A 54190-nucleotide genomic window follows, 5' to 3' on the forward strand; every position below is an offset into this window, starting at 1 on the left:
CTGGCATCCCGGGCCCGAGCCAGGCGTTAGTCGTCTCCCACATTTCGAGCTGGGAACACTAGAATAGAGCCGACGTACCTATTCAGAATCCCGAGATGCCCGAACCCGTCGAAACTCAAGCCCTAGAGCACTTGCCGCTGGACGAACTGGTCGCCTGTCACGAATGCGACCTGCTGATGCGCAAGCCGGTGCTTCAGCATGGCGAAAAAGCCCAATGCCCACGCTGTGGCTACGAGCTCTATGCCCACCGGCACAATGTGGTCAACCGCAGCCTGGCCTTGGTGCTGACAGCCTTGCTCCTGTTTGTGCCAGCCAACTTCCTACCCATCATGCAGTTGCACCTGCTTGGCCAGACTTCGGACGATACCGTCTGGAGTGGTGTGCTGGGCCTGTACAACTCGGAAATGCGCGGCGTCGCCGTGGTGGTGTTCCTGTGCAGCATGGCCATCCCCTTGCTCAAGTTGCTGTGCCAGCTGGCTGTGCTGTTGAGCATCCGCCTGAATGTCGGGCGCAGTTACGGGCTGCTGTTCTACCGCATTTATCACCACCTGCGGGACTGGGGCATGCTCGAGGTCTACTTCATGGGCGTGCTGGTGGCGATCGTCAAGCTGGTGGACCTGGCCGAGCTGAGCGTTGGCCTGGGCCTGTTCTGTTTCATCAGCCTGTTGTTGATTCAGGTCTGGCTCGAAGTGGTGATGTCGCCACACCAGATCTGGAGTGCATTGTCGGGGGAGGATCTCCATGCGGGCGATTGATGCAGGCATTCTGGTCTGCAATGAATGTCATGAACTGAACCGCCAGGATGCCGAGAGCGATTCGCAGACCTGTACACGTTGCGGTGCCATCGTGCACGCTCGGCGCCCCAATAGCATCATACGTACCTGGGCGCTGCTGATCACCGCCTCGATTCTATACATCCCGGCCAACCTGCTGCCGATCATGACCGTCAGCACCCTGGGGCAGGGTAGTGGCGACACCATCATGTCTGGCGTCATTACCTTGCTCAAGCACGGCATGGTGCCGATCGCCGCCGTGGTGTTCATTGCCAGCATCCTGGTGCCTACCTTCAAACTGGTTGGTATTGGCCTGCTGCTGTATTCGGTCCAGCGCCGTCAGCCACTGTCGGCAAGGCAACGGATCCTGATGTACCGCTTCATCGAGTTCATAGGGCGCTGGTCCATGCTGGACATCTTCGTCATCGCGATTCTGGTGGCGGTGGTGAATTTCGGCCGTATCGCCAGTGTCGAAGCCAACCTGGGCGCTATCGCCTTCGCAACTGTGGTGATTCTCACGATGCTTGCTGCTTTAACTTTCGATCCCCGGCTGATCTGGGATAACACGGAGTCGGATGACGACCATGAGTGACATGCCAACGGCTAAAACCCGCCCTGCCTCGAATTGGTCGGCCATCTGGATCCTGCCGCTGATCGCGCTGATGATCGGTGGCTGGCTGGCCTGGCAGGCCTACCGCGATGCAGGCGTGGAGATCGAAGTGCGTTTCGAGTCCGGTGAAGGGATCGTCGCCAACAAGACCGAGGTGATTTTCAAAGGTATGCCCGTCGGCAAGGTCAGCAAGCTTGTGCTCGATGCAAAGGGCGAGAAGCAGGGGGTGATCGCCACCATCGAGATGAACAAGGCCGCCGAACCGCACCTGAACAAGGGCACGCGCTTCTGGCTGGTCAAGCCGAGTGTCAGTCTGGCCGGTATCTCAGGCCTGGAGACGTTGGTATCGGGCAACTACATCGCAGTGAGCCCAGGGGAAGGTGAGCCCACCAAGCGCTTTACCGCACTAAAGGTCGCGCCGCCGCTGTCTGACAGCGAGCCAGGTCTGCATCTGACGCTCAAGGCCGAGCGCCTGGGTTCGCTCAATCGGGACAGCCCGGTGTTTTACAAGCAGATCCAGGTCGGCCGAGTTAAAAGCTATCGCCTGTCTGACGACCAGAGCACGGTCGAGGTCAAAGTGTTCATCGAGCCGGCCTACGCTAGCCTGGTGCGCAAACACACACGTTTCTGGAATGCCAGCGGCATCAGCATCGACGCTGATCTGTCGGGCGTTAAAGTGCGCAGCGAGTCGTTGTCGAGCATCGTGGCCGGCGGCATCGCCTTCGCCACGCCGGAATATCGCAAGGACAGCCCGCCAACCGACCCGAGCCTGCCGTTCCGCTTGTATGAAGACTTCGATGCTGCCCAGGCGGGTATTCGTGTCAAAGTGAAGCTCAGCGACTATGAAGGCCTGCAGGCCGGTCGTACGCCAGTCATGTACAAGGGCATTCAGGTTGGCTCGTTGAAAACCCTGAAGATGGAAGACAACCTGGCCAGCGCTACGGCCGAGCTGACGCTGGACCCGTTGACCGAGGATTACCTGGTCGACGGTACGCAGTTCTGGGTGGTCAAACCGTCCATTTCCCTGGCGGGTATCACCGGTCTGGAGGCGCTGGTCAAAGGTAACTACATCGCCATTCGTCCGGGCGAGAAGGGCGCCAAGCCACAACGCGAGTTCGAGGCCCGGGCCAAGGCGCCGCCGCTGGACCTGAAAGCACCAGGCCTGCACCTGGTGCTGTTCGCCGATACGCTGGGCTCGCTGGAGATCGGCAGCCCGGTGATGTATCGCCAAGTCAAGGTCGGTAGCGTGCAGAGCTACCAGTTTGCCCGCAACAGCAACCGTATCCTGATTGGTGTGCACATCGAGAAAGAGTACGAAAACCTGGTCAACGGCTCTTCACGCTTCTGGAACGTCAGCGGTATTACCCTGACCGGTGGCTTGTCGGGTATCAAGATCAAGAGCGAGTCGCTGCAAACCCTCATGGCTGGGGGTATCGCCTTCGACACGCCTAAGCCTAACGTTGCGCTCAAACGGCACATCCCGCGCTTCCGTCTGCTGGAGAGCCAAGAGGCGGTCAACCGTACCGGTACCCTGGTCACCATTCGGGTTGACCGTGCCGACGGCCTCAAGCCGGGTACGCCAATCCGCTTCCGTGGGCTGGATGTGGGCGTCGTCGAGAGCGTGGACCTGACAAAGGACTTGCAGGCGGTATTGCTGCGAGCGCGTATCACCGAGGCGGCTGATCGCATTGCCCGAGCCGGCACGCAGTTCTGGGTGGTCAAGCCCGCACTCGGGATTGTACGTACCGAGAACCTCGATACCCTGATTGGTGGGCAGTACATAGAGGTACAGCCGGCAGTGAAGGATAAAGGCCCGCAGCGTGATTTCATTGCGCTGGGAGAAGCGCCTGAGGTCCTGGGTGAGGAGGTTGGCCTCCCGTTGACCCTGAGCGCGCCGCGCCGCGGCTCGATCAAGCCGGGTGTACCTGTGACCTATCGCGAGGTGGCGGTGGGCAAAGTGACCGGTTTCGAGCTTGGCCAGACCGCAGACCGCGTATTGATCCACATCCTGATCGAGCCTCGCTATGCAGCCTTGGTTCGCGGTGGTAGCCGGTTCTGGAACAGCAGTGGCTTCGGCTTCGACTGGGGGCTGTTCAAGGGCGCCACGGTGCGCACCGAGTCACTGGAGACGCTCATTGACGGCGGTATTGCCTTCGCCACGCCAGAAGGCGAGCAGATGGGCAACCCGGCTCGGCCGCAGCAGACCTTCGCCTTGTTCGACAAGCCGGAGGATGCCTGGCTGCAGTGGGCACCGAAGATCCAGATCGCCAAGTGACAGTGCTGCAGGGCCGCCAAGCGCGGCCCTGTTTTTTTGCAGCCGTTGCAGAAATCACAGGCATAAAAAAACCGACCCAAGGGTCGGTTTTTTCGACAAGCGTCGCTTAGGCAGCTGCAGCTTCTTTCAGCGCCTTGATGTGGCCATTCAGACGGCCTTTGTGGCGAGCAGCTTTGTTCTTGTGGATGATACCTTTGTCGGCCATACGGTCGATTACAGGTACAGCCAGAACGTAAGCGGCTTGCGCTTTTTCGGCGTCTTTTGCGTCGATGGCTTTAACTACATTCTTGATGTAGGTGCGGACCATGGAACGCAGGCTGGCGTTGTGGCTGCGACGCTTCTCAGCCTGTTTTGCACGTTTCTTGGCGGAAGGTGTGTTGGCCACCGTCGAGCTCCTCGAAAGACTTTAGGTAAATAGCAAACAAAATAGGCCGCGAATCATGCCGATGAGTCGACCGGATGTCAAGGCCACCTGCAGGGTTCCGCCGAGTGGTGCAGCAACAGCCGGGAAATATTCCTTTCTGCCGTGCTACCTGTACACTCGGGAATTTTTGGCTCCCCTGCGAAGGCGCGGGAGTATCGCACATTCGGACGCTGTCTGGCAGCGCCCTCTGTCTCTGGCGTGAATCTTTTCGATGAATCTGCTCAAATCCCTGGCTGCAGTCAGCTCCATCACCATGATTTCGCGGGTGCTGGGCTTCGTGCGCGACACCATACTGGCCCGTGTTTTCGGTGCGGGCATCGCCACCGACGCTTTCTTCATCGCCTTCAAGCTGCCCAACCTGCTGCGGCGGATCTTTGCCGAGGGGGCATTTTCCCAGGCGTTCGTGCCGATCCTGGCCGAATACAAGACCCAGCAGGGCGAGGAGGCGACGCGTACCTTCATCGCCTATGTCAGCGGCCTGCTGACCCTCGTGCTGGCCCTGGTCACGGCTGTCGGCATCCTCGCCGCACCTTGGGTGGTCTGGGCGACCGCCCCGGGCTTTGTCGACAGCGCCGAGAAATACGCGCTGACCACTGACCTGCTGCGGGTCACGTTCCCTTATATATTGCTGATCTCGCTGTCGTCCCTGGCCGGCGCGATTCTCAATACCTGGAACCGCTTTTCCGTGCCGGCGTTCACCCCGACGCTGCTCAACGTGGCGATGATCATCTTTGCCGTGCTGCTCACGCCGTACTTCAACCCGCCGATCATGGCCCTGGCCTGGGGCGTGCTGGCCGGTGGCCTCGCCCAGCTGCTGTACCAACTTCCGGCGCTGAAGAAGATCGGCATGCTCGTGCTGCCGCGCCTCAACCTGCGCGACGCTGGCGTATGGCGGGTGCTCAAGCAGATGCTGCCGGCGATCCTCGGGGTCTCGGTGAGCCAGATCTCGCTGATCATCAACACCATCTTCGCCTCGTTCCTGGTGGCAGGTTCGGTGTCGTGGATGTACTACGCCGACCGCCTCATGGAACTACCTTCGGGCGTGCTCGGCGTGGCGCTGGGCACCATCCTGCTGCCGACGCTGGCCAAGACGTACGCCAGCAAGGACCGCGAGGAGTATTCGCGGATCATGGACTGGGGCCTGCGCCTGTGCTTTCTGCTGGTGCTGCCGTGCACCCTGGCCCTGGCGATCCTTGCCGAGCCGCTGACCGTCGCGCTGTTCCAGTACGGCAAGTTCACCGCCACCGACGCGGCCATGACCCAGCGCGCGCTGATCGCCTATTCGGTCGGTCTGCTGGCGATCATTCTGGTCAAGGTACTGGCACCAGGCTTCTATGCGCAGCAGAATATCCGTACGCCGGTGAAGATCGCGATCTTCACCCTGGTCTGCACCCAGCTGTTCAACCTGGCTCTGATCGGCCCGCTGCAACACGCCGGCCTGGCCCTGGCGATCAGCCTGGGTGCCTGCCTTAACGCAGGCCTGCTGTTCTGGAAACTGCGCAGCCAGCAATTGTTCCAGCCGCAACCGGGCTGGACGTTGTACCTGCTCAAGCTGGTGCTGGCAGTTACCCTGATGGCTGCGGTGCTGCTGGTAGGCATGCACTATCTACCAGCCTGGGAACTGGGCAACATGCTGGAGCGGTTCCTGCGCCTGGGCGCGCTGATCGCGGCGGGTGTGGTGACCTATTTCGGTTGCCTCTACCTGTGTGGTTTCCGGCCCCGGCACTTCGCCCGCAAGGCCCTGCATTGAGGTAGAACGCGGGTCAGGCGTCGGTTTTTCGCATTCCACGCCACCCCTTGGCGCTGCCGCCTGTCACCGGCGCCCGGGTGTGGTTATAATCGGCCACTTTATGAGCAAGAAGCGCGTTATGCAGCTGGTTCGAGGTCTTCACAACCTGCGCCCCGAGCACCGGGGCTGTGTCGCCACCATTGGCAACTTCGACGGGGTTCACCGCGGCCACCAGGCTATCCTGGCGCGCCTGCGCGAGCGCGGCCAGGAGCTGGGCCTGCCGACCTGCGTGGTGATCTTCGAGCCACAGCCGCGCGAATACTTCGCCCCAGACACCGCACCTGCCCGGCTGGCACGCCTGCGCGACAAGGTCGAACTGCTGGCCGCCGAAGGCATCGACCGGGTCTTGTGCCTGGCGTTCAACCAGCGCTTGAGCAAGCTCAGCGCCGATGCGTTCGTCAAGGCGATCCTGGTCGACGGCCTGGGTGTGCGCCACCTCGAAGTGGGCGATGACTTCCGCTTCGGCTGCGACCGCGCCGGTGACTTCGCCTTCCTGATCGCTGCCGGCGAGCAGTACGGGTTTACCGTCGAAGCTGCCAACACGGTGATCCAGGACGGCCTGCGGGTCAGCAGCACCGAGGTGCGCAAGGCGCTGTCCGAGGGCAACTTCGAGCTGGCCGAGCACCTGCTGGGCCGCCCATACCGTATTACCGGCCGCGTGCTGCATGGCCAGAAGCTGGCCCGCCAGCTGGGTACGCCGACTGCCAACATCCAGCTCAAGCGCCGCCGCGTGCCGCTGTCCGGGGTCTACCTGGCCAGCATCGAGATCGACGGCAAGGCCTGGCCGGGTGTCGGCAACATTGGCGTGCGCCCGACGGTGGCCGGTGACGGCCGCCCGCACCTCGAGATTCATCTACTGGATTATGCCGGCGATCTGTATGGCCGGCGCCTGACGGTGGAATTCCACCACAAGCTGCGTGAAGAGCAGCGATTCGCCTCCCTGGAGGCGCTGAAGTCGGCGATCGATGCGGATATCGCCGCCGCACGTGCACATTGGCACGCTCAACCGCTAACGAAGAGCCCGAAATGACCGACTACAAAGCCACGCTAAACCTTCCGGACACCGCCTTCCCCATGAAGGCCGGCCTGCCTCAGCGCGAACCGCAGATCCTGCAGCGCTGGGACAGCATTGGCCTGTACCAGAAGCTGCGCGAAATTGGCAAGGATCGTCCGAAGTTCGTCCTGCACGACGGCCCGCCCTATGCCAACGGCAAGATTCACATCGGTCATGCGCTGAACAAGATCCTCAAGGACATGATCGTCCGCTCCAAGACTCTGTCCGGCTTCGACGCGCCGTACGTACCGGGTTGGGACTGCCACGGCCTGCCGATCGAGCACAAGGTCGAGGTCACCCACGGCAAGCACCTGACCGCCGACCGCACCCGCGAGCTGTGCCGCGAGTACGCCGCCGAGCAAATCGAGGGGCAGAAGACCGAGTTCATCCGCCTCGGCGTGCTGGGTGACTGGGACAACCCGTACAAGACCATGAACTTCGCCAACGAGGCCGGCGAAATCCGCGCCTTGGCCGAGATGGTCAAGCAAGGCTTCGTGTTCAAGGGCCTCAAGCCTGTGAACTGGTGCTTCGATTGCGGTTCGGCCCTGGCCGAGGCCGAAGTCGAATACGCCGACAAGAAGTCCCAGACCATCGACGTGGCATTCCCGGCCGCCGACGAGGCCAAGCTGGCCGCCGCCTTCGGCCTGGCCTCGCTGGCCAAGCCAGCCGCCATCGTGATCTGGACCACCACCCCATGGACCATCCCGGCCAACCAGGCGCTGAACATCCACCCGGAGTTCAAGTACGCCCTGGTCGACACCGGTGAGCGCCTGCTGGTACTGGCCGAAGAGCTGGTCGAGTCGTGCCTGAAGCGCTACAACCTGGAAGGCTCGGTGATCGCCACCGCCCAGGGCTCTGCACTGGAACTGATCAACTTCCGTCACCCGTTCTACGACCGCCTGTCGCCGATCTACCTGGCCGACTACGTCGAGCTGGGGGCCGGCACCGGCGTGGTTCACTCCTCGCCAGCCTACGGTGAAGACGACTTCGTCACCTGCAAGCGCTACGGCATGGTCAACGACGACATTCTCACCCCGGTGCAGAGCAACGGCGTGTACGTCGAGTCGCTGCCGTTCTTCGGTGGCCAGTTCATCTGGAAGGCCAACCCGGCCATCGTCGACAAGCTGAGCGAAGTCGGTGCGCTGATGCACACCGAAACCATCAGCCACAGCTACATGCACTGCTGGCGCCACAAGACTCCGCTGATCTACCGTGCCACTGCCCAGTGGTTCGTCGGCATGGACAAGCAGCCGAGCACTGGCGAGCCGCTGCGTGAGCGTGCACTCAAGGCCATCGAAGAGACCAAGTTCGTACCGGCCTGGGGCCAGGCGCGCCTGCACTCGATGATCGCCAACCGCCCAGACTGGTGCATCTCGCGTCAGCGCAACTGGGGCGTGCCGATCCCGTTCTTCCTGCACAAGCAGACCGGCGAGCTGCACCCGCGCACCGTCGAGCTGATGGAAGCAGTAGCCAAGCGCGTCGAGCAAGAGGGCATCGAAGCCTGGTTCAAGCTGGACGCTGCCGAACTGCTGGGTGACGAAGCCGGGCAGTACGACAAGATTGCCGACACCCTGGACGTCTGGTTCGACTCCGGTACCACCCACTGGCACGTGCTGCGTGGCTCCCACGACATCGGCCACGCCACTGGCCCGCGCGCCGACCTGTACCTGGAAGGTTCCGACCAGCACCGCGGCTGGTTCCACTCCTCCTTGCTGACCGGTTGCGCCATCGACGGCCACGCGCCGTACCGCGAACTGCTGACCCACGGCTTCACCGTGGACGAAAGTGGCCGCAAGATGTCCAAATCGCTGGGCAACACCATCGAGCCGGAGAAGGTCAACAACACCTTGGGCGCCGACATCCTGCGCCTGTGGGTTTCCGCGACCGACTACTCGGGCGAGATGGCGGTTTCCGAGCAGATCCTGCAGCGCAGCGCCGATGCCTACCGCCGTATCCGCAACACCGCGCGCTTCCTGCTCTCCAACCTGTCCGGCTTCGACCCGGCCCGCGACCTGCTGGCCCCAGAAGACATGCTGGCCCTGGACCGTTGGGCGGTGGACCGTACCCTGCTGCTGCAACGCGAGCTGGAAGAGCACTACGGCGAATACCGCTTCTGGAACGTCTACTCGAAGATCCACAACTTCTGCGTGCAGGAGCTGGGCGGTTTCTACCTCGACATCATCAAGGACCGCCAGTACACCACCGGCGCCAACAGTGTCGCCCGCCGTTCCTGCCAGACCGCGCTGTACCACATCAGCGAGGCGCTGGTGCGCTGGATCGCACCGATCCTGGCGTTCACCGCCGACGAAATCTGGCAGTACCTGCCGGGCGAGCGCAACGAGTCGGTGATGCTCAACGGTTGGTACCAGGGCCTGACCGAGCTGCCGGAAGGCACCGAGCTGGATCGCGCCTATTGGGATCGCGTAATGGCCGTTAAAGCCGCGGTCAACAAAGAGCTGGAAAACCAGCGTACTGCCAAGGTCATCGGCGGCAACCTCCAAGCCGAGGTCACCCTGTTCGCCGAGGAAGGCCTGAGCGCTGACCTGAGCAAGCTGGGCGACGAACTGCGCTTCGTGCTGATCACTTCGGCCGCCAGCGTGGTGCCGTTCGCCCAGGCGCCGGCCGAAGCCGTGGCCACCGAAGTCGAAGGCCTCAAGCTGCAGGTGGTCAAGTCTGGTCACGTCAAATGCGGCCGTTGCTGGCACTTCCGCGCCGACGTCGGCAGCCACCCGGAACACCCGGAAATCTGCGGACGCTGCGTCGATAACCTGACCGGTTCGGGTGAGGTGCGCCACTATGCCTAACCCTGCAGCAGGGCGCTTCGGGCGCCTTGCATGGCTGTGGCTGAGCTTGCTGGTCCTGGTCCTCGACCAGGCCACCAAGCTGTACTTCAACAACGCCCTGACCATGTACCAGCAGATCGTTGTCATCCCTGACTACTTCAGCTGGACCCTGGCCTACAACACCGGTGCTGCCTTCAGCTTCCTCGCCGATGGCGCCGGCTGGCAGCGTTGGCTGTTCGCCCTGATCGCCGTGGTGGTCAGTGCCGTGCTGGTGGTCTGGCTCAAGCGCCTGGGGCGCGGCGAGACCTGGCTGGCGGTGGCGCTGGCATTGGTGCTGGGTGGTGCGATCGGCAACCTGTACGACCGCGTCGTGCTTGGCCATGTGGTCGACTTCATCCTGGTGCACTGGCAGAACCGTCATTACTTCCCGGCCTTCAACCTGGCCGACAGCGCCATTACCGTCGGTGCGGTGATGCTGGCGCTGGATATGTTCAAGAGCAAGAAGTCCGAGGATCCGGTCCATGACTGACACCCGTATCGGCCAGAACACCGAAGTCACCCTGCACTTCGCGCTGCACCTGGAAAACGGCGACACTGTCGACAGCACGTTCGACAAGGCTCCGGCCACCTTCAAGGTGGGCGACGGCAACCTGCTGCCAGGTTTCGAGAGTGCCCTGTTCGGCTTCAAGGCCGGTGACAAGCGCACCGTGGTGGTGGCCCCGGAGAACGCCTTCGGCCAGCCTAACCCACAGAACGTGCAAGTCATGCCGCGGTCCCAGTTCGAGGGCATGGAGTTGTCCGACGGGCTGCTGATCATCTTCAACGACGCCGCCAACACCGAGCTGCCGGGTGTGGTCAAAGCGTTCGATGACAACCAGGTGACCATCGACTTCAATCACCCACTGGCTGGCAAGACCCTGACCTTCGAGGTGGAGATCCTCGAGGTGAAGGCCCTGTAAGCCTGGAGCCGAGCATGCAAATCAAACTCGCCAACCCGCGCGGCTTCTGCGCGGGGGTCGACCGGGCGATCGAAATCGTCAACCGTGCGCTGGAAGTCTTCGGGCCGCCGATCTATGTGCGTCACGAAGTGGTGCACAACAAGTTCGTGGTGGAAGACCTGCGCAACCGTGGCGCCATCTTCGTTGAAGAGCTGGACCAGGTGCCGGACGATGTCATCGTCATCTTCAGCGCCCACGGTGTGTCCCAGGCCGTGCGCCAGGAAGCCGCCGGCCGTGGCCTGAAGGTGTTCGACGCGACCTGCCCGCTGGTCACCAAGGTGCACATCGAAGTGGCCAAGTACAGCCGCGATGGCCGTGAGTGCATTCTCATCGGCCACGAGGGGCACCCTGAGGTCGAGGGCACCATGGGTCAATACGACGGCAGCAACGGCGGTGCCATCTATCTCGTCGAAGACGAGGACGATGTTGCCCAGCTGCAGGTGAACGACCCGGACCACCTGGCCTTCGTCACCCAGACCACGCTGTCGATGGACGACACCAGCCGCGTCATCGATGCCCTGCGCGCACGCTTCCCGAACATCGGCGGCCCGCGCAAGGACGATATCTGCTATGCCACGCAAAACCGCCAGGATGCGGTCAAGCAGTTGGCCAGCGAGAGCGATGTATTGCTGGTGGTTGGCAGCCCCAACAGCTCCAACTCCAACCGCCTGCGCGAACTTGCCGAGCGTATGGGCACCCCGGCCTATTTGATCGATGGCGCTGAGGACATGCAGCGCGGCTGGTTTGAGAAGGCGCAGCGGGTGGGTATCACTGCCGGTGCTTCGGCTCCCGAAGTGCTGGTGCAGGGTGTGATCGAACAGCTCAAGGCCTGGGGCGCTACCGGCGCCGAAGAGCTTGATGGGCGGCCGGAGAACATCACGTTCTCCATGCCCAAAGAGCTGCGGGTTCGCTCGCTGATCTGAGTCAGGGGCCTGCGCACAGGGAGTCTGCTTTTTCACCTGTGCGCAGGTCTACTCGTCCAGCCCTTGATACCACTACCTGGTATTTGCTGATCGCAGCAGAAGCCTCGCAAACGCTCAGCGTCGCGCCAAATTGCCCCACTGGCATTCCCAGAGCACCGAATTTCACCTGTCCCTTGGTGTTTTCGATGATTCTCATCGACCGCGTCAGCCGATATTCGCGCAGCACTTGCTGATTGTGCTCCAGCTGCACAAGCCAGCCCTTACCCCAATCATTTTCCAAAGGCCGCACAAGCACAGGCTGGCTTTGCAGCATGGCGTGGCTGCGCGCGCTGCGAAGGGCCTGGGCCAGATCTCGGGCTGCTGCAGCTCTGTGTAGGTCATCGCTCAACCTGGCGTAGGCCGGCATGCCGAGTTGTGTCAGCAAGGCGGCCATGGCCAAGGCGAACATCATTTGTAACAGTGTTACTCCACGTTGCTTCACCGTGCATTCCTCCCTGGAAGTGCTTGGCTATAGCTTCACGGTCATTGGACATGAGGTCCAGTCGGCGTAGTTCAAGGCAATAGCAGGAAATGTCGCAGGAGGTGCAGGGATGCACAGGAAACAGGGGGGCATGACGCTTCTGGAAGTGCTGTTGGCGATAGTCGTGGTGGCTGTGGGCATATTCGCCTCAGCCGCGTTGCAGCTTAAGGCATTGCAAGCGACCGACAGTGCGCGCAGCGAAGGGCAAGCTGCGTTGGCGGCGCACAGCGAACGCGAGCGGAACCGGCCATGAAGCGCATGCAGGTCGGCTTCGGGTTGCTGGAGGTAATGCTGGCGCTGGCAATCGGGCTCATGGTGCTGGTGGCTACCAGTCAGCTGTTCGTTTCCGCTCATCAAACATGGCGGCTTCAAGGCGCGGCGTTGCGCCTTCAGGATGATGCACGCCTGGCGTTGCTGCGCATGGCCCAAGATATCCGAATGGCGGGCATGTTCGGTTGCTTACGATTGAAGCCCGATGACTTCATGGACCCGCTTGCCCGGCAGGCATTCGCGCAGCCACTGGTGATCAGGGCGTCCAGCCTGGAGATGGTGGTCGCTGAGTCAGCGGGGTACGCAGGGAAGCCGGATTGGACATTGCTGACGGACTGTCGTGATGAAGCAGTCGTGTACGAAAATCCTCCTTCGCAAACGGGTGCGGTCATGGCGGTGCGGATTACGCGTCATCGCTACGAGCTGCGCAATTCAATCCTCTACTTCAACTCTCAGCCGCTCGCCAACCAGGTGCGTGAGATGCAGGTGACGCAAGTTGATGTGCCCGAGGGGGGAAGGGTAGATCTGCAACTGACGTTGTTTGAACCGACACTGCAACTTGAGCAGCGGCATGAAATAAGCGTGGCCCTGCGCAATCCGGTTTCCAGCCCATGAACCGTCAACGCGGAATGGTTCTGCTGCTGTCGCTGGTGCTCAGCCTGCTGCTGGCTTTGCTTGGCGCATCAGCCTTACGCGATGCACTGATCGAAACGCGAATGACCGGTGCCATGAATGATGGCCTGCAGGCGTTCGAACAAGCAGAGACCGTGTTGCTGGCTGGCGTCGATGAACTGCAACGCTCACCCCCGGAGCAGTGCAGCGACTGCCAAGCTCCTTCACGACCACACGATCTGCAAGGGCAATGGCAGAAAATCAAGGGAGGCTACTTTCACCTGCAGAACCTGGGTGAAACCGAACGTGCGGCGCATATCCCCGAGGGCGAGAAGGTCACCTTGTACCGAATAACAGCCGTCAGCCAGCAACTGGCAGCCCGCCAGGTCCTGGAAGCCGTCTATGCCATTTCAACCGCTCAACCACAAGCCCCCCAGCGCATCCTCTGGCGGCAAAGACTGAGGGAGGACTGACATGCAGCAAGGTATGACCCTGATCGAGCTGTTGATTGTCGTGGCCGTGACCGGCATTCTGGCAGCCATTGCCTACCCCAGTTACAGCGACCAGCTCAGGCGAGCCGCACGCAGCGAAGTGGTTGGCCTGCTGCATGACGCTGCCCTGCGCCTGGAGCGCCACCGCGTGCGCACCGGCCAGTACGCCGAGGGCGACCCGCAGCTGCCCGCCGGTAACCGTCATTACAGCCTTCAGGCCCAACGCGGCAGCGACACCTTCGCGCTGACCGCCCGCCGGCTGCCCGATGGCCTGATGGCCGATGATCGCTGTGGCGACTTCCAGCTCGACCAGGCCGGTGTGCAGAGCAATCCGGGTGCCGCTCAAAGCCGCGAGCGCTGCTGGGGAAGCTGAAGGTTGAATGGTGCCCAGGCATCGCGGATTTACTTCAGGTGTTGGATCGACAGATGAGCAAGCAAGTAGTGGTGGTCGGCGGCGGGGTGATCGGCCTGCTGACCGCGTTCAACCTGGCGGCGAAGGTCGGCCAGGTGGTGGTGTGTGACCAGGGTGAGGTTGGCCGCGAGTCCTCATGGGCTGGCGGCGGTATCGTCTCGCCGTTGTACCCCTGGCGCTACAGCCCGGCGGTGACCGCCCTGGCGCACTGGTCGCAGGATTTTTATCCACAGCTGGGCGAGCGTCTGTTCGCAACAACGGGTATCGACCCTGAGGTGCACACCACTGGCCTGTACTGGCTCGACCTGGACGACGAAGCCGAGGCGCTGGCTTGGGCCGAGCGTGAGCGGCGTCCACTTAGTGCTGTGGATATCTCGGCCGCCTACGACGCGGTGCCGGTACTTGGCCCTGGTTTCAAACATGCGATCTACATGGCTGGCGTAGCCAACGTGCGTAACCCGCGGCTGGTGAAGTCGCTCAAGGCGGCGTTGCTGGCACTGCCCAACGTGACCTTGCGCGAGCATTGCCAGGTCAGTGGCTTCGTTCATGAGAACGGGCGCGTGGCTGGCGTACGGACGGCTGACGGAGTGCTCAAGGCAGATGAAGTGGTGCTCAGTGCCGGTGCCTGGAGTGGTGACCTGCTGCATACCCTGGGGCTCGAACTGCCGGTCGAGCCGGTGAAGGGCCAGATGATACTGTTCAAGTGCGCCGAGGACTTCTTGCCGAGCATGGTGCTGGCCAAGGGGCGCTATGCGATCCCACGCCGAGATGGGCACATTTTGGTGGGCAGTACGCTGGAGCATGCCGGCTACGACAAAACCCCGACCGAGGACGCGTTGGCCAGCCTCAGGGCTTCGGCCATCGAGCTGCTGCCAGAGCTGAAGGATGCCACCGTGGTGGGGCACTGGGCCGGACTGCGGCCGGGTTCGCCTGAAGGCATCCCCTACATCGGGCCGGTGCCAGGGCATGATGGCTTGTGGCTGAACTGCGGGCATTACCGCAACGGGCTGGTGCTGGCGCCGGCTTCGTGTCAGCTGTTTACCGACCTGCTGACCGGGGCCGAGCCGATCATCGATCCGGCGCCTTATGCGCCAGACGGGCGTTTGGGCTGAGATTGCCGGGCCCGCTGTGCGGGCCTTACGCGACACAAGGCCGCTCCTACAAGAGTCCGCGATCCCTGCAGGAGCGGCCTTGTGCCGCGAAACGGCTGCAACGCAGCCCCAATTTCACCAAGCTAAACGATCACCGCGATTGGCCAGGCCCTTGCTGCAAGTGCGCCTGGCTGCAATACCAGTCATTCCCCTGGTGCAGCGCCCGGTCATTGGGCAGGTGCACGCCGCAGTGGGCGCAGCGCACCATCTTCAGTGGCGCATCGAGCTTGGGCTCGGGGTGCGACTGCTGGCTGACTTTGAACTTGCGCCACAGCCAGAACGCGGCGGCGATCAGGGCGATCCAGAAAAGTAGGCGAACCATGGTGTCCAGCTTGTTGGTTGTAGAAGCCGACAGTCTAGGACGCGGGCATAAAAAAAGGGAGGCCTCTGGCCTCCCTTTCTCATGTCACCTGGATCAGTCGAACAGACCAAAGGTCATGTAACTGAACCACGAGCGGTCTTTCTCGGCTTCCTTCGGGCCTGCCGGCACGATCGGGTCGCCGTTCTCGTCCTTCGGCAGCAGCTCTTGCGGCATCTCGTCGCGCGCGTCCTGGAACTGCTTGACCACGTCTTGGTTGGCGCGGGTTTCGCCCGGCGGCAACGGAGTTTCGGTCTCGATCAGGCCCAGGGTGGCCTTGGACAGCCAGCCGCGGCCGTCGGACTCGGTCTGCTTGGGCTGGAACTGGCCGTCGACCAGGCTTGGGTGGTCGGGATAGTTGAGCTTCAGGGTTTCCAGGCTGGTGGCAGCCAGTTCGTCCAGGTGCATCTTCTGGTACGACTCGACCATCACGGCCAGGCCGTCGCCGACCGATGGCGTTTCCTGGAAGTTCTCGACCACGTAGCGGCCACGGTTGGCAGCGGCTACATAAGCCTGGCGGCTCAGGTAGTAGTCGGCCACGTGGATTTCGTAGGAGGCCAGGAGGTTGCGCAGATAGATCATGCGCTGCTTGGCGTCCGGGGAGTAACGGCTGTTGGGGAAGCGGCTGGTCAGCTGAGCGAACTCGTTATACGAGTCACGGGCGGCGCCCGGGTCACGCTTGGTCATGTCCAGCGGCAGGAAGCGCGCCAGCAGGCCGCGGTCCTGGTCGAACGAGGTCAGGCCCTTCAGGTAGTAGGCGTAGTCCACGTTCGGGTGCTGCGGGTGCAGGCGAATGAAGCGCTCGGCAGCCGATTTGGCGGCCTCGGGCTCGGAGTTCTTGTAGTTGGCGTAGATCAGCTCGAGCTGCGCCTGGTCGGCGTAGCGGCCGAACGGGTAGCGTGACTCCAGGGCCTTGAGCTTGTTCACGGCACTGGTGTAGCTGGAGTTGTCCAGGTCAGCCTGAGCCTGTTGATACAGCTCGGCCTCACTGAGGTTCTCGTCAATGACTTCCTTATTGGAGGAACAGGCCGCGGTGAGCCCGAGGATGGCGATCAGCAGCAGGTGTTTCACTTGCATGGCGGCTTGCGTCCCTTTGACGGCCGCTGTCTTGGGCGGTGCCGTCCTGTTATGATGAGCGCCCCGGCCAACCCCGGGACAAAAGAAGCCGTATTTAACCACAAGCTCGCAGCCGAAACCAAAGGCTGTGCGCCCGCCGAATCGAGCATGTCCGAGATCATTCAACTTAGCGCAGAGGTACCGTCCGAACTGGGCGGTCAACGCCTCGACCAGGTCGCCGCCCAATTGTTCGCCGAGTATTCGCGTTCGCGGCTTACTTCGTGGATCAAAGAGGGCCGCCTGACGGTCGATGGCGCAGTCGTGCGCCCTCGAGACATCGTCCATGGTGGTTCGCAACTTATCCTGGAAGCCGAGCAAGAGGCCCAGGGTGAGTGGATCGCAGAAGATATCGAACTGGATATCGTCTACGAAGATGAACACATCATGGTGATCAACAAGCCTGCCGGGCTGGTTGTGCACCCGGCTGCCGGGCATGCCAGCGGTACGCTGCTCAACGCGCTGCTGCACCACGTGCCAGATATCGTCAACGTACCGCGCGCCGGTATCGTTCACCGCCTGGACAAAGACACCACCGGCCTGATGGTGGTGGCCAAGACCTTGCAGGCGCAGACCAAGCTGGTCGAACAGATGCAGGCCCGTAAAGTCAGCCGCATCTACGAGTGCATCGTGATCGGCGTAGTGACCGCTGGCGGCAAGATCGATGCCCCGATCGGCCGCCACGGTGGCATGCGCCAGCGCATGGCAGTCACCGACGGTGGCAAGCCGGCGGTCAGCCACTACCGCGTACTCAAGCGCTTCCGTTCGCACACCCACGTGCGGGTGAAGCTGGAAACCGGCCGCACCCACCAGATTCGCGTGCACATGGCCCACGTTGGTTTCCCGCTGGTGGGCGACCAGACCTACGGCGGGCGCTTCCGCATTCCGCCGGCTGCCAGCCCAACCATGGTCGAGGCGGTGAAGACCTTCCCGCGCCAGGCGCTGCATGCGCGTTTCCTGGCGTTGGCTCACCCGATCACCGGTGAAATCATGAAGTGGGAGTCGCCATTGCCGGATGACTTCGTCTGGTTGCTGTCGCTGCTCAACCAGGACCGCGAGAGCTTTATCGGATGAACGGCCTGACGCAGTCGCTGCTGATCCCCGACTGGCCAGCCCCGGCCTCGGTTCGCGCCTGTGTCACTACCCGTGAGGGCGGTATCAGCCTGCCGCCTTACGAAACCTTCAATCTCGGCGATCACGTGGGCGATGACCCGGTCGCGGTCGCCGAGAACCGCCGTCGCCTCAGCGACGCCTTCACCCTCCAGCCAGCCTGGCTCAAGCAGGTGCATGGCCTGGTGGTGGCGGATGCCGACCCGGCCGTGGTGGCCGAAGCCGATGCCAGCTGGACTGACCAGCCGGGCATTGCCTGTGCCGTGATGACTGCCGATTGCCTGCCAGCGCTGTTCTGCGACCGCGCCGGTACTCGCGTGGCCGCAGCCCATGCCGGCTGGCGCGGGCTGGCGGGCGGCGTGCTTGAGGCCACCCTCGATCGCCTGGCGCTGGCGCCTGAAGAGGTGCTGGTGTGGCTCGGGCCGGCCATTGGCCCCAAGGCCTTCGAGGTCGGGCTGGAAGTGCGCGATGCCTTTACCGCTGTGCATCCTGAAGCGGCCAGGGCGTTTGTCGACGGTGAGCGGCCAGGCAAGCTGATGGCTGACATCTACGAGCTAGCACGCATTCGGCTGGCGGCGCGTGGGGTGACTGCGGTTTATGGCGGTGGCTACTGCACGGTCAGTGATGCCCGCTTCTTCTCTTATCGCCGCACACCCAAAGGTGGGCGCTTCGCCTCGCTGGTGTGGCTCGACCCGCAGTAATCCAGAAAGCTGACACCGGTCAACCCCGCTACGCTTGAATCTTCCAGAATCAGCCTTATCTATAAGGTCATCTCAGGCAGGTTTCTTCATAAACAGGCGCTGTCCATCGCTCCGACCTGCCCTTTAAAGGAAGGTACACCATGCGAATAGACCGTTTGACCAGCAAGCTTCAGCTTGCAATATCCGATGCCCAATCCCTGGCCGTTGGCATGGACCACCCAGCCATCGAGCCCGTGCACCTGTTGCAGGCACTGCTCGAGCAGCAGGGCGGTTCGATCAAGCCACTGCTGATGCAGGTTGGATTCGACATCAACAGCCTGCGCCAGGCATTGGTGAAAGAACTCGACCAGTTGCCGAAAATCCAGAACCCTACCGGTGACGTGAACATGTCGCAGGATCTGGCGCGCCTGCTCAACCAGGCTGACCGCCTGGCCCAGCAGAAGGGCGACCAGTTCATTTCCAGCGAACTGGTGCTGCTCGCCGCCATGGACGAGAACAGCAAGCTCGGCAAGCTGCTGCTCAGCCAGGGCGTAAGCAAGAAGGCCCTGGAAAACGCCATCAACAACCTGCGCGGCGGCGCGGCGGTGAATGACGCCAACGCCGAAGAATCGCGCCAGGCCCTGGACAAGTACACCGTCGACCTGACCAAGCGCGCTGAAGAAGGCAAGCTCGACCCGGTGATCGGCCGTGACGACGAAATCCGCCGCACCGTGCAGGTGCTGCAACGTCGTACCAAAAACAATCCGGTGCTGATCGGTGAGCCTGGCGTGGGTAAAACCGCCATCGCCGAGGGCCTGGCCCAGCGCATCATCAACGGTGAAGTGCCCGATGGCCTTAAAGGCAAGCGCCTGCTGGCGCTGGACATGGGTGCGCTGATCGCCGGTGCCAAGTACCGCGGCGAGTTCGAAGAGCGCCTCAAAGGCCTGCTCAACGAGCTGTCCAAGCAGGAAGGCCAGATCATCCTGTTCATCGACGAACTGCACACCATGGTCGGCGCCGGCAAAGGCGAGGGCGCCATGGACGCCGGCAACATGCTCAAACCGGCGTTGGCCCGTGGCGAGCTGCACTGCGTCGGCGCCACCACGCTCAACGAGTACCGCCAGTTCATCGAGAAGGACGCGGCGCTGGAGCGTCGCTTCCAGAAAGTGCTGGTGGAAGAGCCGAGCGAGGAAGACACCATCGCCATCCTGCGTGGCCTGAAAGAGCGCTATGAAGTGCACCACAAGGTGGCCATCACTGACGGTGCGATTATTGCCGCGGCCAAGCTCAGCCACCGTTACATCACCGACCGCCAGCTGCCGGACAAGGCCATCGACCTGATCGACGAAGCGGCCAGCCGCATCCGCATGGAGATCGACTCCAAGCCGGAAGTGCTCGACCGCCTCGACCGTCGCCTGATCCAGCTGAAGGTGGAATCCCAGGCGCTGAAGAAAGAAGAAGACGAGGCGGCCAAGAAGCGTCTCGAGAAGCTCACTGAGGAAATCGAGCGGCTGGAGCGCGAGTACTCCGACCTGGAAGAAATCTGGGCGTCGGAAAAAGCCGAAGTACAGGGCTCTGCGCAGATCCAGCAAAAGATCGAGCAGGCCCGCCAGGAGCTGGAAGCCGCCCGTCGTAAAGGCGACCTGAGCCGCATGGCCGAGCTGCAATACGGGGTGATCCCGGACCTGGAGCGCAGCCTGCAGATGGTCGACCAGCACGGCAAGACCGAGAACCAGCTGCTGCGCAACAAGGTCACCGAGGAAGAGATTGCCGAAGTAGTGTCCAAGTGGACCGGCATCCCGGTGGCGAAGATGCTCGAAGGCGAGCGCGAGAAGCTGCTGAAGATGGAAGAGCTGCTGCACCAGCGGGTGATCGGCCAGGGCGAGGCGGTGACTGCGGTTGCCAACGCCGTGCGCCGTTCCCGTGCCGGGCTGTCCGACCCGAACCGGCCGAGTGGTTCGTTCCTGTTCCTCGGCCCGACCGGCGTGGGCAAGACCGAGCTGTGCAAGGCGCTGGCCGAGTTCCTGTTCGACACCGAAGAGGCCATGGTGCGCATCGACATGTCCGAGTTCATGGAGAAACACTCCGTGGCTCGTCTGATCGGCGCCCCACCAGGCTATGTCGGTTATGAAGAGGGCGGTTATCTGACCGAAGCGGTACGCCGCAAGCCGTACTCGGTGGTGCTGCTGGATGAGGTGGAGAAGGCTCACCCGGATGTGTTCAACGTGCTGCTGCAGGTGCTCGAAGACGGCCGCCTGACTGACAGCCATGGCCGCACCGTGGACTTCCGCAACACGGTGATCGTGATGACCTCCAACCTGGGCTCGGCGCAGATCCAGGAGCTGGTGGGTGATCGCGAAGCGCAGCGTGCGGCGGTGATGGATGCGGTGGGTTCGCACTTCCGTCCGGAGTTCATCAACCGCATCGACGAAGTGGTGGTGTTCGAGCCACTTGGCCGCGAGCAGATCGCCGGTATCACCGAGATCCAGCTTGGTCGCCTGCGCAGCCGCCTGCTCGAGCGCGAACTGTCGTTGAGCCTGAGCCCGGAAGCCTTGGACAAGCTGATCGCCGTGGGTTACGACCCGGTGTATGGCGCACGGCCGCTGAAGCGGGCGATCCAGCGCTGGATCGAGAACCCGCTGGCGCAGCTGATCCTGGCTGGCAAGTTCTTCCCGGGAGCGGCGATTACCGCCAAGGTGGAAGGCGACGAAATCGTCTTTGCCTGATCACTGCTGCAAATGAGCCCCGCTTCGGCGGGGCTTTTTTGTGTCCGCCTGTGAGGGTCCCTTCGCGGGGCAAGCCCGCTCCTACAGGAGATCACATTACCCTGTAGGAGCGGGCTTGCCCCGCGAAGGGGCCCTCACAGGCCCAGCAAATCCGGGCCTTTCCGGGCATTCGAGATAACCCCCTGAAATTTTTGAAATTTCTGCTTGCATCTAAAATCGAGTGCCCCTAATATACGCCGCGTTGTCAGGCACTAAGCGAATCACCAGCAACACAGGTGACCGCAAAACAACTTACAAATCAGTAAGTTGAATGAAAAAAAGTGGTTGACAAGCAAAACGAAGAATGTAGAATAGCCGGCCTCAGCAGCGACAACGCGAAAGCGAAGAAGCCAAAGAGTCCGAAGCTAACACAAGCTTCGAAGTGGTAAAGATGTACCGAAGTTCAGTTCCGCGATAGCTCAGTCGGTAGAGCAAATGACTGTTAATCATTGGGTCCCTGGTTCGAGTCCAGGTCGCGGAGCCAATCTCGGGGTGTAGCGCAGTCCGGTAGCGCGCCTGCTTTGGGAGCAGGATGTCAGGAGTTCGAATCCCCTCACCCCGACCATTTTCCGGGTCGTTAGCTCAGTTGGTAGAGCAGTTGGCTTTTAACCAATTGGTCGTAGGTTCGAATCCTACACGACCCACCATGTAAAAAGGGGCATCTCGATTGAGGTGCCCTTTTTTTTAAGTAAGACCTCGGGGTGTAGCGCAGTCCGGTAGCGCGCCTGCTTTGGGAGCAGGATGTCAGGAGTTCGAATCCCCTCACCCCGACCATTTTCCGGGTCGTTAGCTCAGTTGGTAGAGCAGTTGGCTTTTAACCAATTGGTCGTAGGTTCGAATCCTACACGACCCACCATGAACAAAGGGCATCTCGCATGAGATGCCCTTTTTCTTTTGCCTCGGAAAAAAGGCAAAAAGAAGGGCCGCCTGAGCGACCCTCCCTTTCCAATCAGTGCAGCTTCAGGCGCGGCTCAGTGCCTCGACCAATCTTGCTGCCCAGCATCATCAACGCCGTGCGGAAGAACCCATACAGCGCCATCTGGTGCATGCGGTACAGCGACACGTAGAACATCCGCGCCAGCCAGCCCTCTAGCTTCACGCTGCCCATCAGGTTACCCATCAGGTTGCCCACCGCGGAGAAGCGCGACAGCGACACCAGCGAACCGTAATCCTTGTACGCGTACGTCGGCAACGCTTTGTTCTCCAGGCGCGCCTTCAGGCTCTGCGCCAGCATCGAAGCCTGCTGGTGCGCGGCCTGGGCCCGTGGCGGCACGTTTCGGTCGCTACCTGGTTGCGGGCAGGCGGCACAGTCACCGAAGGCGAAGATGTTGTCGTCGCGGGTGGTCTGCAGGGTAGGGCGCACCACCAGCTGGTTGATGCGGTTGGTTTCCAGGCCGTCGATGTCCTTGAGGAAGCCCGGCGCACGGATGCCCGCAGCCCACACCTTGAGGCTGGCCTGGATCACTTCACCGTCTTTGGTCTTCAGGCCATCCTCGGTCACTTCGCTGACCGCAGCGTTGGTCAGCACCTTCACCCCGAGTTTTTCCAGGGTCTTGTGCACCGGCACGCTGATGCGCTCTGGCAGCGCAGGCAACACGCGCGGGCCCGCCTCGATGAGGGTGATGTGCATGTCCTTGGGCTGGATGCGGTCCAGGCCGTAGGCTGCCAGTTCGTGGGCCGCGTGGTGCAGCTCGGCCGCCAGCTCCACACCGGTGGCACCGGCGCCGACGATGGCCACGCTGATCTGCTCGCTGGCCACGTCGCCGGCGTGGGCACGCAGGTAGTGGTTCAGCAGCTGCTGGTGGAAGCGCTCGGCCTGCTTGCGGGTGTCGAGGAACAGGCAGTGCTGTGCCGCGCCCAGGGTGCCGAAGTCGTTGGTGTTGGAGCCGACGGCGATCACCAGGGTGTCGTAGCCCAGGGTGCGCGCAGGCAGTAGCTCGCGGCCCTCTTCATCGAGGGTGGCGGCCAGCTGGATCTGCTTGCCTTCACGGTCCAGGCCGCTCATGCGCCCCAGCTGGAAGTTGAAGTGATTCCACTTGGCCTGGGCCACGTAGTTCAGTTCGTCTTCCGAGGAGTTCAGCGAGCCGGCGGCCACTTCGTGCAGCAGGGGCTTCCAGATGTGCGTGAGGTTGGCGTCGACCAGGGTGATCTCGGCCTGCTTGCGCTTGCCCAGGCTTTTACCCAGGCGGGTCGCCAGTTCCAGGCCGCCGGCGCCGCCGCCGACAATCACGATGCGATGAGTCATGGGGATATCTCATAAGGTTTACGGAATTCGTGGCCCCAGGGGCCGGCCGCACACGGCGTGATAACAGGGCGAGCGCGAAGCAGCTCATAGCACCAGTTCACTCAGCAGGCGGCTGATCAGACCCAACCCGATGGTCACGGCCAGTACCAGCACAAGGAGCAGCCAGGGCCGAAAAGGCCGGCGCTCGACTTGGTGCTGGGGGGCTCGCAGATACTCATCGACACGACGCTGATCTTCTGGATTCAGGCGGCTGGTCATGGTGGACCTCGTCAGGTAGACGTTTGTGACTGCACGAACGCCACAGCGTTCATGCAAGCGGGTCAAACAAATGATAATGCTTTCTATCCCTGGCGCCGAGTTTACGCCATCGCAAAGACTCTCGGCAGTGGATCAAAGACTGATGCCCACGTCGAAGACAATGCTGCGCCCCAGGTTGCCGCGCAGAAAGTCCGGGGCATCGGGGTGGGCGAACAGCACCCGGGCGAAGGTCGGCCCGACCAGCGACAGCGAGCGCCAACCCTGGCGCAGGTATTCGGTGGGCGGCGGGAAGTGGGTGTTGAGGTCGAGCACTTCGCGCTTGAGGCTGGCGAAGGCGATGATGTCCAGCTCGCTCAGGTCCAGCCCGCGCTCGCGGTAGTTGTGCGCCTTCTTGCGCAAGGTCGGCGCCAGGCGCCCGAGCAGCTCGGCGGCGGCGATGCGCCGCGGGCGCGCTTCGCGGCGCACCAGTTGGGCCAGGGAAAACGCACTGCGCCGGCGCTGCAGCTCTTCACGCCACTCGTCGTTCAATCTGCGGCCTTCGTCGAGCACGAAAAACACCTCGAATGCCGCATCGCGGAACAGCACGTCCGGTGGCTCCTGTCCGGCCGGCGTGAAGTCCTCGCTGCGGTAAGGGATGTTCAGCCCTTGCAACAGGCGCTGGCACACCCACCGCTCCCGCTCCCACTTGCGGGCGTTGGAGAGAAAGGCGTTGGCTTGTTCGGCCTGGATGGTAAGCAGGCGCAGGTAGTCTGAGTCATCCATGGGAACAAGCTTAGCCCTAATCGATGACGGTAAGATGCTGTTTGTGCGTGGGAAACGGAGCAGGGTGTAGACTCGGTTTATCCACACGGCCGAAAGGGATATGTCCCAGGTGATCAGCGCGCAGGTTTTATCCACAACCAGCCTGGCCATAGGCTGGCTTGGCTACGTGCCTTTGCTGATCTGGGCAGCCAGCCGCACGCGCTGGGTCGAGCTGGTGACCGACCGACGCCGCCAGCACCTTTTGTTTGGCACGGTGTTCTGCCTGTTTACCTTATGGCTGGTCAGGCGCGATTTCGACACGGGGGTGTCGTACCACTTCATCGGCATGACGGCGGTGACCTTGCTGCTGGACTGGCCGCTGGCTGTTCTGGGCGGTTTCCTCGCCCAATTGGGCTTGCTGGCGCTGGGGCGGCAGGACCTCGCGGCGCTTGGGGTCAATGGCTTGCTGCTGGTGGGCTTGCCGGTGCTGATCACCGAGGTGTGCGCGATCCTGGTCGAACGGGCACAGCCGCGAAACCTGTTCGTCTATATCTTCTGTTCGGGGTTCTTTCCGGCTGCGCTGACGGTGTTGATTTGTGTGCCGGTGGCGTTAGGGGTGTTATGGCTGGATGGCCGCTTTGCGATGCCGGAGTGGCTCAGCGATTTTATCGGCTACCTGTGGTTGATGATGTTCCCGGAGGCGTTCATCAACGGCATGGTGATCAGTGCGCTGGTGGTGTTTTGCCCGGAGTGGCTGGAGACATTTAACCGAACCCGGTATTTGCAGGCGCCGTGGAAGGATGATGAGCGCTGAGAATTGTATTGGCAGTGCCGGCCTCTTCGCGGGTAAACCCGCTCCCACAGGAACTGCGCAGCATTCAGAAGCGATGCGATCCCTGTGGGAGCGGGTTTACCCGCGAAGAGGCCAGTTCAGGCCACCAAAAAATCTGGTCAGTGCCGCGGCCCCAGTTCCTCGGAAAACAGCTCATCCTCGGCATCCGGCGCCACCGGAATCTTGTGCTCTTCGGCCGCCCAGGCGCCCAGGTCGATCAGCTTGCAGCGGTCGGAACAGAACGGCCGGAACGCATTTTTCTCGTTCCATTCCACAGGTGCGCCACAGGTCGGGCAATCGACGGTCAATGGCTGGCTCATGGCTGGCCTCCTCGTAAAGTCAGATAAAAGTGGTGCAGGCGGTCAATCTGCTCATGCAGCGCGGCAAGGTCGCCGTGATTAACCACCACATCGTCGGCATGGCCCAGGCGTTCTTCCCGGCTCAATTGGGCCTTGAGAATGGCCTGCACCTGCTCAGGGCTGGTGTTGTCACGTGCCAGGGTGCGCGCCACCTGCAGTTCCTGCGGCACATCGATCACCAGCACGCGCTGGACCTTCTGGTACTGGCCCGACTCGATCAGCAACGGCGACACGTACACCGCATAAGGCGACTCGGCCTTAGCCAGGTAGCTGAAGATCTCCTGCCCGATCAGCGGATGCAGCAATTGCTCCAACCACTTGCGTTGGGCCGGGTCCGCAAAGATCAGCTGGCGCAGGGCAGCACGATCAAGCTGGCCATCGTCCAGCAGCACGCCAGGGCCGAAGCGCTCGACGATGCTGGCCAGTGCGGGGCGACCGGGCTCGACCACCCAGCGCGCCGCTTGGTCGGCATCGACCAGGTGCACGCCGAGTTCGACGAAGCGCTCGGCAGCGGCGCTCTTGCCGCTGCCAATACCGCCGGTCAAGCCGAGAATCCAGGGGGTGAAGGCCTTGGTGGTCATCACATTCCAAACAGTTGCAGGTAGAAGGCGTACATTTCATCACCCCAGAGCACAGCAATCCACCCCGCAATGGCCAGATAAGGGCCAAAAGGTATGGCCGTACCCACGGATTGCCTGCGCACGCGCAGCAGGCACAGGCCCGCCACAAGGCCGATCACCGACGACAGCAGCAAGGTTACCGGCAATACCTGCCAGCCGCCCCAGGCGCCGATCAATGCCAGCAGCTTGAAGTCTCCATAGCCCATGCCTTCCTTGCCGGTGACCAGCTTGAATACCCAGTAGACCGACCACAGGCTCAGGTACCCGGCCACCGCGCCCCACAGCGCATCTGGCAACGGCACCACGGTGTTGAAGGCATTGACGATCAAGCCCAGCCACAGCGTTGGCAAGACGATGACATCGGGCAGAATCTGCTGGTCATGGTCGATCAGGCTCACTGCCAGCAGGCTCCAGGTCAACAGCAGCAGTGCCAGCGCCTCCACACCAGCGCCGGAATGCCAGGCCACCCCCATCGACAACAGCGCACAGCCCAGCTCGACCAGTGGATAACGCGCACTGATCGGCTGCTTGCATGCCGAACAGCGCCCGCCCAATGCCAGGTAACTCAGTACCGGGATGTTCTCCCAGGCGCGGATCGCGTGCTTGCAATGCGGGCAGTGGGAGGCGGGGAGGGACAGGTTGAAACGTTCGTGCTCGGTGGTCGGCAGGCCCAGCACCTCCTGCGCCTCACGCTGCCACTGGCGCTCAAGCATGATCGGCAGGCGATGCACTACCACATTGAGGAAACTGCCCACCAACAGGCCGAGCACAGCCGCCAGGGTGATGAAGTACGCCGGCTGCTCGGCCAGCAAAGTCCATGAAGTCATGTTCAGATCAAGCTACCCAACTGGAAGATCGGCAGGTACATCGCCACTACCAGGCCACCGACCAGCAAGCCCAGGATCAGCACGATGGCCGGCTCCAGCAGGCTGGTCAACTGGTCCAGCGCCTGGCTGACCTGTTCCTCGTAATGGCTGGCGGATTTTTCCAGCATCTGGTCCAGCGTACCGCTGGATTCACCGATGGCGGTGAGCTGTACCAACAATGGCGGAAACAGCGGTTCATTGGCCATCGCCTGATTCAGCGCCTGCCCGTTGGCCATTCCCTGACGCAAGCGTTGCACCGCCTGCTCGTGCAGGTCGTCGCCGCAGGCCTTGGCCACGGTGACGAGTGCATCCAGCAACGGCACTCCAGCAGCATAGGACGTGGCCAGGGTGCGAGCGAAGCGCGCCAGGGCCGCTTGGCTCAACAGCCTGCCGAAGACAGGAAGGCGCAAAGCCTGTGCAGTTATCCACAGGCGTGCTGGCGCATGCTTCTGATACAGCCGGGTCAAGGCGAGTCCCAAGCCAACCCCTGTTATCAACAACAGCGGCGCATAGCGCCCCAGCCCTGTGGACAAGTCGATCACCCACTGCGTGAAGGCCGGCAGCGCTGCATCGAAACCAGCAAACAGGCTCTCGAAACGCGGAATCACCTCCAGCAACAACACCGCCGAAACCCCCAACCCGGTCAGCAGCAACAGCAGCGGATAGAGCATCGCCTTGCGCACCCGCTTACGCAGCACCTGGCGCTGCTCCAGCATCCCCGCCAGTTGTTCCAACTGTCGATCGAGCGTGCCGGACTGCTCGCCCACGCGAATCAGGTTGCAGTACAACCCATCGAACCACGTCGGGTGGCGCTGCAGCGCATCCGCCAGCCCCAGCCCCGAGGCCACATCCCGTTTCAATTTATCCAGCAAGGCAGCCTGCCCCGCACTGCAGCCACTACGGCCCATCACCTCGAAGGCCTGCAACAGTGGCACTCCAGCCTTGAGCAAGGTCGCCAGCTGCCGGCTGAAGCCCGCCGGGTCGGTCTTTTCCGGCGCCTTCGGCAAACGCCATTCAAACCCGCCGGCCGCCCGCAGGCTGGCCACGTGAATGCCCTGGCGCTGCAAGCCGGCCCGCGCATAGGCCGGGCTGCGCCCGCTGACCTGGCCGCTGACTGTTGCACCATTGGCATCGGTACCGCGCCAGGTATAGAGGTGTGTGGATGGCTTCATGCAAAGGTCCTTTTCTGCCCTTGCGACAAGCCTGGAAACAGCTTGCCGCGTCCATGAGCGGGCGTACGTCCGTGATGCTCACTAGAGTAGTTCAGCGAAGGTGACGCCCTAGTGGGTAGGGGTGACAAAAGGTGTCTGTTCAGGCCTACTGCGCCGCTGCCAGCTGGGGTCGAGCCTGAACTCCACACGTACACGTATCAAAAAGGAAATCGTTCATGAAAGGGCAACGCGGTATCACCCTGATCGAACTGATGATCGTCGTTGCGATCATCGGCATTCTGGCGACCATCGCCCTCCCGATGTATACCAACCACCAGTCCCGCACCAAGGCTGCTGCCGGGTTGCTGGAGATCAGCGCGCTGAAGACGGCGATGGAGCTGCGGTTGAATGAAGGCAAGGATGTGGGGAGTGTGGCCGAGTTGGGTGGCCAGCCGGCTACGGCGAACTGTGCGATTGCGGTGAGCAGCAAGGCGGCTGACGGGGTTGGCACGATTGCATGCACCCTGGTTGATGCGCCGACCAATGTGGTTGGCAAGAGCCTTGCCCTGACGCGCTTGCCTACTGGCTGGACCTGCACGACCGATATCGAGGAAGACCTCGCGCCGAAGGGCTGCAAAGCGCCCTGAGGGGAGGGGAATAAAGCCGGGGAAACAGGGGTTTACGCGGCGGGTGCGGCAGTGGTACGTTGCGCTACACGCCGGTGTAGCTCAGTCGGTAGAGCAGCGCACTCGTAACGCGAAGGTCGCAGGTTCGATTCCTGTCCCCGGCACCAGTAAATTCGGTCACTGCAGAGAATTCATTTCCGTCATGAATCCCGCCATGACAGCAGCCTGACAGCAAAAAAGCCTCGCGCAGTTTCTACTGGTGGGGCTTTTTTTATGATTATCCTTAATGAATTTAGGGCTGTTCCGCCATGAGAAACCCTTATGCCTTTGGCTTTTGGTGCCTCGCAGTTGCGCTCTTGCTGCTCACTACAGCGATGTTAGCCTCAGCCGCGATTAGCAACGCCGAGATGAAGGACATAATCGCTGCCGTAGCCGCCTGGTCCACCGCTGCACAAGCTATTACGTCGCTCGCGCTAGTCATTTTCGCAATGCTGGGTTTCACAATGTGGAAGCGCCAAGTCAGATACGAAAAAGGGATGAACGTGATTTGGACTGCGATGGCGGCGCTTCACAGGGTTGACGTTAGCTTTCAGCGCGTGGCTACCGAACTACTGGTGTCAGGCACGCCTGTCGATTTCGAGGTCCTGACCTATTTGAACGAAAGGGCGTTAGGGGGCTATCTCAAGGAGCTTGAGGATCAATGTGTTTGGATGGATAAGATTGTGGCCGATAATGAGTGGGAGTGGGTCAATCACGCCGAGCTGCTCCGCTCGCACGTGATTCACTATCTGGTTGAGTATCGGGACAGTCCGCCAGCGAGTTCCGGCTTAGAGTTTGTCAAAGCCATGGCCCCACGAACCGATGCGTTGCAAAAGGCTCATGCTGGATTCAAAGAGGAAAGCTCTATCATGACTAGAAAGCTCCGAGCTCTCAAAGAAACCTACGACGCATAGTGTTCCGTGAGGCTGCCGGCCTCCAGACTTGTCTCGATCAGTCGTTGACTCGCTTCCCTTTTTCCGCCATTAGCTCGGCAAATTGGGTCCATGACAGCTTGAGCTTGTGCTGAGCACCTCTCGGCTTCCAGTCGATCGACCCTTGGCTGATTAACAGCTCACCAAGCTTCGCATCGTCCTTCCTGATTTCTATCTCTACGTCTTTACGCTGAACCAGCTTCGTGTGCAGCGTTAAGTTTACTTCATGCTTAGCCATCGCCTGTCCTTGATCCTTGAAAAGGGCCGCAATGATAGCAATATGATGCATCAGGGGGCGATGCTTTCCCGGATGCGAAGCACTGTGGTTGTGGAGCAGTTGGCGTGCCTGGCCGTCCCCCTGATACCCAAGCCGGCGCCCAGTAATTCCTTGACCCGCTTGTGCAGCTCCTCATCCACCGGGCGCCCCAGATACTTGCCGGCCGCTTTTGCCTTCTGGATACCCTGGGCCTGGCGCTCGCGGCGCTGCTCGTAGTCCTTCCGGGCGATCGCGGCCATCATCTCCACCAACATCGAGTTGATCGCGGCCAGCATCCGGCCGGTGAACTCGTCGCCTTGCGTGTCACGCATACCTTGATGGCTGGTGGGCAGGTCAAGCGCGACGATGCGCAGGCCCTTGGCGTCGATCGCGCCCTTGAGCTTGGCCCAGTCATCAGCGGGGAGGCGGGAGAGGCGGTCGATGGATTCGACCAGGAGCACATCACCCTTGCGGGCATCCTTCAGCAGGCGAAGCAATTCAGGCCGATCCGCAGCGGCGCCGCTGGCGTTCTCCAGGTACTCGCAGGCGATGACCTTGTTATGGTCGCTGGCGAACTTTTCCAGGGAGGCTCGGGCGCGGCCGGCGTCTTGCTCGTCGGTGGATGCTCGGAGGTACGCGCGGATGAACATAGTGCAACCTGTATCAGTTAGGGTGTTGTCCTAATACTGTTGCATTTTGGGTGATACTTATCAAGCGGAAAGGCCGATAAAGGCTCAAATTGCCCGTATCAGCCTAGGCATACCCATGGTGAGATGCTGTGCGTGCGGTATGCTCTAGACGAATATCGCCTGAGGAGCCATAAATGGATCAAGCTGAAGCGCTGTCTAAGGAATACCTGCGTCGTCAGGGATTTACTACCATTGAATTTGAGCCTGACGGCAATGTTCCACCGGACTTTGTATGTGATGGTCGCGTAGCAGTAGAGGTCCGTAGACTCAACCACCACCATACATCCTCGGGGCAGCATCCCGAGGCGCTTGACAAGAAAGGAATCGCCCTATGGAACCATGTGAAACGTGCACTTCTTGAGCTAGGGCCACCTACATCTGGTCGAAGCTGGTGGTTGAGCTATTCGCTCAAAAGGCCTGTTCCTGAGTTCAAACGCCTGCCCAGCTTGCTTAAGAAATCTTTGCTAGATTTTCGACATGAGCCACGGGAGGGGCGGCAAGTAATCGAGGTGACAGAGGGATTTCGGATAACGCTAACTCCGGCTGAAGTAGCCCATGATTTGCAATTTGTTTTTGCATCTGCATCCGATAGAGACAGTACCGGGTGGTTGTTCGAGATGATGCAGACCAATCTTCAGTTATGCATTGACGAAAAAGCGCTCAAGATAGCAAAGGTGCAGGAGAGATACGGTCAGTGGTGGCTCATCTTGGTAGACATGATTGCTATGGGTTTAAGCAAATTTGATCAGGAGTTATTCGCGGATGCTGTACAGATCGAAAGACGCGGCTGGGATAAGATCATCTTGATTGATCCCAGAGATCCTGGCCGCTCCTTCGAGATATAAACTACGTTGACCCGACTTACGTCTTGTCTTCTGCGCGAACCGAGGCGGAGATAACTGCCCCGCCCCAGCGCCGCTCTCCGATGCAGATAGGGACAGGGTTGCCGCTGGCGGTGGTGTTTTTGGCGCTGCCGAACGCGTAACTAGGAAGGTTTTCCGGTGCTCCGCTCTGAGAGAGGCCACCAGCCTGCGGGCTAAGCATTTGAATTACGCCACCCGCTGTTGATCCAATACCTGCGGCAAGGACGGCCGGCTGAGACCCTGGCGCGACAAAAAACGACGCGACGATCAGCGCTACCCCGATGATGGTTTGCAGAACTCCTGCCCGTTTGCTGCCCTGGATCACAGGCACGAACCAAAGCTCCCGAGCGCCACCCAGGTCTAGTTCATCCTGCCCGATGTTTTTGCCATTTTTGAAAATCGCGAACCGCAGCCCTCGACTTTCAGCATCGGCCACATCTTGGGCGAAGCCCGGATAGTTCACGTCGATCGCTTTTACCGCTTCCCTCGTGTCGCCCCGGTCCAACAGAAAACACTGCTTCTTGAAGTATTTTTTCCGAAGAAAGCCTAGTAGGCGAATTTTGGTCTTTGGGGTGTAGTGAGCTGCTGTAGCTGCCATGGGTTAAGCCCTCGATGCGCCGGCCGCGCTTGGTTTGGGGGTGTCGACACCGATCAGTTCGGCAAGGATCATGCGAGCAGCCATCGCATCCTCTCGGATGGCCTTTTCATACAGGGGGTTCGGATTCCAGGCTGCGCAGTGAAAGGTCACTTCGGCACGAGCGCATTTGCGCTCTGGTGTTGCTTGCCAAAGCTCCTCTGCGATCTTCGCCTCTTCCTCGGTGAAGTACGGGCCATCGAAGTCCTTACGCCCGCCCTTCACAATGTCGGACACGTTCCAGACCTTGTAACCGGCCACCATTGTTGGGTGCTCTTCAAAGTCTGTGCTCTTGCACGCCTCGCTGAATCGATCTTTGTAGCTCATCAGGCCGTCTCCCCAGAGGTCTGGTGCTTCATCCGGTCAGCCATCTCAGGCGGAAGAGGGGTGTTGCTTGGCAGTTCCAGCGGAATCGGCTTGAGCCACTCGATCAGGTCCACCAGGCCCTGGCTCACCTTAGTCAGGAAACCGATCTCTGCCGTCTTGCTGTCAAGCTCGACCCCGGCCCGGATTACGTCATGGCCCAGGGTCTGGACCATGTGCAACAGGTCGCGCATACCACCCGCCAGGCGGCCCAGCGTCAGCACGGCATCAGCGTGATGGACTGCAATGCCGGCCGCGCCGAGCTGAATCAGCTGTTGGCTGGTGAATCCGCTGAGGCGAGCGGGGCCGCGCAGGATGGCTGCGGTGATGCGTTGTTCACGACCCAGGCGAATCTCGCTCATCAGCTCAGATCGCTCTTTGGAGTTCAGGTCATAGACATAGGCTCTGCATTCGGCGTCCATCGCGGCGCCCGCCGCATCAGTCGCGGCAAGGGGCTGGACTGGCAACAGGTGGGTAGACGCGAAGGTGTGAAGGTTGATCGCTGTCTCTGCGATGCTGGGAAGAGCCGCTTTTGCAGCGTCGGCGAAGAGGGTGTAAGCGTCGAGCGACTGACGGGCTTTGGCAGCAGTGGTCAGATCGACGTTCTCGCGGATTCGCTGAGCCTTGGCGAGCGCGGCCTCGTGCTGATCCATGATCAAGTTCTGCAGGCGCATAAGTGGGCCTACGTTCGGCCAGAGCGCCCACTTGGTGCCTGGCAGGTTCTGACCTTGGTACTGGACGAAGTCGTTTACGAAGGCGCTCGCGTCGCCGATGCGGGTGAGGGTGCCTACAGCGTGATTCAGTTGCATGGTTCGATCCCTTTTTGGGTGGTTTTCTGCTCTGCCTCCAGTTCGGAGAACAGGGTTGCTAGGTCGTTTGTCTTGGCGCCGCTTCCGCCGGCGGCCGCCGCGCTTAGCTCATCCATGATCTTGCTGATCTCCATCACGGTCTGGTCCTCGCTCAGGGTAGAGACCTGCCTGCGCAGGCCATCAATGCGCTTCCGTGTACTCATGGCGTGCCTCGATGGCTTGTTGATAGAGGGCGGCCGCGTAATCGGGAATGGAGACGCCTGCCGGGAGCTGTTCGGCCGTAACCGCTCTAGGTGAGGGGAATGTCATATCGAGAAGGCCGGCCGGGCTCCTGCGACCCAGCCGCTCGGTCTTTCGGGCGTGCTGGACAATCGCCAGGGCTAGTTCCTCTGCCTGAGCGCTGCTTATCGCCGAGAAGGGGAAGAAGAACGATGCGGGACGCCCCTGGACGCGATATGCCAGGACGTGGCCCGTGTTGTCAGGGAAATCCATCTGCCCGGCGGATGCGTCCACAACAGTCAGCGTCACCAGGTGTACCGGCTCCTCATCTGCTCCAATGATTGCTGCCAGGCGTTTCACCTCGGAACGAAGGCTGCGCGCATTCATCGCTGCATCTCCTCGATCTGCTCCCGCAGCTCTTCGACGGCTTTCTGCAGCTCCTCGACTTCAATCACCTTGGCAACGGAGCTGAGGGCTTCGATCAGGTGCCGCCCTTGATCCGGCGGCAACTCGCCGGAAGCGATGGCCCGCAGGATGGATTTCGCCGCGCTGGGCAGGTCGGAGTCATCCAGGTCGAACAGCACGGGCTCAGAGGTGGCTTTGATTGGCGGCACCAGGCGTTCAAGGATCAACCGGCACGCCTGCATATCGCCCTTCTTGGCTGCGGCCATGACCTTCTTGGTCACCGCCTCTGCGCCCTCTGCGAGCTTCGCGCGGATGGCTTGCGTTTGGCCCGAGCGCCCGCCAGGGTTGCCGGAATGGCCTGGCTTGAACTGCCCGCGAGCACTGCGCTCTGGCTGATTAACCGACTCGTGCAAGACCGCCCTCCATCGAGAAGGCCGGCTTGTTCTCGGCAAGGGCGATCAGCAGTGCGTTTGCTTCGATGTGGCCCTGCTCAGCGGCAGTGCGAAGGCGCGTCCAGGCGGCGGAAATCTCTGCCTTGGTGGGCCGTACCTGCTGGCCGCGCAGCTTCGTAGGCGTAGTCATATGGGGTCCTCAAATAGAGACTTTGAGAACTCACATTAGGGCTGATCTGAGCGCATAACCAGTGTTTTATGGGTGCACCCCAGGTGCTACACGCAACGGGACACAACGGGACGAATAGGCCTAGATTTCAGGCGTTCCGGATGGCTATTTTCGTTGCACTTAGTTGCGTTGACCCTAAGTGATACGTCTCTCGCATGACTTGCAAGGGAAGTGGCGCAGGAGGCGAGGAAACTACGAAGGTTTCGTAGTAAGGAGTTGCTGTCTCAGCATCACCCAGGTGGTGACACAGGTCCGCACCGCTGGTGGAAACCTCGCGCCACAAAATGAGGAGGTTCGGTTTCGTGGCGCACGAATTACCAGAATGCCGGCAGTTTCGAGGTGTTCCACCAGTGGTGAGAAACAACCCCAATTGCTGGGTAGTTACCGGCTCCTCATTTTTGAGGACACCCCGGCCACCAGGTGAACGAATCGTTCACCCCTCCCAACTTTCCCCATTGGGGGATGTTCCCCCAGCGGGGGAGCACACAGGCGGTTCAGGGCGGGCGATTTCAAATCTGACCCACATCCATTGGGGGCTGGGCTAGATGCCGGAAAAAACCGGAATCTAGTGCACCATCCGGCCTGGCTGCAGCGATGTGGGATTTTCTCACTTCGAGGGAATGGGCTTATCCCTACACCTTGGGCAACTCTGCCCGGCAGCAGAATTGAAAGGGGGTCGCACTTCGATGACCTCGTGGCTCAAAAGTGAGCCACGATCACAATTACCTGCTCCGGCCTGCTGTCAGGCCTGCAGGTCCGAATCAGACGATCTGGTCTGTCTCGGCTTGTTCGGACTTCAAATCCAGAAGTTGGCGAGCCAAGCCGGAATCACGGCTTAGCCAAAGCGGGAATTCCCGCCCAGGCCTTTTACGAGATGGTCGCGAAAGGGCATCGGCTGGAGGCTCAGCCGATCTCCAGTGTGTCGATTCCTACACAGTGTGGCGTTTTCCACACAGTGGAGCGCTCAGAGACCAAATCACCTCACTGAGACTAAACGGGCTCACTCACCGAGATGACCAGAATCAGTTGAGTCGATCGATATTGGTAGTTTCGTGCCGGGTGAATGGCGGTCATTGGTCGCGGAAACATGTATTTCCGGTAGTAATGACCAGATCGGGTGACCGGGAGCCAGGCGGGCACATCCCGATGCGCTCAGATCTGAGCACACCTCCCGGCCTGGCAATGCCCTCAGATTTCAGGGCATCTCCGTCTCGGAGACACCTTTGCCACAAGCCTGCTGTTTTCCCGCGTCCTTGGTTGCTGGTTTTCCCCAAACTGGCCACCTGGGCATTGTGAGCAGCTTTGCTCACATCTCGCCGGCCCGCTCCCGCAGAGATCCGTCCAGCTTTGGACATACCGCCCGGTCCATCCAGTTCTGGATACATCCTCAATTTGAGGAAGAGTCGATTTGGCCCCTGGTAACGCTGCCGGCGTTATCCGTTCATCGGGGCTGCAAAATAATTTCACCCTGCTGCTTGCGTTTGTACTAACGGTGATCCATTATGGCCTAACGTTAGTACAAACGAGGTTGGAGATGACCAAGGAAAAGCAGCCCTCGATGCCTAAGACGAGCACAGAGCGGCAGAAGGAATACAAGGCCCGCAAGCTCGCAGACGGGTTTAAGCACACCAGCATATGGATTCACACTGAAACGGAGCAGGAAGGGCGCCAGGCGGCGCTAGACGGTAAGCCACTCAAGCCCCAGGGGAGCAAAGACCCCATCAGCTGGGCAATCGGGTGGCTGAACGAGAAAGGCAAGCAGTAAAGGGTGGGATTCCCCCACATTTGAAGGTGGCCAACCCGGTGCAGCAACACCGGGAGGGCCTATCACACGACGACGCTATGAGGCACACGTCATGCAACGTAAACAAGATACCAGCAGCACGCCACAACTCAAAGCCGCAGAGCAGCTTTCTGATCTCAAAGCTACGGGCCAGAGCGCCTTGTGGGACCTGCAGGCCGACATGGGGCACTTCGAGTGGTTCGGGTCGCTCATGTGGGCGATCATGCGAGAGGCTGAGGAAGCCCGGCCAACTTCAATGGGCGTCATCAAGGACCTGGCCAGTATTGGTAACTATCTGGCCGTAGACCGGGCGAACATCCTTTGTGGTGTATGTGCTCGGCTCGAAGCCAGTCTAGAGGGTGAAGGGGGTGAGCAATGAGTCAGGCAGCCGCCATTCCCGACCTCAGCGGAAACAGTGATCTGTTCGACGCCACCTACAAACTGGTTTGTCAGCGAGCCGAAGCAACCGCTATCCCGATCGAGGCCATTTTGTGCCAGATCATCTATCAGGCTGCTTACGAGCTGCTGCTCAGCGACCTGTCAGCCGAACTGGTCAGCGGCGTGGTGGGAGCGGCCGTCATGCAGATGGCCCACGACCTGGAGAGTGTCGACGCGGAAGGGGGTGACCAGTGAGCGCCGGCAAGCAAGTGCGCAAGCCGAAGAAGGGCAAGGCGCCGAAGATGAGCAGGGACGATCTGAGCTTTACCAGCAGGTATCGTGATCCCGAATACCCTGACCATCCCAGGATTTGCAACTGGTCGCCATTGGAGGTGCCGGATCAGATCAACCAATGGGGGATCGGTCGAAATCTCGGCCTGAGGATGATGGATGAACTGGCAAAGCTTTCGTCCGTGAGCGAGCAGGAGGCTTTCGACGCGATTCGATTTGCCCTCAATAGTCCGACCTGGCGTCCCAGCAACGGGGTCGAGTTCGGGTTTTCCGAAGGCTTGGCAGCATTGGCGATGATTGGCTTGAGGCATATTGCTCAAGGTGGCCAGCCATTCGACCTGGAGGACTTCACATGAGCCGTGTTTCAGCAAGAGCCAAGAACAAGCGCCTGCGTGCTCATCCGAAGAAGTCAGGTTCCTGGGGGCGGCTGCCATTCGTTGGCAAGGATCACGGTAAACAAGAGAGCTGCTGGGACATCCCAATGACCGGTACCTTCTTGGGAGGCGTCGAGGCGGGCAAGTCCATCGCTCACATCTACCTGAAGTACCTACGAGACGAGCGCGGCAATCAGTTCTCGCTTAGCTCGTCACTGCTGGGATCGATGCTCTATTCAATGGCACTGAAGCAGCCGGCAACGAAGGAGGAGCAGACCGCGCTCAATGGTCAGCGTGCTGGCTTCTTGGGCGAATTGTCGCGCTGGCTTGAGCAGGCTGCGGTGAGGCTTGGCTCCGACCTCGATCGGCTGTCTGAGCAGCAGCTCATCGACAACACGAACGTGTGGCTTGACCCGGGCGCCTACTCGCAGGAGTTCCGGGATCTGGGCTGATATTTCAGCTGAGCAAAGTGAAGTCGAAGTGGGCACTACCCTGATCCGGGGTGGTGCCCTTTTCGTTGCGGGTCAAATGGCGCAGATCTGCTCCATCGCGTCGCCTCGAATGGCCCTGCGATGCGCGTATTAAATACCCCTGGGGGTGGTAAATTATAAAGACTGGGATTTTTTCCGTTCACTTGATCCCCGCAAAGCCAGTAAAACCGGTGAGTAACTAGGAAAAAATCCCAGTCGGCCCTAAGGGCATCTACACAACCGGACGTAACCGGAAAGCCGTATGGGAAAAATTCCCAGTCGATGGCGGAAAAACTCCCACCGAAAAAATCGAAATCAGGTGAACTTGAAAGGTGCCGGACCTGGTGCCACTTCGAGGTTTTTCCCGGGGCATTCGTCGATGTACGCCCAGGCGAGCGCATACAGCGCGCACTGCGCCATACCAGGCTCACGGCCACCCTTCCTGTAGGTGCGGGTGCGGATGATCAGACCGGCATCAATCAGCTCCTGCAGCGCAGATGCGAGCGTTTTGGCATCCATTTTGCGGCCCTCGGCCATCATCTCGACAGTGCACGCCAGGTCGCCATTGTTGCGCCCGTTGTAGTGCCGCCCAAGCTTGATCAGGACGGTAACCGCCTTGGGGCTCAGATTGTCGAAAGCGGGGTGCACGAGCAGCCGATGGGGAAGGGCGAATACCCGCCCCCCGAAGTCGACCTTGTACTGTTTCTTTCTTGCCATTCGGCGACTCACACCAGGGCGCCGGGGATGCGAAATTTCGCGCCCCCGGCTGCTGCCTTAGTCGATTTCCTTATGCAGGACGTACAGCCCTACCCGATGTGGGCGCCGGCCTGGCGCTGCAGCTTGGTAGCACCACCTTGTCAGGATGCCCCAGCCCTGCCGCCGCAGATGGCGGATTGTGGAGGGAGGGTGAACGATATCCAGCGATTGAGCCGCCTCAATGGACGACACAGGGCCCTTGCGCAGCGCGGCGATCATCCGTGAGGCCTGGGCGCGGGTGGAATGGTTGTCAGGCAGATCAGCATCTGCGATAGTTTCAGCCGTCATATTGGCTCCTTTCAGTAGGGGTCAGGCCCAGGTGGTGGTGGTGCACTGCCTGGGCAATTTCTCTCTCCTCGTATCCATCCCTTCGCTACGCCCCGCGGCCATCAGTCGCCGCAATCCCCTCAAGCAGACTTCCCAGGTAATGTTGGCTGGTAGCAGCAGCCTTCGCCGTCGAGCCTGCCAACTTCATGACTTCCTGATCGCTGCCGTAGCCGCTGGCGATCATTCGCATACCCGTAGCCAAAAGGCTGAGCATTGCGTGGGCTTCGTCTACGGCTTCGCGCAAGTCGTCATAGGTGGGTCTGTAGGGAGTGGCGCCCAGTGCGGGCCGGTGGGTAGAATCGAGGCGCTGTGAGCCGTCTCCAGATTGCTTTGCGGCACGTTGGGCCAGTGCCTCTAACACTGGCTCGGCACCACCCCTCACAAGCGTCAGCTCTGGCGCGTCCTTGTTCCGAGCCATTACCGACCACCTTCCTTTGCTGCGCGCTCAATGAACGTCTTCAGCTCCGACATGAGGGCCAGGCGGCGGCGCCCGATCTTGAACGTTTTGATTTCGCCCTTGGCGATGAACTCATAAGTGGCCGATCGGGAAATCCCGAGGATGCGACCTGCTTCCTCAACGCCTACCGAAAGGGGGGCTACCAGTTGTGCTTGTTCCATACCCGTCTCCAAGGTTACATCTGGCTGATGCCAGGTATCGCTAGGCTACATCGCTGAATTCTAACGTGCAAGCAAATGCTAGACGATTGTAAATTCGCTTGGATTGACATGGAATTTCGCGTCACGCAAGCTATGGTCATAAGGTCAGCTGATCTGACCAAAATCGACAAGGCCTAGGTGGGGAATGGCGACTAAGACAAGCAAGCGCACTGGCGAGACCAGCACGACGGTTAGCGTAGGGATTCGAATTGACCCTAAAATAAAGTTTGCCCTAGATATAATGGGGCGACTTCAGAAACGCTCCCTTACAGCGGTTATTGAGTGGTCAATTTCGCAAGCGATTGCTCAGCAGAGCATCGATTTCGATGGAACAAGCCTTGCCTCTGCCTTAGACAAAATATGGTCGACTGATGAGTCGGTTCGTTTGGTTAATATGGCTTTTCATATGCCAGAGGCACTTACCTACGATGAGTTGAGAGTTTGGGAGACGATCAAGGCAAGTTCATTTTTTTGGATTACTTTCCACGATGGAAGCTTCTCCACTGATCAGGACCGACTGTCAATGTTTCTCGTGACCGATAACTGGGAGAAAATTATCGATCACGTAGCCAAGCATAAAACCAGTGCTACGATTGTTCCCATGAAGGATATGGACTTCATTCCTTTCTAGATGAGCTCTACGGCAGCCGCTTTGCTATCCGGAGCAAGGTGGGCGTAGCGCAGCGTCATCTTGAGGTCGGCGTGCCCCAGCAGATCCCTGATCGTATTCAGCGGCACGCCCTTCATGGCCAACTTAGACGCGAAGGTGTGGCGCAAATCGTGCCAGCGGAATGAGCTGACTTTCGCCTCCTTCAATACCCCGTCCCAGGACTTTTTGACATTATCCATCACGCCGCCAGTTTGACTTGGGAAGAGCAGGGGGAGGCCGTTAGACTGGGACTTCCACTCTTTGATTACTTGCAGCGTTTCCTTATTAAGCGGGATATGCCTAGTCTGATCTGACTTTGCACCCTCACCAGCTACGGTCAAAGTCTTTTGTGCAAAATCAATATCAGCCCAAGTTAGGTTAAAAAGTTCGCCTCTGCGCAGGCCGGTGTTCAGGCTGATGATCGCCATAGGCTTCAGATGGTCGGCAAACTTCCTGGCCCTCAAGTCTGGCAGCTCTTCTTTCTTCCGTTCCCGGCGCCAACGGTTGGCGCTGTCACGTTCGCCCCTGATACGTTCTTCCCTATCCTCCAGAGCCTGGCGCAGTCGCCGTTCCTCTTCCGAGGATAGGAATCGAACCCGGGCGCGGGTGTCGAGCCGCATAGGTTTGAGTTTGGTCATCGGGTGCTGCTCAAGGGCGCCCCACTCGACTGCCTTGGACAGCGCCCCGCGGAGAGCTGCCAGCTTCCTGTTGGCGGTGGCATCCTTCAGCCCGGCAGCCAACCACTTCACCCGCATAGCCTCTAGATCGCGCTGGGTGATGTCTGTCAGAGGTTTACGCATCAGTGCGCCGAAACTGTACTCTATGGCGTGCCGTGTCTTCTGGTGGGCCTTGTGGTGGGTTTCCAGCCACGGGTAGTAGCTTTCCTCCAGGTAGCTCTGAAGAGTGTGAGCTGCCCGGCGCTTGCTTTTAGCTGCCACCAGCGGTGTGCCGTGGGCGTGGGCCTCAGCAAGCCATCGAGCAGCCTCGGTGCGCGCCTGGTCCAAGGTCATCATTCCAACCCGGCCCAGGGTGGCGGCCTGGTTGCGGCCCCAGGTCACCATATAGCTGGCGTGGCCGCTGGGTAGAACCCTGATCGACAGGCCTGGTTGAGCTGTGTCGTGGATGCGGTAGGCCTTCTCCTGGGGCTGGATGCTGGAGAGGACTTTGGCGGTAATCTTGGTTTTCATCGGGCGGCGTCCGTGACAGCAGGGTGACAGCAAAAAACACTATACGGACCTGTCTCGGCGGACTCAACTGGACGATATATCCCAATGAATGCTGGGCTTGACCCGTAATTGCTGGGTGTCATAACGCACTCGTAACGCGAAGGTCGCAGGTTCGATTCCTGTCTCCGGCACCAGTTCAGGTTCCAGCGAAGGCTACCAAAATCTCTGGAACCCCCGTAAAACCCGCCTTCTGGCGGTTTTTTTCGTTATGGCGTTCCGTCGGACTCCGACAGCTGCCAGCCGATTTAGGGGTAACGTTTGGGATAAAGTCGATTCGATAAAGGGGTTTACCCTTATGGCTCGTACTACTGCTCCCCTGACCGACACCGCATGCCGCTCGGCCAAGCCTACTGACCTCCCATACAAGCTTTTCGACGGTGACGGTCTTTACCTCCTTGTTTACCCCAATGGCCGCAAGGGCTGGCGCTTCCGGTATGTGAAACCGGATGGGCGAGAGGGGCTGACCTCGTTTGGCAACTATCCCGTTATTGGCCTCGCAGATGCTCGGCAGAAGCGTCTGGAGACCAAGCGGATGCTGGCTGAAGGCATTGATCCGATTGCGTCCAAGCAGCAGGCCAAGGCCGAGGCGGTTGTCAGAGGCCACACATTCGAACGTGTTGCCTTGGACTGGCATAAGGAAATGTCCGTGAAGTGGGCGCCGGGCCATTCTAGGACTGTGTTGAGTCGCTTAAAGACTCACGTATTCCCGCTGCTCGGCGCACGCGCCATCGTTGATCTGGATACCTTCGACCTTATGCAGCCGCTGGAAGAGATCAAAAAACGCGGCACTATCGATGTGGCCTTGAGGGTGCAAAACTACCTACAGAGCATCATGCGTGAGGCTAAGCGGCAGCGGCTGATCACGGTGAACCCTGCATATGATCTTGAGAGCTTCATCAGCGCGCCACGGGTTACGCACCGGCCTGCACTCCCACTGTCACGTCTGCCTGAGTTGATGGATCGCATCGAGAACTACAAGGGACGCACGCTTACTCGGCTGACAGTCATGCTGTCGCTGCATGTGTTCGTACGCTCCAGCGAATTGCGCTTCGCACGTTGGAGTGAGTTCGACCTGAAGCGCGGTATCTGGGAGATACCTGACACACGGCCCGCATTGGATGGCGTCCCGTATTCAACCAGAGGAACGAAGATGGCGGGCGACATCCACCTTGTCCCGCTTTCACCGCAAGCAGTGGCATTGCTCGAAAAGATTCATGCGATCACGGGGTACTTTGATCTGGTGTTCACCAGTGACGCTCGCTCGTGGAAGCCTATGTCCGAGAACACCGTCAACAGCGCTTTGCGGAACATGGGCTACGACACCAAGACAGAAATCTGCGGGCATGGCTTCCGGTCGATGGCGTGCAGTGCCTTGGTCGAATCCGGGCTGTGGTCAGAGACTGCTATTGAGCGGCAGATGAGCCACAGGGAGCGCAACAACGTTCGGGCGGCGTATATCCACAAGGCCGAGTTCCTGGAGGAGCGGCGAATGATCATGAGCTGGTGGAGCCGTTATCTCGACGCGAACCGGCAGGAGCATATCTCGCCGCATGAGTTCGCGAATCAGACCGGGGCAAACGTTTCTAGCCTAAGAGCGAGGCGTGGCGCAGTCGAGTAAGCGCACGGCTTTGATATTTCGGTAATCCGCTTTCCATGCGGGTCCATCCAAACAGGGCTGCAAAGCCGCCCTGTTTGGATGGACCTCACCTAAAAAATCAAAAGCACCCAATCGGCTACTGGAAACCACCGGATTCCGTACACGCCTAATGCCATTTTAAACCGCAAAATCCCGCGGGCGAGTCGCTTGACCCTCTCGGATTGCGGGCGTAGAAAAGACAGTGCAAAGGCTGTCGTTGACAGCACCCAGGTGACCCGAGCCTTCAAGGTCACGCCGCTCTCGCGGTGGTTCTCCCCAAGGGCGATTCGCGTCCGGCAGCTCTCCCGGTCACTACCCATGTGATGGATGCTCTTACACATATAGCGCTCGTGCGCCAGATACACCGTACCTCGCTGCCCTGCAGCAACCTATCCGCTTGGCCGAATCTTGCGCCAACTGGTGCCCGTCTCTTTTCCTGAAAAGAGACGGGCACTTCTACAACTGCTGCAGCCCTGATCGCACATGGCTTTGCGGCATTCCCCCTCGTGACAATCGGCGTGACAAACGCCGATGTCACCAGCAACAGCCATGTAGATGATGGTGCCGCAGACCAGGGAATGGACTGCACCTGACTGACAGTCAGGCATGCCCCGGTCATCGCATTGCTGCTTGCACATGGCTCAGGATCTTCAGGCGCTGGTCTCGTCAGCCAGTGCTGCCTCCACCCGCCCACCGGTAACGGTGTTCAGGAGGCCAGATCATGAGATGCCCTTGCTCCCGGTCGTAAGGAGCCGCCAGTCCCGCGTAGAGGACACTCCCCACAGGTCGCAGGGGCCTTGATCCCTGATAACACTCAGCATTCTTGGCGGGATGACGTGGGGCGAGGATCGGAGAACGGACGATGAGGTGACCGACATGGCACTGGTGGGTAGACGCGATGGTCGTAATTTCGGCTATGGCAGGCAATTGAGCTACGCAGGACCCCAGGCGTTGAAAGACATGTTTGGCGGTGGCCATTACGGCACGGTCAAGGCGCACTGTGATCGGTGGCAGGCATTCGTGAAGTGGTGCCGCTCCGAAAAAGGGCCCGGTATCAATAATGCGCGGCAGATTGATCGGAAGGTATTGGCGGACTATGCGGCGTATCTGCGCGACGTGGTTAGGCGCGGTGACCTCGCCGTCAGCACCGCACAAAATCGGCTATCCAGTGTTAACAGGACCATGGCAGCGCTTCGCGGTGATCAGTGCGTGAAATTGTCCAGCCCGAGCAAAGCTCTGGGCATGCAGCGCACAGGGGTTCGCCAATTGGTGCCGCAAGGCCAAGACCGCGAACAGGTTAAGCAGATCGTCGATGCGCTTTGCAGCCGTCATCAGCTGCGGGCTGCCGCGATTGTTCTGTTGGCGCGAGCCACCGGTATGCGCTTGCGTGAGGCCATCTTGGCTGACCTGCCACGGTTGAGCCGTGAGGCTAGCAATCTAGGTAGGATTAACATTCAGGATGGCACCAAAGGCGGCCGCGCCGGCGCCTCGGCGCCCCGTTGGATTGCAGTGGATGACCATGTTCGAAGTGCACTTGAGTTTGCACGGCAGGTGTCGCCTACGGGTAGCCACAACCTGATTGCGCCAAACGAAAGCTGCCGGAATTTTCTGCAGGAAATCCTCCGTCCTGCGCGGGACATCCTGCATGGCCACAACCTCAAAGGCTTCCACGAACTACGAGCGGCCTACGCTTGTGAGCGCTATCAGCAAATCACCCATCACCGCGCGCCTGTCAACGGCGGTAAATGCTTCCAAGTAGCTGAGCGCCTTGATCGCGAGGCCCGGAGGCAAATTAGCTATGAGCTGGGGCACGGTCGTATCGACGTGGTCGCTGCATACATTGGAGGACGGTTATGAGCAAGCGCTTTGACATGGACCTGTTCTTGGCTGGCGTTCTGAGCGGCTCGCACGCAACCCGGCAACGCCATGTACGTCAGGCGAAGATCATCCAAGCAGAAATCGCACAGCGTTGGCAGCGAGAGTTACCGTGGGCTTGGCAGAGAAAGCATGTTGTTTGGTTTCTCGACCACCGACTAGCGAGGCGATGCAAGGTAACTCGATATTACTACCTGCTGACGGTGCGGCTGCTAGTTCGTCGTTTAGAAAAGCCGTGGATCCTCAAATGCCAAACTAAGATCAGATAGATAGTCGCGACTGACCGCTTTCGACCCATAGCGGACGGTCGCGAGGGGCAGCTATCGGCCAATAGCAGCCATTCACTTTGCGAACTGGGCGTTGGTACCTACTATCTGCGCCTCAGTTCGAGGGGTTGGAGCATCTCACACTCATCAATGTCCGCCGGATGCCGATATACTTGTATAGATCAGCATTAGGACGACCAATGTCTAAACACCACATCCAGGAAACTCTCCAAGCGGGAAACATGGGCACCTACCGCCCCAACGCACTATTCACACGGATAAGCTCAGAAGGTGATCTGGAGCCAGAATATGGCGATCCCCTTCCCGGCGCGGTAGCGCTGCATGCTCACGAATACACACATCACCTGCACAACCTCTCTACGAACGCAGGAGCGATGTCTTTGGTGAGCAGCTTTTGGCTCATACATCCGTTCATAAAAAATGCTGATAGAAATGCTCGGATATTGGTGTCTAGTGAGTCGGCAGTTGACGACGATGTAATCTCCGCATTCAAGGTTATGAATGTCATGAGAGGAGTAACTCGAGGTATACCCAAGGGCTATTCCTGGCCATCTGTGAGGTCTTGGGATTTCAAACAGCCAACTTTAGCTATTCACGAAGTTACTCATTCGTCCGAAATCGTGGCCAAGGTAAACGTATTTACTATCAAATCTAGAGCAGTTTTTTCAGACGACCACTCACTGGATATTGAGATACAGCCCGGTCTTGACTTCATATCCGAGGGCGTAGCGTACGAGATTGAGCGCGAGATCAGGCGACATGCAGGCATACCTGATGACTTTTTGGATCACCAAACTCCCAGCTATCCTTATTTAACCTTCCGCCCTCTGATAGATTTCCTCATCGGTCAACCAAGCACGGCTGAAGAACGCATAGTTCTAGGCACTTTCGCACTGCTTGACCATTCACCATCTGAAGGTTTGGTCAAAGCTTGTAGCGTGGTAAGAATGGAGCTCCAAGAAGGTCTAAGGAGTGGTTTTTCGAACTATTTAAACCAGGCACTTTGCCACTTCAAAAAATATGCGAATGGCATAATTGAAGATCAACTTCCGGCTATATCGAAAATTCTATCCCAATCCAAGACGCTGTCTACTGGCGTAGAAATCTACTGCAAGCTCATTAAAAAGTCTCTCGAAAATCGCCAGAAATCCCCAATCGTGGAAGGGGTTTTTATTCAGTCCAAAATGACAGCGGAAGATTTTCTTAGGAAATCATTGAACATACTCGAGCGACAAGTCTGCCAAGAAAAGCCAGGTTCAGCGAGCGTCATTTCTTGGATAGGCTTGAAAGGTAGTATCGCTGACGAGTCAGATGAAAAGCTGCAAGCATTCAGCGTCCTTCAAGCAGCAGTTCATTATGTGCAGCAGCACTTTACAATTAACGCAATCGTCCCCACAGCTGATATCCCAGAAACCCGATGCCCCTTCAGTAGAGCATGTGAAATTCAAACTAACGCCAATTTTCCTGAGGCTTGTGACACCAAGCCTTGGGAGTTTCAGCTTACGAACGATCGGACAAAGGTATGCTTTTACGAGGCAGCGAGAATCGCGCTTGCCTCCCGGATATCTAGTGAATCAACCTAGGTTTAGGAAATGCTGTTAATGAAGAACTGCCTGTGGTTCAGGCATCCATACCAGAACGTCTGCTTTCGGTCGATAATGGTCTGTCGCGGACGACTGCTTTCGATCCAGGCTGTGTGAAAACGCAAACGGATCGCTGAAGAGCGCGAGCGTACGTGAAATCTGTAATGGCTTGGTTATTCAGCTAACACAGATTTCGCGCAGGAGCGCGGAATACTGGTCGTTTTCTAACCAACCGGATCCAGTCGAACGTTTTCACACAGCCTGGACCCAAAGCAGACCCTCGCCAAGGTTTGCATTTGGCCCAAAACCGCCCCTCTGAATGATAGGGCTGCACAATTGCTTAGGTTGTGCGCATGGAAATCCTGGCGATAAGGGCGATCGCGTCCGCTTAAAAGTACGCGGACACCATCGCCCTTGAAGCGGGAGTTCGGAAGGTGAGTTCGCTGGACGCTAACGAAGAATGGAGCCTGACCATTTCCGACCACCCGGATATAGCGGGTTGACTGAAGGCAACCTCTATGGCTGCTCAGAGCTAGAGAAATTAAAAACCTAGCCTTGCCAGATGCTACCGCGCTATGTGCAATAGACCGTCCAGAGATCGTCGATCCGAGTTGAATCTCTGGCTTGTTACTTCGCGCCGCATCCCCAACTGGCATCTACAGGCACGCTCGCCAACCGCATCGTCTCCCTATCGCCGCCGACTGGTGCCTCGACCGGCTGGGTTGCTAGCTTCCTGGCTGCCCTAGGTTTGCTACTTATGAGCTTCTCGGAGATGGCGGAGCGCGCCCAGACTCGTAACGCTCCCTGAGGCCCTCCTGGTTCAGCGGAAGCCAACTGCAGCGAGGGTGCGTGGAAGCAACTCCTAATGATGCTAGCTGTTTGATATGATGGGGGTTTGTGGCATCTAAGGATGAGTGAGCTTCCACATGCCGTTGTTAATACCTGAGGATCTGACGGAGCCTGGCACCCACGCCCTGGTGATCGGCATCAGCGCTTACCAGTTCCTGGAAGGCGGTGACGACGTAAACCCCGATAACGCACATCTAGGATTAAAGCAGCTATCGTCTGGCGCCCGTTCGGCGTCGGAGTTCGCGGGCTGGCTCTTGGACGGCCACAATATGCCTGAGCTTCCTTTGCGCAGCCTGAGGGTGCTCCTTGCACCAGCGCCGGGTGAAGTCATCCACCCTGCGGTTCAGAGCCTGATGAAAGGCGATCACGCACCAACCCGTGCGAACGTTGAACAAGCCATTCTCGACTTCATGAATGCTACCGAGAGCCATTCCGAGAACATGGCAATTATTTATGTCGCTGGACATGGCGTTCAGTTTACGAACGAAGGTGCCGTATTACTGCTGAGCGACTTCGGAAGCCCGAGCCACAAACGTAGCAAATATGCCGGTGCGGTTGACATGACCGCGATCCATAAAGCGATGAATTATGAGGGTAACGCAAATACGCAGTTCTGGTTCTTGGACTTGTGCCGGGGTCTAGCACCAGACACCGAAGACTACGACAAACTAGGCGGAATATTCGAGCTAGATATAAACCGAGGCGAGCCGACTAATACCTCGCCCATGTTTTTGTCCTCCTCCAGTGGTCAAACCGCCTACGGCAGGCCTAATAAAGTCACGCTCTTTAATGAAGCATTGATGGTAGGACTAAAGGAAGGTTACGCTGCAAAAACAGACAAGCCAAACGACCCAACATGGCGCGTATCCACTACGAGCCTTATAGAGTATCTACCATCCGCTGTCGAAATTTTGGCCACCGCACATGGAAGATTACAAAAAGTCGATGTTACTGGCCGGGTTATAAACTCCTGCCTCCATGAATGCCTTTCTCCTCCCAACGTAGATCTCACTGTTACCATTTGTCAAACCAAGAACCCAAGCAACTACTCAGCCGAACTCAGTTTCAGAGGAAATAAAATAGGCCACACGTTAACAAGCTGGCCTACCAAAACAAAGGTTCGCGCTGGGTTATATTTAGTCAAGGTAACTACAGCTTCACCGCCAGACATTCGAATGGATCCCTATAGCATTGAGCCACCTGCTAGCGAGATGGAGCTACCTTTACAATGATCTCCGAGAGCACAAAATATGGACAGCTAAAGGTTGATGTTTTTTCAAAGGTCAACTATGGTGGAACGGCTACCCCAATCGAAATTAGGAATGACGAGCTCGTATTGATTGAGTCTTCACCCAATCAGCGTCTTTTTGACCTTCCCGTAGGAATCTACGAAGTGAGCGCCGTACTTGAAGATGGAAATCGACAGAAACATACGGTGGAAGTTACCGAATCAAAGACCGCTAATGTTTCGCTCAAGCCAAATTTGTCTGTCCAGCCAGCGGCTCCAGCATTAGCTTTCAGCTTTATGTCAGCTGAAAAACTACAGAGCCTTGAAAGTCCGACCGAAGATGTCAAGTTAGTTCGTGCCAGTCGAAATGTTACAATCTACCCTGAAAATGGTTTTTGGATCGTCCGTCACCGGGAAGAAATGGAGCAGGTAGCATATGCTATCATTCAAAAAGGTGAGGATGTATACGACGTAAGCCTTCCAATTAGCGCCGGCGACCACCATCTTTCCGTTACGTGCCATATTAAAACGTCCACTCAGTACCCTAACAAAAAGTTGCAGATAAATATCTCCCAAAGCAGAAGTTTATCGGCAGCCTTGGAAAGCATGTTCATTTCTGGGCAGATCGGCTCTGCCGCAAGGCTTGCAGGCAGCGCAGTCACGACCTTAATGAAAAGATATGTAGATCCCACTGGTGCCATACTAGCTGCGCTCGTACTAAAAAAAGCTGGAAGGCTTGGTTTGTACCAGAGTCAGTTAGAACAAATCATCGCTCAATTTTCCTGGCTACCTGACGCCAAAATATTACTTTCCAGCATCTTGATGGCGAAACCATGCGAGCGCGAAAGGGCCATTCAATTGGCTTACGAGGCAAGCCAGGAGCGAATTCTTTACACCGAATCATTCTCCATACTGATGAGCCTGCTTCGTTACGCACCCGAGACTGAGAACAGTGCCCTTTGCAAAAAAGCGCTAACGAACATTGCCAAAATAGCACCCGAAGTAGATTGGAGTTCAATTTACCTGTGCAAAACCTTCACGGACAATAGCAATGCTTGAGATTCAATTCCTCCCGGCTCGTGAAGGTGATTCGATCTGGCTACGATGGGGACAGGATTTGGCCTTCCAAATACTGGTCGATATGGGAACGGCGAAAACAGGACTTTCGCTACGTAAGCGGCTAGAAGCCCTTCCTGAAGACAGGCGAAATTTTGAGCTTGTAGTCATCACCCACATTGATTGCGATCACATCAATGGCGTACTTTCAGCACTGGTTGACAGTGCCCCTATTCCAGGCATGTCTGTAAAAGATTTTTGGTTCAATGGCTTAGCTCATCTCGAATACACCACTAGTTCCGGTCCGCTTGAGAAATTGGGTGCAGTGCAAGGTGAAAAGCTAAGTGAGTGGCTCAAAGACAAACCATGGAATTTGCAATTTGGTGGCAGGCCGGTATGCAGAGATCCTAACCAAGCGGCCCCGGTGGTAGAGTTAGCGGACGGACTGAAGGTTACGGTGTTAGGGCCTACGCAACAGCGCCTCAAGCAGCTGCTACCGACTTGGCAAAAAGAATGGCGGGAGGCGCTTGCCAAATACAATGACAAAGAAGACTATGAAGATTGCGAACTTGAGGCCTTAGGCGCATCTAAGCAACTCACATTGACAGACACCTTAAGCCTAATAAAACTCGCCAACAAGCGAACCAAATCAGACAACAGTCGAGCAAACGGTAGCAGTATTGCATTGCTGATTGAATATGAAGGTAGCCGGGTATTACTTAGCGGAGATGCTTTTGCATCAGACTTAGTGGAAGCAATCCAAAGCATTAATGCAACGGAGCCTATGAAACTGGATGCATTCAAACTTCCTCATCATGGCAGCAGCAAAAATGTCTCCTGCGAGTTAGTTCAGAGCGTTGTGTGCGATCACTGGATCATTTCAACAGACGGCAATCGTTTTCGACACCCTGATGATGAGGCAGTAGCAAGGCTAATCTATCACAGCGCTGCACGCCCGGCACGTATCGGCTTCAACATCCAGAGCGAGATAAATGAGAGATGGGATAATGAAGCGTGGCGTAAGCAATTCGACTACGTTACGAGCTACGGTGACAGCGATAATGGGCTTACACTGACCTACGGCCCACCTAACCCCCTGTAAGAGCTAGTAATGGGAATGAATTTTGCGAATGATGTACGACAATTTTCGCACACCTTTGTCGACTTGTTTATCCAGTTATGTGACCTGCTTCAGCCGTTGGAAGGCTAATCACTTCCCCAATCGCCCCTTTTTCCCCAATTTCGACTTCTGCCATTGCTCCCAAGTAGATGCTCCTACTCGGGAGCTTGGTAACTAGGCCGGCTTGGAGAAGCAAATTTGGCATTCCCCCCAACAAGCTTGAAACCTCCCATGTTTTGGTGCAAGGGACCACTGCCTACGCAATAAAAGCATCAAAGTCGAAACCAAACTTGCTACAAAGGGGCCCTCTCGTGCATAGCTCTCAATTATGCCCGAATACAAGCAAATAACTTCCCCTGCTTTGACAAGCATGGCGTTACCTGGAAGTTGCATAGGGTTATTAATCGTGACCAGCCAACATCGCGTTCATTGAAGGATATGGGGAGTGAAGTGAGGATGACGCTTTGCTACGCCTAAGAACTCTCGCAGACTGGCACGCCCGCTTGGCATTATAGCTTCCCTGGCACCTCGGGGGCTTCGTCGAGCAACTGGAGCACGGGCTTCCTGTGCGACGCTCCCAGTAAATTTCAGACCTGTTAGACCGCCATCTCGCTGCAGGTCAGCAAGCTCCGCGCTCAGCTTCAAGATCAAGTCCTTTGCAGGCTCTGCAGAACCTTCACTCACCTGCGCGAGCTTGTCCAGGGTAATGCTCGACTTCAGCTTTCCAAAGCTAGTTCTTTCCTGCTTCACTTCATGGATCAGCATGTCAATGCTGTCAGGAGTCAGAAGGTCTGGTTCCACCTGAGTGATTTCTTTGGTGTGGCCGAACAAGTCCGTCGTGGCATAGGAGTCACGACAGAAGCCACTCGGCTTGTGCCCTTGCCATCGACTGCCTTGACGTACTCATCGGCCAACTTCTGGTAACACTCGCTTGTGACGACAATGGGGCGCGTGAACGGCTTGGTCGCCAGGGTTTAGGCCGTTTTGTCGGTGTAGTTTGTGAGGAACGGTCGGGCAAGGCGCCTGCGGTATGACCCTGCTGACTCACCTGGCTCCTTGGGTAGGTATTTCGTTCCTGCGGCTCGAAGGGTCTCGGTGCCGCCTCGGACAGCCCTGATTAACTCTCGATCATCGTAATATTTTTGGCAGCGCAGCGTTCTAGTTGATACGGACATTCAAATGTCTCTTATGGTGTTTTACTCATTCCACACCACAAGAGACATTCCCTGTTCATGCTGGTGACAAGATAGGCTCTGGATCTTCATCCGGACTTAGATGTTCATCTTTTTTTGTAAAAATAAACTTAGTTTTGTTCTGATCAAAAACATAAATGGCAGCCAGAGGCACAGCTGTCACAAGAACACCCGTTAATACATCAGCTACAGAGTGATTGAATAAATTGAGCAGCGGCACTGATACCAGCGCCTTAGAGAGGAAATTTGCAACATATAGACCTATGACAGTACTCGCAGCGCCGAACAACACAACGGAAACTTTATCATACTTGTCCTCCGCATTACTTAATAGAACTCTCACGCATCGGACAGTTGAAAGTGTACACTCACGAATAATCGAGAGAACAAGCGCTGGCAACTTCACAAGCATAGATATCAGTATATGAGGGATCGCACTAAGAACGCCGGCAATCCCGCCTTCCACGCCAGCGGCTCTAGCCTGCTCCACGAGCTTTCGCTCTTCAAAGCGCAAACTTAGCTTTGAATACAAATTTGCGCTACGCTCTTCTAAGCCGTCCAGCACCCCCTGCTTATCCGTAATGAGGCCCCGCTGAGTAATATCCTTAATCTCATCTACAAATATATCGACTGTTTCCCCAACTATTACTCCAACTACCTGCTGAGCCGCCATGCGAGCACCAGCATTAGCAACACTAAACCCAATTTCTTTCATCGCCTCACGCCTGATGGCCGCAAGTTCTTTTTGTGCTGCCTCGTACTTTTCCTCTGCATCACTTTTACTAATTCGCACTGACTTCTTATGCACACCGATTACAAAATCTATTTTATCTGGGTCACTTGGATCAGGCGTCCCGTTCTGCTTTATATACTGTAGGAGATCCGTATCACCTTTAGATCCATTGAACGACTCATCCGCAAACATAAGGTTCTGCTTGAAGTTCATTGCATCGACGATACCCTTATCGTTATTTGCAATCCGAAGAATCAGATCGTCGTATATGGCCTTCTTTGGAATGATATGTTCGATATCCGCCTCTGTGGGAAATAAAGTATTGTGGCGACTGGTATCGTAACCATTCTCCAGCATTGCCCAGGCAACCTTTGCACTATCCCTTTGCTTCTTCAGCTCCATGAAGTTTATGTGGGCAGTCAATCGATGAGGTGCTGGATGATCTTTGTACTCAACAGACAGATCAGAGTATTTCTCCTCGTTACGCTCATCTAAGCCGGATACTAGGGGAACCAGACAAAACGACGAGATAGCCCTGCGCAAAGCTTCCTGTTTAGTTTGTTCAAAAATATGATCAACATCTTTTGGCCGTGCAGGAAGCCGGCCTTGGATCTCAGCAATTATTTGATCGGTATCTTTGTCCACCTCAATTGATCTTTTAAAGTAGGACGAGACCCTTTCTGAGCTCAAGCCAATGTAAGAGCCAAATGCTTCGCTTGAACTTTTGTAGGCCAGACCGATATTAAAACTAGCCGTTTCGTATACCGCTACTGTCCCGTCCGACACCAGAGTAACTTTTTCTTTTGTAGCAACAACAAGCGCACTACTAGAAGCGGTCTCTACAACTTCAGACAGGGACTGTCTAGTCGACGAATATGCCTCGGCAGCACTTTCAGACATCTTCTGAGAATATTCAACACTTTTATCTTTCGCTTCGCTCAATGCTTCTTTGCCGGTAGCTACGGCGTCCGAGACCATATTGGACAGGGACTCAAACTTTCCCTTGAAAAAACTCATCCCCCAGCTCCTTCTACTCAGCCCAGATGAAGTCAGTATGCCATCATGGCCGCGATATGACAG

60 protein-coding genes and 6 tRNA genes are annotated in these 54190 nt (G+C 58.6%); 40 read left to right on the forward strand and 26 right to left on the reverse strand.

What is annotated here, in order from left to right:
- Positions 1-95 precede the first annotated feature (95 nt).
- The 3 genes from APH28_RS24020 to APH28_RS24030 are packed head-to-tail and all read left to right on the forward strand — an operon-like array spanning position 96 to position 3658.
- Positions 96-755 carry a paraquat-inducible protein A gene (locus APH28_RS24020; protein WP_060512969.1) on the forward strand — a complete coding sequence of 220 codons (660 nt, stop codon included), beginning with the start codon at positions 96-98 and terminating at the stop codon, positions 753-755.
- Positions 742-1365 carry a paraquat-inducible protein A gene (locus APH28_RS24025; protein WP_060512970.1) on the forward strand — a complete coding sequence of 208 codons (624 nt, stop codon included), beginning with the start codon at positions 742-744 and terminating at the stop codon, positions 1363-1365. Before APH28_RS24020 ends, APH28_RS24025 begins: the two co-directional genes overlap by 14 nt.
- On the forward strand, positions 1358-3658 hold the full coding sequence (locus tag APH28_RS24030; protein WP_060512971.1) for a PqiB family protein: 2301 nt from the start codon (positions 1358-1360) through the stop codon (positions 3656-3658). Before APH28_RS24025 ends, APH28_RS24030 begins: the two co-directional genes overlap by 8 nt.
- 106 nt (positions 3659-3764) lie before the next feature.
- Here APH28_RS24030 and rpsT read toward each other — a convergent pair whose 3' ends face one another.
- A complete protein-coding gene (gene rpsT / locus APH28_RS24035) occupies positions 3765-4043 on the reverse strand; it encodes a 30S ribosomal protein S20 (protein ID WP_003247625.1) in 279 nt (92 codons plus the stop codon).
- Between the two features lie 250 nt (positions 4044-4293).
- Between rpsT and murJ the strand changes: the two genes are divergently transcribed.
- From murJ to ispH, 6 genes are all read left to right on the forward strand, one after another.
- The gene (murJ, locus tag APH28_RS24040) at positions 4294-5832 is read left to right on the forward strand and encodes a murein biosynthesis integral membrane protein MurJ (RefSeq protein WP_060512972.1); all 1539 of its coding nucleotides are present in this window, start codon (positions 4294-4296) and stop codon (positions 5830-5832) included.
- A gap of 118 nt (positions 5833-5950) precedes the next feature.
- Complete coding sequence (gene ribF / locus APH28_RS24045) at positions 5951-6901, forward strand: bifunctional riboflavin kinase/FAD synthetase (RefSeq protein ID WP_060512973.1); 951 nt, start codon at positions 5951-5953, stop codon at positions 6899-6901.
- Positions 6898-9729, forward strand: coding sequence for an isoleucine--tRNA ligase (gene ileS, locus APH28_RS24050; RefSeq protein WP_060512974.1), 2832 nt, complete (start codon positions 6898-6900; stop codon positions 9727-9729). The genes ribF and ileS overlap by 4 nt, the downstream gene beginning before the upstream one ends.
- Positions 9722-10237, forward strand: a complete 516-nt coding sequence (lspA, locus tag APH28_RS24055; protein WP_060512975.1) for a signal peptidase II — start codon at positions 9722-9724, stop codon at positions 10235-10237. Before ileS ends, lspA begins: the two co-directional genes overlap by 8 nt.
- Positions 10230-10667, forward strand: a complete 438-nt coding sequence (gene fkpB, locus APH28_RS24060) for an FKBP-type peptidyl-prolyl cis-trans isomerase (protein ID WP_060512976.1) — start codon at positions 10230-10232, stop codon at positions 10665-10667. The genes lspA and fkpB overlap by 8 nt, the downstream gene beginning before the upstream one ends.
- A 14-nt stretch (positions 10668-10681) precedes the next feature.
- Entirely contained in the window at positions 10682-11629 is a 948-nt protein-coding gene (gene ispH, locus APH28_RS24065; protein ID WP_060512977.1) for a 4-hydroxy-3-methylbut-2-enyl diphosphate reductase, read from the forward strand.
- A gap of 1 nt (position 11630) precedes the next feature.
- On the opposite strand, the gene APH28_RS24070 is transcribed toward ispH, so the two are convergent.
- Positions 11631-12110, reverse strand: coding sequence for a GspH/FimT family pseudopilin (locus APH28_RS24070; RefSeq protein ID WP_060512978.1), 480 nt, complete (start codon positions 12108-12110; stop codon positions 11631-11633).
- A gap of 109 nt (positions 12111-12219) precedes the next feature.
- On the opposite strand from APH28_RS24070, the gene APH28_RS24075 reads away from it, so the two are divergent.
- The 5 genes from APH28_RS24075 to thiO are packed head-to-tail and all read left to right on the forward strand — an operon-like array spanning position 12220 to position 15046.
- Positions 12220-12402 (forward strand): prepilin-type N-terminal cleavage/methylation domain-containing protein, encoded by a 183-nt coding sequence (locus APH28_RS24075; protein ID WP_060512979.1) that lies wholly within the window; start codon positions 12220-12222, stop codon positions 12400-12402.
- Positions 12399-13034 (forward strand): PilW family protein, encoded by a 636-nt coding sequence (locus APH28_RS24080; RefSeq protein WP_060512980.1) that lies wholly within the window; start codon positions 12399-12401, stop codon positions 13032-13034. The genes APH28_RS24075 and APH28_RS24080 overlap by 4 nt, the downstream gene beginning before the upstream one ends.
- Entirely contained in the window at positions 13031-13504 is a 474-nt protein-coding gene (locus APH28_RS24085; protein ID WP_060512981.1) for a hypothetical protein, read from the forward strand. Before APH28_RS24080 ends, APH28_RS24085 begins: the two co-directional genes overlap by 4 nt.
- A 1-nt stretch (position 13505) precedes the next feature.
- The gene (locus APH28_RS24090) at positions 13506-13895 is read left to right on the forward strand and encodes a type IV pilin protein (RefSeq protein ID WP_060512982.1); all 390 of its coding nucleotides are present in this window, start codon (positions 13506-13508) and stop codon (positions 13893-13895) included.
- Positions 13896-13948: 53 nt separating this feature from the next.
- Positions 13949-15046: a glycine oxidase ThiO gene (gene thiO / locus APH28_RS24095; protein WP_060512983.1), complete on the forward strand. Its 1098-nt coding sequence runs from the start codon at positions 13949-13951 to the stop codon at positions 15044-15046.
- 130 nt (positions 15047-15176) lie between these two features.
- Here the strand turns inward: thiO and APH28_RS24100 are convergent, their stop codons facing one another.
- Together APH28_RS24100 and APH28_RS24105 are read right to left on the reverse strand one after the other, a co-directional pair.
- Positions 15177-15407, reverse strand: a complete 231-nt coding sequence (locus tag APH28_RS24100; RefSeq protein WP_060512984.1) for a PP0621 family protein — start codon at positions 15405-15407, stop codon at positions 15177-15179.
- 93 nt (positions 15408-15500) lie between these two features.
- A complete protein-coding gene (locus APH28_RS24105) occupies positions 15501-16520 on the reverse strand; it encodes an outer membrane protein assembly factor BamD (protein ID WP_060512985.1) in 1020 nt (339 codons plus the stop codon).
- A gap of 147 nt (positions 16521-16667) precedes the next feature.
- Here APH28_RS24105 and rluD point away from each other — a divergent pair, with 147 nt between their 5' ends.
- The 8 genes from rluD (at position 16668) to APH28_RS24145 (ending at position 21967) form a co-directional block, all read left to right on the forward strand.
- The gene (gene rluD, locus APH28_RS24110; protein ID WP_060513039.1) at positions 16668-17630 is read left to right on the forward strand and encodes a 23S rRNA pseudouridine(1911/1915/1917) synthase RluD; all 963 of its coding nucleotides are present in this window, start codon (positions 16668-16670) and stop codon (positions 17628-17630) included.
- On the forward strand, positions 17627-18367 hold the full coding sequence (gene pgeF / locus APH28_RS24115; protein ID WP_060512986.1) for a peptidoglycan editing factor PgeF: 741 nt from the start codon (positions 17627-17629) through the stop codon (positions 18365-18367). Before rluD ends, pgeF begins: the two co-directional genes overlap by 4 nt.
- Positions 18368-18507: 140 nt before the next feature.
- Positions 18508-21072 carry an ATP-dependent chaperone ClpB gene (gene clpB, locus APH28_RS24120; RefSeq protein ID WP_060512987.1) on the forward strand — a complete coding sequence of 855 codons (2565 nt, stop codon included), beginning with the start codon at positions 18508-18510 and terminating at the stop codon, positions 21070-21072.
- 447 nt (positions 21073-21519) lie between these two features.
- Positions 21520-21595: transfer RNA gene (locus tag APH28_RS24125), tRNA-Asn, on the forward strand.
- Between the two features lie 4 nt (positions 21596-21599).
- Positions 21600-21676 (forward strand) — tRNA-Pro (locus APH28_RS24130).
- 6 nt (positions 21677-21682) lie between these two features.
- Positions 21683-21758: transfer RNA gene (locus tag APH28_RS24135), tRNA-Lys, on the forward strand.
- A gap of 50 nt (positions 21759-21808) precedes the next feature.
- Positions 21809-21885, forward strand: a tRNA-Pro gene (locus tag APH28_RS24140).
- Positions 21886-21891: 6 nt separating this feature from the next.
- A tRNA-Lys gene (locus tag APH28_RS24145) sits at positions 21892-21967 on the forward strand.
- Between the two features lie 93 nt (positions 21968-22060).
- Here APH28_RS24145 and APH28_RS24150 read toward each other — a convergent pair.
- The 3 genes from APH28_RS24150 to APH28_RS24160 form a co-directional block, all read right to left on the reverse strand.
- The gene (locus tag APH28_RS24150) at positions 22061-23356 is read right to left on the reverse strand and encodes an NAD(P)/FAD-dependent oxidoreductase (RefSeq protein ID WP_060512988.1); all 1296 of its coding nucleotides are present in this window, start codon (positions 23354-23356) and stop codon (positions 22061-22063) included.
- 84 nt (positions 23357-23440) lie between these two features.
- Entirely contained in the window at positions 23441-23614 is a 174-nt protein-coding gene (locus APH28_RS24155; RefSeq protein WP_060512989.1) for a DUF3094 domain-containing protein, read from the reverse strand.
- 132 nt (positions 23615-23746) lie between these two features.
- A complete protein-coding gene (locus APH28_RS24160) occupies positions 23747-24376 on the reverse strand; it encodes a DUF1780 domain-containing protein (RefSeq protein ID WP_027918232.1) in 630 nt (209 codons plus the stop codon).
- A gap of 100 nt (positions 24377-24476) precedes the next feature.
- Between APH28_RS24160 and APH28_RS24165 the strand changes: the two genes are divergently transcribed.
- Positions 24477-25169, forward strand: coding sequence for an energy-coupling factor ABC transporter permease (locus APH28_RS24165; RefSeq protein WP_060512990.1), 693 nt, complete (start codon positions 24477-24479; stop codon positions 25167-25169).
- 137 nt (positions 25170-25306) lie between these two features.
- On the opposite strand, the gene yacG is transcribed toward APH28_RS24165, so the two are convergent.
- From yacG to APH28_RS24185, 4 genes are read right to left on the reverse strand one after another with little or no spacing between them, the layout of a single operon-like run.
- The gene (gene yacG, locus APH28_RS24170; protein WP_060512991.1) at positions 25307-25507 is read right to left on the reverse strand and encodes a DNA gyrase inhibitor YacG; all 201 of its coding nucleotides are present in this window, start codon (positions 25505-25507) and stop codon (positions 25307-25309) included.
- Complete coding sequence (gene coaE, locus APH28_RS24175) at positions 25504-26127, reverse strand: dephospho-CoA kinase (protein WP_060512992.1); 624 nt, start codon at positions 26125-26127, stop codon at positions 25504-25506. The genes yacG and coaE overlap by 4 nt, the downstream gene beginning before the upstream one ends.
- Positions 26127-26993, reverse strand: a complete 867-nt coding sequence (locus APH28_RS24180) for an A24 family peptidase (RefSeq protein ID WP_060512993.1) — start codon at positions 26991-26993, stop codon at positions 26127-26129. The genes coaE and APH28_RS24180 overlap by 1 nt, the downstream gene beginning before the upstream one ends.
- Before the next feature lie 2 nt (positions 26994-26995).
- Positions 26996-28204: a type II secretion system F family protein gene (locus APH28_RS24185; RefSeq protein WP_060512994.1), complete on the reverse strand. Its 1209-nt coding sequence runs from the start codon at positions 28202-28204 to the stop codon at positions 26996-26998.
- Between the two features lie 215 nt (positions 28205-28419).
- On the opposite strand from APH28_RS24185, the gene APH28_RS24190 reads away from it, so the two are divergent.
- The 3 genes from APH28_RS24190 (at position 28420) to APH28_RS24200 (ending at position 29762) form a co-directional block, all read left to right on the forward strand.
- Positions 28420-28830: a pilin gene (locus tag APH28_RS24190; protein ID WP_060512995.1), complete on the forward strand. Its 411-nt coding sequence runs from the start codon at positions 28420-28422 to the stop codon at positions 28828-28830.
- Positions 28831-28900: 70 nt separating this feature from the next.
- A tRNA-Thr gene (locus tag APH28_RS24195) sits at positions 28901-28976 on the forward strand.
- Between the two features lie 141 nt (positions 28977-29117).
- Positions 29118-29762 (forward strand): hypothetical protein, encoded by a 645-nt coding sequence (locus APH28_RS24200; protein ID WP_060512996.1) that lies wholly within the window; start codon positions 29118-29120, stop codon positions 29760-29762.
- A gap of 37 nt (positions 29763-29799) precedes the next feature.
- Here the strand turns inward: APH28_RS24200 and APH28_RS24205 are convergent, their stop codons facing one another.
- Both APH28_RS24205 and APH28_RS24210 read right to left on the reverse strand, forming a co-directional pair.
- Positions 29800-30069 (reverse strand): hypothetical protein, encoded by a 270-nt coding sequence (locus APH28_RS24205; protein WP_223623680.1) that lies wholly within the window; start codon positions 30067-30069, stop codon positions 29800-29802.
- Positions 30069-30686, reverse strand: coding sequence for a recombinase family protein (locus APH28_RS24210; RefSeq protein ID WP_060512997.1), 618 nt, complete (start codon positions 30684-30686; stop codon positions 30069-30071). The genes APH28_RS24205 and APH28_RS24210 overlap by 1 nt, the downstream gene beginning before the upstream one ends.
- Before the next feature lie 173 nt (positions 30687-30859).
- Here APH28_RS24210 and APH28_RS24215 point away from each other — a divergent pair, with 173 nt between their 5' ends.
- A complete protein-coding gene (locus APH28_RS24215) occupies positions 30860-31570 on the forward strand; it encodes a hypothetical protein (RefSeq protein WP_060512998.1) in 711 nt (236 codons plus the stop codon).
- Positions 31571-31586: 16 nt separating this feature from the next.
- On the opposite strand, the gene APH28_RS24220 is transcribed toward APH28_RS24215, so the two are convergent.
- From APH28_RS24220 to APH28_RS24250, 7 genes are read right to left on the reverse strand one after another with little or no spacing between them, the layout of a single operon-like run.
- Positions 31587-32186, reverse strand: coding sequence for a tail assembly protein (locus APH28_RS24220; RefSeq protein WP_060512999.1), 600 nt, complete (start codon positions 32184-32186; stop codon positions 31587-31589).
- 3 nt (positions 32187-32189) lie between these two features.
- The gene (locus tag APH28_RS24225; protein ID WP_060513000.1) at positions 32190-32549 is read right to left on the reverse strand and encodes a hypothetical protein; all 360 of its coding nucleotides are present in this window, start codon (positions 32547-32549) and stop codon (positions 32190-32192) included.
- Entirely contained in the window at positions 32549-33394 is an 846-nt protein-coding gene (locus tag APH28_RS24230; protein ID WP_060513001.1) for a hypothetical protein, read from the reverse strand. Before APH28_RS24230 ends, APH28_RS24225 begins: the two co-directional genes overlap by 1 nt.
- Positions 33385-33597 carry a hypothetical protein gene (locus tag APH28_RS24235; RefSeq protein ID WP_060513002.1) on the reverse strand — a complete coding sequence of 71 codons (213 nt, stop codon included), beginning with the start codon at positions 33595-33597 and terminating at the stop codon, positions 33385-33387. Before APH28_RS24235 ends, APH28_RS24230 begins: the two co-directional genes overlap by 10 nt.
- Positions 33575-34000, reverse strand: coding sequence for a hypothetical protein (locus APH28_RS24240; RefSeq protein ID WP_060513003.1), 426 nt, complete (start codon positions 33998-34000; stop codon positions 33575-33577). The genes APH28_RS24235 and APH28_RS24240 overlap by 23 nt, the downstream gene beginning before the upstream one ends.
- Positions 33997-34431, reverse strand: coding sequence for a DUF5681 domain-containing protein (locus APH28_RS24245; RefSeq protein WP_060513004.1), 435 nt, complete (start codon positions 34429-34431; stop codon positions 33997-33999). Before APH28_RS24245 ends, APH28_RS24240 begins: the two co-directional genes overlap by 4 nt.
- Positions 34415-34600 carry a hypothetical protein gene (locus APH28_RS24250; RefSeq protein WP_060513005.1) on the reverse strand — a complete coding sequence of 62 codons (186 nt, stop codon included), beginning with the start codon at positions 34598-34600 and terminating at the stop codon, positions 34415-34417. Before APH28_RS24250 ends, APH28_RS24245 begins: the two co-directional genes overlap by 17 nt.
- Before the next feature lie 1573 nt (positions 34601-36173).
- On the opposite strand from APH28_RS24250, the gene APH28_RS24255 reads away from it, so the two are divergent.
- The 5 genes from APH28_RS24255 (at position 36174) to APH28_RS24275 (ending at position 37917) form a co-directional block, all read left to right on the forward strand.
- The gene (locus APH28_RS24255) at positions 36174-36404 is read left to right on the forward strand and encodes a hypothetical protein (protein WP_060513041.1); all 231 of its coding nucleotides are present in this window, start codon (positions 36174-36176) and stop codon (positions 36402-36404) included.
- A 91-nt stretch (positions 36405-36495) separates the two neighbouring features.
- Positions 36496-36801 (forward strand): hypothetical protein, encoded by a 306-nt coding sequence (locus APH28_RS24260; RefSeq protein WP_060513006.1) that lies wholly within the window; start codon positions 36496-36498, stop codon positions 36799-36801.
- Positions 36798-37055, forward strand: a complete 258-nt coding sequence (locus APH28_RS24265) for a hypothetical protein (RefSeq protein WP_060513007.1) — start codon at positions 36798-36800, stop codon at positions 37053-37055. Before APH28_RS24260 ends, APH28_RS24265 begins: the two co-directional genes overlap by 4 nt.
- The gene (locus APH28_RS24270; RefSeq protein ID WP_060513008.1) at positions 37052-37447 is read left to right on the forward strand and encodes a hypothetical protein; all 396 of its coding nucleotides are present in this window, start codon (positions 37052-37054) and stop codon (positions 37445-37447) included. Before APH28_RS24265 ends, APH28_RS24270 begins: the two co-directional genes overlap by 4 nt.
- On the forward strand, positions 37444-37917 hold the full coding sequence (locus APH28_RS24275; RefSeq protein WP_060513009.1) for a hypothetical protein: 474 nt from the start codon (positions 37444-37446) through the stop codon (positions 37915-37917). Before APH28_RS24270 ends, APH28_RS24275 begins: the two co-directional genes overlap by 4 nt.
- Positions 37918-38250: 333 nt before the next feature.
- Here APH28_RS24275 and APH28_RS24280 read toward each other — a convergent pair whose 3' ends face one another.
- From APH28_RS24280 to APH28_RS24295, 4 genes are all read right to left on the reverse strand, one after another.
- Positions 38251-38652, reverse strand: a complete 402-nt coding sequence (locus APH28_RS24280; RefSeq protein WP_060513010.1) for a helix-turn-helix domain-containing protein — start codon at positions 38650-38652, stop codon at positions 38251-38253.
- A gap of 57 nt (positions 38653-38709) precedes the next feature.
- On the reverse strand, positions 38710-38979 hold the full coding sequence (locus APH28_RS24285) for a helix-turn-helix domain-containing protein (protein WP_082432382.1): 270 nt from the start codon (positions 38977-38979) through the stop codon (positions 38710-38712).
- An 85-nt stretch (positions 38980-39064) separates the two neighbouring features.
- The gene (locus APH28_RS24290) at positions 39065-39436 is read right to left on the reverse strand and encodes a hypothetical protein (protein WP_060513011.1); all 372 of its coding nucleotides are present in this window, start codon (positions 39434-39436) and stop codon (positions 39065-39067) included.
- Entirely contained in the window at positions 39436-39636 is a 201-nt protein-coding gene (locus APH28_RS24295; protein ID WP_060513012.1) for a helix-turn-helix domain-containing protein, read from the reverse strand. The genes APH28_RS24290 and APH28_RS24295 overlap by 1 nt, the downstream gene beginning before the upstream one ends.
- Before the next feature lie 184 nt (positions 39637-39820).
- Here APH28_RS24295 and APH28_RS24300 point away from each other — a divergent pair, with 184 nt between their 5' ends.
- Complete coding sequence (locus tag APH28_RS24300) at positions 39821-40306, forward strand: hypothetical protein (RefSeq protein ID WP_060513013.1); 486 nt, start codon at positions 39821-39823, stop codon at positions 40304-40306.
- On the opposite strand, the gene APH28_RS24305 is transcribed toward APH28_RS24300, so the two are convergent.
- Positions 40303-41511 (reverse strand): site-specific integrase, encoded by a 1209-nt coding sequence (locus tag APH28_RS24305; protein WP_060513014.1) that lies wholly within the window; start codon positions 41509-41511, stop codon positions 40303-40305. The two genes, APH28_RS24300 and APH28_RS24305, sit on opposite strands and share 4 nt — an antisense overlap.
- A gap of 334 nt (positions 41512-41845) precedes the next feature.
- Here APH28_RS24305 and APH28_RS24310 point away from each other — a divergent pair, with 334 nt between their 5' ends.
- The 7 genes from APH28_RS24310 (at position 41846) to APH28_RS24345 (ending at position 51166) form a co-directional block, all read left to right on the forward strand.
- Positions 41846-43168, forward strand: coding sequence for an integrase arm-type DNA-binding domain-containing protein (locus APH28_RS24310; RefSeq protein WP_060513015.1), 1323 nt, complete (start codon positions 41846-41848; stop codon positions 43166-43168).
- 894 nt (positions 43169-44062) lie between these two features.
- A complete protein-coding gene (locus APH28_RS24320; protein ID WP_060513043.1) occupies positions 44063-45043 on the forward strand; it encodes an integrase domain-containing protein in 981 nt (326 codons plus the stop codon).
- On the forward strand, positions 45040-45330 hold the full coding sequence (locus APH28_RS29280; RefSeq protein ID WP_060513017.1) for a hypothetical protein: 291 nt from the start codon (positions 45040-45042) through the stop codon (positions 45328-45330). The genes APH28_RS24320 and APH28_RS29280 overlap by 4 nt, the downstream gene beginning before the upstream one ends.
- A 197-nt stretch (positions 45331-45527) precedes the next feature.
- The gene (locus APH28_RS24330; RefSeq protein ID WP_156340937.1) at positions 45528-46931 is read left to right on the forward strand and encodes a hypothetical protein; all 1404 of its coding nucleotides are present in this window, start codon (positions 45528-45530) and stop codon (positions 46929-46931) included.
- Between the two features lie 926 nt (positions 46932-47857).
- Positions 47858-49012 (forward strand): caspase family protein, encoded by a 1155-nt coding sequence (locus APH28_RS24335; RefSeq protein ID WP_060513019.1) that lies wholly within the window; start codon positions 47858-47860, stop codon positions 49010-49012.
- Complete coding sequence (locus APH28_RS24340) at positions 49009-50067, forward strand: hypothetical protein (protein ID WP_060513020.1); 1059 nt, start codon at positions 49009-49011, stop codon at positions 50065-50067. The genes APH28_RS24335 and APH28_RS24340 overlap by 4 nt, the downstream gene beginning before the upstream one ends.
- On the forward strand, positions 50060-51166 hold the full coding sequence (locus APH28_RS24345; protein WP_060513021.1) for a ComEC/Rec2 family competence protein: 1107 nt from the start codon (positions 50060-50062) through the stop codon (positions 51164-51166). Before APH28_RS24340 ends, APH28_RS24345 begins: the two co-directional genes overlap by 8 nt.
- A 1248-nt stretch (positions 51167-52414) precedes the next feature.
- On the opposite strand, the gene APH28_RS24355 is transcribed toward APH28_RS24345, so the two are convergent.
- Positions 52415-54127 (reverse strand): hypothetical protein, encoded by a 1713-nt coding sequence (locus tag APH28_RS24355; protein ID WP_060513023.1) that lies wholly within the window; start codon positions 54125-54127, stop codon positions 52415-52417.
- Positions 54128-54190 lie beyond the last annotated feature (63 nt).

It is taken from the genome of Pseudomonas sp. NBRC 111124 (assembly GCF_001320245.1).
Lineage (GTDB): Bacteria > Pseudomonadota > Gammaproteobacteria > Pseudomonadales > Pseudomonadaceae > Aquipseudomonas.

Excerpts from the sequence above, each read along its gene's own strand:
- APH28_RS24020 (WP_060512969.1), top strand. The coding sequence starts at position 96 with ATGCCCGAACCCGTCGAAACTCAAGCCCTAGAGCACTTGCCGCTGGAC.
- APH28_RS24025 (WP_060512970.1), top strand. The coding sequence starts at position 742 with ATGCGGGCGATTGATGCAGGCATTCTGGTCTGCAATGAATGTCATGAA.
- APH28_RS24030 (WP_060512971.1), top strand. The coding sequence starts at position 1,358 with ATGAGTGACATGCCAACGGCTAAAACCCGCCCTGCCTCGAATTGGTCG.
- murJ (WP_060512972.1), top strand. The coding sequence starts at position 4,294 with ATGAATCTGCTCAAATCCCTGGCTGCAGTCAGCTCCATCACCATGATT.
- ribF (WP_060512973.1), top strand. The coding sequence starts at position 5,951 with ATGCAGCTGGTTCGAGGTCTTCACAACCTGCGCCCCGAGCACCGGGGC.
- ileS (WP_060512974.1), top strand. The coding sequence starts at position 6,898 with ATGACCGACTACAAAGCCACGCTAAACCTTCCGGACACCGCCTTCCCC.
- lspA (WP_060512975.1), top strand. The coding sequence starts at position 9,722 with ATGCCTAACCCTGCAGCAGGGCGCTTCGGGCGCCTTGCATGGCTGTGG.
- fkpB (WP_060512976.1), top strand. The coding sequence starts at position 10,230 with ATGACTGACACCCGTATCGGCCAGAACACCGAAGTCACCCTGCACTTC.
- ispH (WP_060512977.1), top strand. The coding sequence starts at position 10,682 with ATGCAAATCAAACTCGCCAACCCGCGCGGCTTCTGCGCGGGGGTCGAC.
- APH28_RS24075 (WP_060512979.1), top strand. The coding sequence starts at position 12,220 with ATGCACAGGAAACAGGGGGGCATGACGCTTCTGGAAGTGCTGTTGGCG.
- APH28_RS24080 (WP_060512980.1), top strand. The coding sequence starts at position 12,399 with ATGAAGCGCATGCAGGTCGGCTTCGGGTTGCTGGAGGTAATGCTGGCG.
- APH28_RS24085 (WP_060512981.1), top strand. The coding sequence starts at position 13,031 with ATGAACCGTCAACGCGGAATGGTTCTGCTGCTGTCGCTGGTGCTCAGC.
- APH28_RS24090 (WP_060512982.1), top strand. The coding sequence starts at position 13,506 with ATGCAGCAAGGTATGACCCTGATCGAGCTGTTGATTGTCGTGGCCGTG.
- thiO (WP_060512983.1), top strand. The coding sequence starts at position 13,949 with ATGAGCAAGCAAGTAGTGGTGGTCGGCGGCGGGGTGATCGGCCTGCTG.
- APH28_RS24100 (WP_060512984.1), bottom strand. The coding sequence starts at position 15,407 with ATGGTTCGCCTACTTTTCTGGATCGCCCTGATCGCCGCCGCGTTCTGG.
- APH28_RS24105 (WP_060512985.1), bottom strand. The coding sequence starts at position 16,520 with ATGCAAGTGAAACACCTGCTGCTGATCGCCATCCTCGGGCTCACCGCG.
- rluD (WP_060513039.1), top strand. The coding sequence starts at position 16,668 with ATGTCCGAGATCATTCAACTTAGCGCAGAGGTACCGTCCGAACTGGGC.
- pgeF (WP_060512986.1), top strand. The coding sequence starts at position 17,627 with ATGAACGGCCTGACGCAGTCGCTGCTGATCCCCGACTGGCCAGCCCCG.
- clpB (WP_060512987.1), top strand. The coding sequence starts at position 18,508 with ATGCGAATAGACCGTTTGACCAGCAAGCTTCAGCTTGCAATATCCGAT.
- APH28_RS24150 (WP_060512988.1), bottom strand. The coding sequence starts at position 23,356 with ATGACTCATCGCATCGTGATTGTCGGCGGCGGCGCCGGCGGCCTGGAA.
- APH28_RS24155 (WP_060512989.1), bottom strand. The coding sequence starts at position 23,614 with ATGACCAGCCGCCTGAATCCAGAAGATCAGCGTCGTGTCGATGAGTAT.
- APH28_RS24160 (WP_027918232.1), bottom strand. The coding sequence starts at position 24,376 with ATGGATGACTCAGACTACCTGCGCCTGCTTACCATCCAGGCCGAACAA.
- APH28_RS24165 (WP_060512990.1), top strand. The coding sequence starts at position 24,477 with ATGTCCCAGGTGATCAGCGCGCAGGTTTTATCCACAACCAGCCTGGCC.
- yacG (WP_060512991.1), bottom strand. The coding sequence starts at position 25,507 with ATGAGCCAGCCATTGACCGTCGATTGCCCGACCTGTGGCGCACCTGTG.
- coaE (WP_060512992.1), bottom strand. The coding sequence starts at position 26,127 with ATGACCACCAAGGCCTTCACCCCCTGGATTCTCGGCTTGACCGGCGGT.
- APH28_RS24180 (WP_060512993.1), bottom strand. The coding sequence starts at position 26,993 with ATGACTTCATGGACTTTGCTGGCCGAGCAGCCGGCGTACTTCATCACC.
- APH28_RS24185 (WP_060512994.1), bottom strand. The coding sequence starts at position 28,204 with ATGAAGCCATCCACACACCTCTATACCTGGCGCGGTACCGATGCCAAT.
- APH28_RS24190 (WP_060512995.1), top strand. The coding sequence starts at position 28,420 with ATGAAAGGGCAACGCGGTATCACCCTGATCGAACTGATGATCGTCGTT.
- APH28_RS24200 (WP_060512996.1), top strand. The coding sequence starts at position 29,118 with ATGAGAAACCCTTATGCCTTTGGCTTTTGGTGCCTCGCAGTTGCGCTC.
- APH28_RS24205 (WP_223623680.1), bottom strand. The coding sequence starts at position 30,069 with ATGCATCATATTGCTATCATTGCGGCCCTTTTCAAGGATCAAGGACAG.
- APH28_RS24210 (WP_060512997.1), bottom strand. The coding sequence starts at position 30,686 with ATGTTCATCCGCGCGTACCTCCGAGCATCCACCGACGAGCAAGACGCC.
- APH28_RS24215 (WP_060512998.1), top strand. The coding sequence starts at position 30,860 with ATGGATCAAGCTGAAGCGCTGTCTAAGGAATACCTGCGTCGTCAGGGA.
- APH28_RS24220 (WP_060512999.1), bottom strand. The coding sequence starts at position 32,186 with ATGGCAGCTACAGCAGCTCACTACACCCCAAAGACCAAAATTCGCCTA.
- APH28_RS24225 (WP_060513000.1), bottom strand. The coding sequence starts at position 32,549 with ATGAGCTACAAAGATCGATTCAGCGAGGCGTGCAAGAGCACAGACTTT.
- APH28_RS24230 (WP_060513001.1), bottom strand. The coding sequence starts at position 33,394 with ATGCAACTGAATCACGCTGTAGGCACCCTCACCCGCATCGGCGACGCG.
- APH28_RS24235 (WP_060513002.1), bottom strand. The coding sequence starts at position 33,597 with ATGAGTACACGGAAGCGCATTGATGGCCTGCGCAGGCAGGTCTCTACC.
- APH28_RS24240 (WP_060513003.1), bottom strand. The coding sequence starts at position 34,000 with ATGAATGCGCGCAGCCTTCGTTCCGAGGTGAAACGCCTGGCAGCAATC.
- APH28_RS24250 (WP_060513005.1), bottom strand. The coding sequence starts at position 34,600 with ATGACTACGCCTACGAAGCTGCGCGGCCAGCAGGTACGGCCCACCAAG.
- APH28_RS24255 (WP_060513041.1), top strand. The coding sequence starts at position 36,174 with ATGACCAAGGAAAAGCAGCCCTCGATGCCTAAGACGAGCACAGAGCGG.
- APH28_RS24260 (WP_060513006.1), top strand. The coding sequence starts at position 36,496 with ATGCAACGTAAACAAGATACCAGCAGCACGCCACAACTCAAAGCCGCA.
- APH28_RS24265 (WP_060513007.1), top strand. The coding sequence starts at position 36,798 with ATGAGTCAGGCAGCCGCCATTCCCGACCTCAGCGGAAACAGTGATCTG.
- APH28_RS24275 (WP_060513009.1), top strand. The coding sequence starts at position 37,444 with ATGAGCCGTGTTTCAGCAAGAGCCAAGAACAAGCGCCTGCGTGCTCAT.
- APH28_RS24280 (WP_060513010.1), bottom strand. The coding sequence starts at position 38,652 with ATGGCAAGAAAGAAACAGTACAAGGTCGACTTCGGGGGGCGGGTATTC.
- APH28_RS24285 (WP_082432382.1), bottom strand. The coding sequence starts at position 38,979 with ATGACGGCTGAAACTATCGCAGATGCTGATCTGCCTGACAACCATTCC.
- APH28_RS24290 (WP_060513011.1), bottom strand. The coding sequence starts at position 39,436 with ATGGCTCGGAACAAGGACGCGCCAGAGCTGACGCTTGTGAGGGGTGGT.
- APH28_RS24295 (WP_060513012.1), bottom strand. The coding sequence starts at position 39,636 with ATGGAACAAGCACAACTGGTAGCCCCCCTTTCGGTAGGCGTTGAGGAA.
- APH28_RS24300 (WP_060513013.1), top strand. The coding sequence starts at position 39,821 with ATGGCGACTAAGACAAGCAAGCGCACTGGCGAGACCAGCACGACGGTT.
- APH28_RS24305 (WP_060513014.1), bottom strand. The coding sequence starts at position 41,511 with ATGAAAACCAAGATTACCGCCAAAGTCCTCTCCAGCATCCAGCCCCAG.
- APH28_RS24310 (WP_060513015.1), top strand. The coding sequence starts at position 41,846 with ATGGCTCGTACTACTGCTCCCCTGACCGACACCGCATGCCGCTCGGCC.
- APH28_RS24320 (WP_060513043.1), top strand. The coding sequence starts at position 44,063 with ATGGCACTGGTGGGTAGACGCGATGGTCGTAATTTCGGCTATGGCAGG.
- APH28_RS29280 (WP_060513017.1), top strand. The coding sequence starts at position 45,040 with ATGAGCAAGCGCTTTGACATGGACCTGTTCTTGGCTGGCGTTCTGAGC.
- APH28_RS24330 (WP_156340937.1), top strand. The coding sequence starts at position 45,528 with ATGTCTAAACACCACATCCAGGAAACTCTCCAAGCGGGAAACATGGGC.
- APH28_RS24335 (WP_060513019.1), top strand. The coding sequence starts at position 47,858 with ATGCCGTTGTTAATACCTGAGGATCTGACGGAGCCTGGCACCCACGCC.
- APH28_RS24340 (WP_060513020.1), top strand. The coding sequence starts at position 49,009 with ATGATCTCCGAGAGCACAAAATATGGACAGCTAAAGGTTGATGTTTTT.
- APH28_RS24345 (WP_060513021.1), top strand. The coding sequence starts at position 50,060 with ATGCTTGAGATTCAATTCCTCCCGGCTCGTGAAGGTGATTCGATCTGG.
- APH28_RS24355 (WP_060513023.1), bottom strand. The coding sequence starts at position 54,127 with ATGAGTTTTTTCAAGGGAAAGTTTGAGTCCCTGTCCAATATGGTCTCG.